Annotated in this window: 37 protein-coding genes and 1 pseudogene (1 of these 38 running past the window's edge); 32 read left to right on the top strand and 6 right to left on the bottom strand. The window is 41.1% G+C overall.

Features of this window, described 5'->3' with window-relative positions:
- Positions 1-61, top strand: partial view of a triose-phosphate isomerase gene (gene tpiA, locus BM377_RS06930; protein ID WP_092245796.1) — the 3' end only. Its footprint begins 686 nt before the window's first position; 61 of the gene's 747 nt are visible here — the last part of the coding sequence; its start codon lies off the left edge, out of view; it ends in the stop codon at positions 59-61.
- A gap of 75 nt (positions 62-136) precedes the next feature.
- Here the strand turns inward: tpiA and BM377_RS06925 are convergent, their stop codons facing one another.
- A complete protein-coding gene (locus BM377_RS06925) occupies positions 137-1,054 on the bottom strand; it encodes a hypothetical protein (protein ID WP_092245793.1) in 918 nt (305 codons plus the stop codon).
- Between the two features lie 247 nt (positions 1,055-1,301).
- Between BM377_RS06925 and BM377_RS06920 the strand changes: the two genes are divergently transcribed.
- Both BM377_RS06920 and BM377_RS06915 read left to right on the top strand, forming a co-directional pair.
- On the top strand, positions 1,302-2,855 hold the full coding sequence (locus BM377_RS06920; RefSeq protein ID WP_092245790.1) for a sodium/proline symporter: 1,554 nt from the start codon (positions 1,302-1,304) through the stop codon (positions 2,853-2,855).
- 130 nt (positions 2,856-2,985) lie between these two features.
- Positions 2,986-3,657 (top strand): hypothetical protein, encoded by a 672-nt coding sequence (locus tag BM377_RS06915; RefSeq protein WP_092245787.1) that lies wholly within the window; start codon positions 2,986-2,988, stop codon positions 3,655-3,657.
- 53 nt (positions 3,658-3,710) lie between these two features.
- Here BM377_RS06915 and BM377_RS06910 read toward each other — a convergent pair whose 3' ends face one another.
- Both BM377_RS06910 and BM377_RS06905 read right to left on the bottom strand, forming a co-directional pair.
- Positions 3,711-4,208 carry a shikimate kinase gene (locus tag BM377_RS06910; RefSeq protein WP_092245784.1) on the bottom strand — a complete coding sequence of 166 codons (498 nt, stop codon included), beginning with the start codon at positions 4,206-4,208 and terminating at the stop codon, positions 3,711-3,713.
- A 9-nt stretch (positions 4,209-4,217) separates the two neighbouring features.
- Positions 4,218-4,601 (bottom strand): C-GCAxxG-C-C family protein, encoded by a 384-nt coding sequence (locus BM377_RS06905; RefSeq protein ID WP_242948113.1) that lies wholly within the window; start codon positions 4,599-4,601, stop codon positions 4,218-4,220.
- A gap of 164 nt (positions 4,602-4,765) precedes the next feature.
- Here BM377_RS06905 and BM377_RS06900 point away from each other — a divergent pair, with 164 nt between their 5' ends.
- The 10 genes from BM377_RS06900 (at position 4,766) to BM377_RS06855 (ending at position 21,481) form a co-directional block, all read left to right on the top strand.
- Positions 4,766-5,689, top strand: a complete 924-nt coding sequence (locus BM377_RS06900) for an AAA family ATPase (protein ID WP_092245778.1) — start codon at positions 4,766-4,768, stop codon at positions 5,687-5,689.
- A complete protein-coding gene (locus BM377_RS06895) occupies positions 5,686-6,747 on the top strand; it encodes a DUF58 domain-containing protein (protein ID WP_092245775.1) in 1,062 nt (353 codons plus the stop codon). The genes BM377_RS06900 and BM377_RS06895 overlap by 4 nt, the downstream gene beginning before the upstream one ends.
- Positions 6,677-8,947 carry a transglutaminase-like domain-containing protein gene (locus BM377_RS06890; protein WP_092245772.1) on the top strand — a complete coding sequence of 757 codons (2,271 nt, stop codon included), beginning with the start codon at positions 6,677-6,679 and terminating at the stop codon, positions 8,945-8,947. The genes BM377_RS06895 and BM377_RS06890 overlap by 71 nt, the downstream gene beginning before the upstream one ends.
- Positions 8,948-9,093: 146 nt before the next feature.
- Positions 9,094-9,756 carry a hypothetical protein gene (locus BM377_RS06885; protein ID WP_092245770.1) on the top strand — a complete coding sequence of 221 codons (663 nt, stop codon included), beginning with the start codon at positions 9,094-9,096 and terminating at the stop codon, positions 9,754-9,756.
- A 108-nt stretch (positions 9,757-9,864) separates the two neighbouring features.
- Positions 9,865-13,092 carry a DEAD/DEAH box helicase gene (locus BM377_RS06880; protein WP_177223823.1) on the top strand — a complete coding sequence of 1,076 codons (3,228 nt, stop codon included), beginning with the start codon at positions 9,865-9,867 and terminating at the stop codon, positions 13,090-13,092.
- A 214-nt stretch (positions 13,093-13,306) separates the two neighbouring features.
- A complete protein-coding gene (locus BM377_RS06875) occupies positions 13,307-14,014 on the top strand; it encodes a LytR/AlgR family response regulator transcription factor (RefSeq protein ID WP_092245765.1) in 708 nt (235 codons plus the stop codon).
- A gap of 32 nt (positions 14,015-14,046) precedes the next feature.
- Positions 14,047-15,345 carry a GHKL domain-containing protein gene (locus BM377_RS06870; RefSeq protein WP_092245762.1) on the top strand — a complete coding sequence of 433 codons (1,299 nt, stop codon included), beginning with the start codon at positions 14,047-14,049 and terminating at the stop codon, positions 15,343-15,345.
- Positions 15,346-15,473: 128 nt separating this feature from the next.
- Positions 15,474-18,410 carry a glycoside hydrolase family 3 N-terminal domain-containing protein gene (locus BM377_RS06865; protein ID WP_092245759.1) on the top strand — a complete coding sequence of 979 codons (2,937 nt, stop codon included), beginning with the start codon at positions 15,474-15,476 and terminating at the stop codon, positions 18,408-18,410.
- 59 nt (positions 18,411-18,469) lie between these two features.
- On the top strand, positions 18,470-20,896 hold the full coding sequence (locus BM377_RS06860; protein ID WP_092245756.1) for a glycoside hydrolase family 3 C-terminal domain-containing protein: 2,427 nt from the start codon (positions 18,470-18,472) through the stop codon (positions 20,894-20,896).
- Between the two features lie 36 nt (positions 20,897-20,932).
- Positions 20,933-21,481: a GtrA family protein gene (locus BM377_RS06855; RefSeq protein ID WP_092245753.1), complete on the top strand. Its 549-nt coding sequence runs from the start codon at positions 20,933-20,935 to the stop codon at positions 21,479-21,481.
- A 62-nt stretch (positions 21,482-21,543) separates the two neighbouring features.
- On the opposite strand, the gene BM377_RS06850 is transcribed toward BM377_RS06855, so the two are convergent.
- Positions 21,544-24,798 (bottom strand): toll/interleukin-1 receptor domain-containing protein, encoded by a 3,255-nt coding sequence (locus BM377_RS06850; RefSeq protein WP_092245750.1) that lies wholly within the window; start codon positions 24,796-24,798, stop codon positions 21,544-21,546.
- A 404-nt stretch (positions 24,799-25,202) separates the two neighbouring features.
- On the opposite strand from BM377_RS06850, the gene BM377_RS06845 reads away from it, so the two are divergent.
- The 10 genes from BM377_RS06845 (at position 25,203) to BM377_RS06800 (ending at position 43,900) form a co-directional block, all read left to right on the top strand.
- A complete protein-coding gene (locus BM377_RS06845; RefSeq protein ID WP_092245747.1) occupies positions 25,203-34,049 on the top strand; it encodes an ADP-ribosyltransferase in 8,847 nt (2,948 codons plus the stop codon).
- A 57-nt stretch (positions 34,050-34,106) separates the two neighbouring features.
- On the top strand, positions 34,107-35,801 hold the full coding sequence (locus BM377_RS06840; RefSeq protein ID WP_092245744.1) for a trypsin-like peptidase domain-containing protein: 1,695 nt from the start codon (positions 34,107-34,109) through the stop codon (positions 35,799-35,801).
- Positions 35,802-36,725 carry an FHA domain-containing protein gene (locus BM377_RS06835; protein ID WP_092245741.1) on the top strand — a complete coding sequence of 308 codons (924 nt, stop codon included), beginning with the start codon at positions 35,802-35,804 and terminating at the stop codon, positions 36,723-36,725.
- Positions 36,726-36,731: 6 nt separating this feature from the next.
- On the top strand, positions 36,732-37,751 hold the full coding sequence (locus BM377_RS06830; protein WP_092245738.1) for a P-loop NTPase family protein: 1,020 nt from the start codon (positions 36,732-36,734) through the stop codon (positions 37,749-37,751).
- Between the two features lie 9 nt (positions 37,752-37,760).
- On the top strand, positions 37,761-38,018 hold the full coding sequence (locus tag BM377_RS06825) for an EsaB/YukD family protein (protein ID WP_092245734.1): 258 nt from the start codon (positions 37,761-37,763) through the stop codon (positions 38,016-38,018).
- Between the two features lie 3 nt (positions 38,019-38,021).
- Positions 38,022-42,539, top strand: a complete 4,518-nt coding sequence (gene essC / locus BM377_RS06820) for a type VII secretion protein EssC (protein ID WP_092245731.1) — start codon at positions 38,022-38,024, stop codon at positions 42,537-42,539.
- A 21-nt stretch (positions 42,540-42,560) separates the two neighbouring features.
- Positions 42,561-42,851 (top strand): WXG100 family type VII secretion target, encoded by a 291-nt coding sequence (locus tag BM377_RS06815; protein ID WP_092245728.1) that lies wholly within the window; start codon positions 42,561-42,563, stop codon positions 42,849-42,851.
- 20 nt (positions 42,852-42,871) lie between these two features.
- Positions 42,872-43,180, top strand: a complete 309-nt coding sequence (locus tag BM377_RS06810; protein ID WP_092245724.1) for a WXG100 family type VII secretion target — start codon at positions 42,872-42,874, stop codon at positions 43,178-43,180.
- An 81-nt stretch (positions 43,181-43,261) separates the two neighbouring features.
- On the top strand, positions 43,262-43,603 hold the full coding sequence (locus BM377_RS06805; protein WP_092245721.1) for a hypothetical protein: 342 nt from the start codon (positions 43,262-43,264) through the stop codon (positions 43,601-43,603).
- A 6-nt stretch (positions 43,604-43,609) separates the two neighbouring features.
- Positions 43,610-43,900 (top strand): hypothetical protein, encoded by a 291-nt coding sequence (locus tag BM377_RS06800; protein WP_092245718.1) that lies wholly within the window; start codon positions 43,610-43,612, stop codon positions 43,898-43,900.
- Here the strand turns inward: BM377_RS06800 and BM377_RS06795 are convergent.
- Positions 43,893-44,534, bottom strand: coding sequence for an endonuclease III domain-containing protein (locus BM377_RS06795; protein WP_092245715.1), 642 nt, complete (start codon positions 44,532-44,534; stop codon positions 43,893-43,895). The genes BM377_RS06800 and BM377_RS06795 overlap by 8 nt on opposite strands.
- Before the next feature lie 71 nt (positions 44,535-44,605).
- Here BM377_RS06795 and BM377_RS06790 point away from each other — a divergent pair, with 71 nt between their 5' ends.
- The 9 genes from BM377_RS06790 to BM377_RS06750 all read left to right on the top strand — a co-directional run bounded on the left by BM377_RS06790 (position 44,606) and on the right by BM377_RS06750 (position 57,254).
- Positions 44,606-47,755 (top strand): toll/interleukin-1 receptor domain-containing protein, encoded by a 3,150-nt coding sequence (locus BM377_RS06790; protein ID WP_092245712.1) that lies wholly within the window; start codon positions 44,606-44,608, stop codon positions 47,753-47,755.
- 10 nt (positions 47,756-47,765) lie between these two features.
- On the top strand, positions 47,766-49,298 hold the full coding sequence (locus tag BM377_RS06785) for a DHH family phosphoesterase (RefSeq protein WP_092245709.1): 1,533 nt from the start codon (positions 47,766-47,768) through the stop codon (positions 49,296-49,298).
- Between the two features lie 173 nt (positions 49,299-49,471).
- Positions 49,472-49,681, top strand: a complete 210-nt coding sequence (locus BM377_RS06780) for a hypothetical protein (RefSeq protein WP_092245706.1) — start codon at positions 49,472-49,474, stop codon at positions 49,679-49,681.
- Positions 49,682-49,870: 189 nt separating this feature from the next.
- Positions 49,871-50,170, top strand: a complete 300-nt coding sequence (locus BM377_RS06775) for a hypothetical protein (protein WP_092245703.1) — start codon at positions 49,871-49,873, stop codon at positions 50,168-50,170.
- Positions 50,171-50,195: 25 nt separating this feature from the next.
- Positions 50,196-50,678, top strand: coding sequence for a flavodoxin (locus BM377_RS06770; RefSeq protein WP_092245700.1), 483 nt, complete (start codon positions 50,196-50,198; stop codon positions 50,676-50,678).
- 165 nt (positions 50,679-50,843) lie between these two features.
- A complete protein-coding gene (leuS, locus tag BM377_RS06765) occupies positions 50,844-53,273 on the top strand; it encodes a leucine--tRNA ligase (protein ID WP_092245697.1) in 2,430 nt (809 codons plus the stop codon).
- A gap of 186 nt (positions 53,274-53,459) precedes the next feature.
- The gene (locus BM377_RS06760) at positions 53,460-54,833 is read left to right on the top strand and encodes a sensor domain-containing diguanylate cyclase (RefSeq protein WP_177223822.1); all 1,374 of its coding nucleotides are present in this window, start codon (positions 53,460-53,462) and stop codon (positions 54,831-54,833) included.
- A gap of 33 nt (positions 54,834-54,866) precedes the next feature.
- The gene (locus BM377_RS06755; RefSeq protein WP_092245690.1) at positions 54,867-56,510 is read left to right on the top strand and encodes a sensor domain-containing phosphodiesterase; all 1,644 of its coding nucleotides are present in this window, start codon (positions 54,867-54,869) and stop codon (positions 56,508-56,510) included.
- Positions 56,511-56,519: 9 nt separating this feature from the next.
- Complete coding sequence (locus tag BM377_RS06750; RefSeq protein WP_092245687.1) at positions 56,520-57,254, top strand: hypothetical protein; 735 nt, start codon at positions 56,520-56,522, stop codon at positions 57,252-57,254.
- Positions 57,255-57,460: 206 nt separating this feature from the next.
- Here the strand turns inward: BM377_RS06750 and BM377_RS16405 are convergent.
- Positions 57,461-57,671, bottom strand: a pseudogene (locus BM377_RS16405) (IS4 family transposase); the annotation flags it as partial.

Below are 57,671 nucleotides of genomic sequence, written 5' to 3'. Positions count from 1 at the left end.
TGGTGGACTTATCGGCGGAGCAAGCCTTAAGCCCGACTTCGGAAAGATCGTAAATGCGTAAGTAATCACCTAGCGAGGTTTTTCGAACTTCCTTAAAAAAATTCCCATGTGGTATTTGCCACATGGGTTTTTTTCTTTACACCTTTGTAAGTGTATCATCTGCTTGATTTAATTTGGCGAATAGTTCATCGATTTTATCATTTGATAATTCCAGATCATTTTTTAGCATATCTCGTATCATGTCATCGCTTATGCCCATTTTTTGACTGAAGCGAATCGTTGCGATGGCTGCTTCCATCTTACCTTCAGCCTTAGCTTCGCGTTTCATTGCTATTTCTATTTCCCACTGTCTCATATATGTCTTTGTTACCTCCGTCTTGGATTTAACACTTGTAACCAGTTTATCGATATTACTGATATCGTTGTCAGGAGTGGATGGCCTCTTTCCTGATACCATATATTCTAGCATTTCGTGGAGTTTTTTGCCATATTGCTTGTTTGGCGTATTGACCTTTCCACCGGCATATAAGAATAAATGTGTTATTCCATCATCATAATCGTATTCAGGGTGGTTTACGATGCACGTTTTAACTTCATAGTACATCTCTCCCAAAAGAAACGGATCATAAGATGAGATTGTAACTGAAATATATTTAGGAAGATCAAAATAATCCTCGCTTGTCGGAAGTAATTTAGAGTCAGTTAGAGCAGTGTAGTAGCGATGCCTCTTAGGTAATGACAATCTATCGGCTTCACGATTTTCAATCTCAAGATCATAAACTGTGGCTGATAAATTATCAGAATCCGCATCTTTCTTAATATGAGCATCAAGCCTGATTCCATGATACTTAGTGTCGATTCCGTTAAAAACCTTCTCTGTCTCTACTATGATGTTATCTACTCTTTTTCCTAATACTCTGCTAAGTATTATTCCTATGATTAGTTTCGCATCCTCCTTATTCTCTGTGACACTGTTAAATAAGAACCCGTCAATAAGGTTCATGGATTGGACGGAGCGTCTGGCTTCGTCGAAAGAAATTCTTTTTTCTACCATAAAAAGCCTTTCTGTAATGTATTTTTTATTCCTGCGCTTTAAAAAGCAAAAAATGGAATGCTTCGGCGAACAGCCGAGAATTATTACTGATTGTTCAGAATGAACAATCGATAGAGATTATTGTAACGCGAAATTTTGAAAAATCCTTGTTCAGATTCTTAAGATTTGCGAAAGACGATTATTTACTCCCACATTTTAATTTGATAAACTAATAAAGTATTGGGTTATAGAAAGGGGTAAATAAAAAATGACACTATCACAGATCGGCATTATTATTTCCATTTTTGTCTACCTTGCCGTAATGCTTCTTGTAGGCTTTGTCAGCTCAAGAGAGACCAATGACGTCAAGGATTTCTATTTGGGGGGAAGAAAGCTCGGACCATTTGTTACCGCTATGAGCGCGGAAGCATCGGATATGAGTGCTTATCTATTGATGGGCGTACCCGGACTTGCATATCTTTCGGGAATTGCAGATGCAGGTTGGACGTGCCTCGGACTTATCGCCGGAACTTATCTTAACTGGCTTTTCACGGCAAGACGCCTTCGTAACTATACGGAGAAGCTCGATGCCATCACAATCCCTGATTATTTCAAAAAGAGATTTAAAGATAACAGCAATATCATTTTGTGCATAGGCGCATTCTTTATTCTGGTGTTCTTTGTACCGTACACGGCATCAGGATTTGCGGCTTGCGGAAAGCTCTTTTCATCATTCTTCGGAGTTAATTATCAGCTAGCCATGATGGCATCGGCTGTTATCATCGTCGGATATACAACAACAGGTGGATTCCTTGCGGCTTCCAAGACTGACTTCATTCAGTCCATTGTTATGACAGTGGCTCTTTTCTTCATTCTTGGATACGGTGTTGTGACCGCAGGAGGATTCGGAGCGGTAAAAGAAAATGCGGCTTCGCTTGCAGGTTACCTCAGCATGAATGCTACGCATGTAAATGCAGACAGTTCCGCGGCTCCTTACGGAATCTTCAACAAGATAACAATGTTCTGTTGGGGGCTTGGATATTTTGGAATGCCACATATCTTACTTAGATTTATGGCTATCAGAAAGTCCTCAGAGCTTAAGCTTTCAAGAAGAATTGCTTCTGTTTGGGTAGTGTTCTCACTTGCTATTGCCGTATTCATCGGTGTTGTTGGAAGAGCACTCACAGTCGGAGGAGAACTTTCAAGTCTCATCTTAGCTGAGGATCCCGGAAGCTCCTCGGAAGCAGAGAAGCTTATTATCGTACTTGCGCAAAAGATAAGTGAAAACGGATTTATTTTTGCTCTTCTTGCAGGTCTTGTTCTTGCAGGTATCCTTGCATCAACAATGTCTACAGCGGATTCACAGCTTATTGCTGCTTCATCTTCTGTTTCGGAAAACATCATTCAGGAGACTTTCGGAATCAATCTTTCCGAGACCGCTGCCATGATCACTGCAAGAGCAACACTTATCGCAGTTGCCGTACTTGGAGTTATCATTGCTTGGGATCCCAACAGTTCCGTATTCGGAATCGTATCTTTTGCCTGGGCAGGATTCGGTGCTGTATTCGGACCTATAATGCTTCTTTCACTGTACTGGAAGAGAACCAATCGTTACGGAGCGATTGCAGGCATGGTGGCAGGCGGACTCATGGTATTTATCTGGAAATACGTTGTAAGGCCCATGGGCGGCGTATGGGATCTGTATGAGCTTGCTCCTGCGTTCCTCGTTGCAATCATCGTTATTGTGATAGTAAGCCTCCTTACCAAAGCTCCCGAGCAGGAGATCACGGACGAATTCGATCACGTGGCCAAAATGTCATGACGATGTATTGATATTTTTCAAAAGTTACAGACTCGACAACTAAATGTGAATAATGGTATAACAAATAGCATGGGTATACAAATACCCATGCTATTATTATTAAAAATATTAAAGGAAAGAGGGAGAAACAATGAGAAGAAAAGGAATGAAGATATTTGCGGGTATCGCCGCAGCTATGCTTGCAGTGACAGGACTTGTCGGGGCGGTAACAAAGGCGCAGGTACAGGGCATCGAAACTGTAGAGACCACGGAATACAAGGTTGAGAAGAACGAATCAAGCTTGACAAAAAGTGATAATAGTCCAACTAAAGGACGTGAAGAGCTGGGTATTTCCGAAATATCGGAAATACCTAAATTGAAGGATCATGCTGATAATGTAGTGGGATTTTCACAAATATTATATTCTAAGTGCTTTGACGGAGTAGTCATTGTCTCAGAGCAGAAGAACTACATTTATCCGGAAGGAGGACAGTATTGGTTCTTTACAAGAAAGAACGGAGAGAAGAAGGTAAGATGTGCCGGATATCTTTGTACAAATCAGGATCTTAGATATAAAGACGGAGTTTTCTACGCCTGCAACATTGAGGGTCCCGATGAAGAAGAAGCTTTTGAGACATATCTGATCTCACCGGATGGAAAGAGTATCGTACATAAGGATTATGTTAATTCAGATCTTTGGGGATTTACCAACGATTCAAATATAGAAAGTAAAAGAGTTGCTTTCGAGGGTGATCTTTATGATTATTATGACCTATGGGATATTTATTACAATAAAGCAAAAGATGTCGTTTTCACAAAGTAATATATGATCGCATATAAGAAAAAGCATGGAGCGAACTGCTCCATGCTTTATTTTTAGATCTTCGCAAGTATATCTGCGATAACTTCTTCCATAGAATGATCTTTTTCATCAATGGTGATGTCGGCGTATTTTTCATACAAAGGACTTCTCTCGTTGTATAGAGAGATAAGAGACTGATCTTTTCTCATAACGACGCCGCGCTGCTTGGCGTTTCTAAGGCGTTTGGAAAGAATATCCATATCTACCTTAAGGTAGATTACCCGGCCGATGTTCTTGTAGTGTTCCATGGCCTCTTTTCCGTAGACAACGCTTCCGCCTGTTGCGATGACGGTCTTCTCTGTTTCAATCTCAGAATTTACTTTGTTTTCAATCTCAATAAATCCTTCGATTCCTTCGGCTTCAATTATCTCGGACAGCTTACGTCCGTCTTTTTTCTGGATGACAATATCCGCATCAACGAAATTATAACCCAGGATTTTGGCAAGTATGACACCGACGGTGCTTTTACCCGATGCGGGCATACCGACCAAGATTAAATTGTTCTTTTTCATTTTTACCTATTATTCTCCAATATGTTTTTCAAGTATCTCTACGGCATTACGTACGCAGTCGTCGCATTCGCACAGCACTTTGCCGGTTTCGATCCCTTTTAGGATCTTACATGTGCCTGCGCCGCATTTTGCTTCAAACTCTTTATATAATTCGCCTGCCTCACGGATAACGGGCTTTCCGTCAAATTTAATAAGTCCAAGGAGGATCTGAGCACCGATAAGTGCACCGCATGTGGCCTCCATGCAGCCCATACCTATGCCAAAGGAAGCGCCCATTTTACGAAGCTCATCCTCGGTATAATCAACCTTATCCGCAAAAGCAACAAGCACTGCCTGACAGCAGTTGTGACCGTTGTGCTTAAGTTCTACCGCAAGTTCTTTTCTATCTGCCATAATCATTTCTCCCACTCAAAATAATAATCTAATTTTGCAGCACATATCTTTATACAACTTAATTGTGATAATTGCAAGTTTGATTAGAAGATGGCTTTAAATGAGTGGTTGAGTGTACGACTGTAAGGTATAATTAATATCAATAATACGTATGGGGTGAAGGTATGAGAGAAAAAGTTTTGGGGCTTAAAAGATGCATGGAAGAGAGAATTGTGGGAAAGGGCGACGTGATCGACAAAGTCATAGCGACGCTCATCGCAGGCGGACATGTTCTGCTTGAAGATGTTCCCGGTGTAGGAAAAACGACGCTTGCCAAGGCGCTTTCCGATGCGCTCTCTATTTCTTTTGCAAGAATTCAATGTACACCGGATACGACACCGTCAGATATCACGGGATTTTCAATGTACGATTCCAACAAAAACGAATTTAAAGTCATGGAAGGACCTATAGTAAACAGCATTGTGCTTGCCGACGAGCTCAACAGGACATCGCCCAAGACACAGGCGGCTCTTTTGGAGGTTATGGAAGAGCACAAGGTTACTATAGACGGAAAAGATATTCCGGTTCCGCAGCCGTTTATGGTGATCGGAACGCAGAATCCTTCAGAGCAGGCAGGGACATATCCGCTTCCCGAGTCGCAGCTTGACAGATTTATGATCAAGATCTCCGTAGGATACCCTAAGACAAGCGCTTCCGTAAACATGGCAAAGAGCTTCCTTGAGGGAACGCTCCATGCCAAGACAGAGCCTGTTCTTTCGGGAAAAGATATTTTGGATATGCGTGCGGAGGCTGAGAAGATCGGCATTCATGACGACCTTCTGTCATATGCGGTAAAAATAGTTGAGGCTACCAGAAGCAATCCCGAAGTCGCTGTCGGAGCTTCTTCGAGAGCTCTTTTGTCCATGCTTAGATACGCGCAGGCTCTTGCCTACGTAGATGAAAGAGATTACTGCATTCCCGAAGACATTGCAAACGCCGCAGCCATGACACTTCCGCACAGGATCATCCTGATGACTCAGGCCAAGATGGGAAGAGTTGAAAAAGAGTTCCTGGTAAAACAGATCTTAGAGAAAGTAAGTGTATCATGAGGATCACTTTTCATAAAAAAGGCGTATGCCTATATCTTGTTTTTCTTATTGCGAGTCTGGTCTTTTCAAGCTTTTTCGGAGGAGCGGTCTCTTTTGTGTGGCTCTATGCCATGCTCCTTCTGATTCCCGTTTCGTTTGCATACATCTTTGTAAATTACAAGTTCCTTTCAATTTATCAGACTATGGATGTGCATAAGGTACTAAAAGGCGACGAGCATGAGTTTACGCTTGCGCTTGAAAACGACGGCGTTCTTCCTATACACAGGATGAAGCTTACAACGTACGTGGACAGGTGCGTACTCAAAGATATCGAGGACGGAACTGAGGTTAGTCTCGATTCTTTTAATAGAAAAGAACTTAAGTCGGGGCTTAGCTGCAGATACGCGGGGGCCTACGATGTCGGCGCGGGAAATGTTTCTTTTACGGATCCTTTTGGAATCTTTACGGTGAGATTTAAGGTGCCGTATAACTTCAGGGCAATAGTCAGTCCCAGGATCACGGATGTCGGCGATGGCATTGTAGATATCGAGAACATTGTTAACAGCACCGGCCTTAAGAGCACCGTTCAGAATGAGGACATCCCGGGCAGCGATATGAGAGCGTATGAAAAGGGCGATTCGATCTCATCGATCAACTGGAAGATCTCGGCAAAGCTCGGCGAACTCGTCGTCAGACTTCCGGACAAAAAAGAAAAACGAACGCTCACCATGATCCTCGAGGCGGCGGACGTTCCCGAGATCAAGTGGGATACGCAGTTTCTGAAAGACAGGGATCGTTTCCTTGAACTCATCGTATCGTGTGCATTTAACTTTGCGGGGCAGGGTGTTCCCGTTAAGCTCATCTATCCATCGGCTACGATCAGGGAAAAAACAGTTAATTCCTACGAGAGTTTTCTTGAGTTTTACAACACCGTCGCGGACGGAATTTTCTATAGTTCGGATGCGGAAGTTACCAAGCTAAAAGAGATGATTACGGACAGGAGCAGCTATGGCGATGAAACGATCATCCTCATCAGAGAAAGACCAAAGAGCGGAGAAGAATACTGCGCTGTTATCTGATGAATTTCAGATTCATATTTTTGTCTTTTCACTTCTTGTTATATGCCTTGAGAGCCTTACCTTTCTTGGCAGTTCTTTTGATGCGTACTACAGCCAAGGCTTTATATTTGCGACGATTGCCTTTTTTGCATTCTATGCATGTATAGGCCATGTTTTTGAGATGTTCGTGGGCAAAAGAGTCTCCGCGGTATTCTCGGTTCTTCCGAGTGTTCTCATATTCTTTTTATTAAATAAATCGGCATTTCAGGGTATCGCAGCCTCGGCGCTTCTTGCCGCGGTTTTAAGGATTCTCTTCGTTTTACTTCCAAAGAAAAAGACGATAATTACCGTTGGAAGCTTTTTGCTTGGCGCCTTGTCTTTATACCTTTATTTTGAAAAAGATGCCGAATTTGCGGGCAAGATCACGGCTACGATTTTATTCGTATCAATTTTGATACTGATCTTATCCTCGGTTCAAAAGATCTTTTGCGAGAAAAAACTGTTTCAGACAAGAGAAGCTTTTCCTTTTTATTTCTTCATGATCCTTGGACTTCTTGTCTTGGTTATTCCTAAGCCCGAGAAGCCCATAGACTGGACTAAAGCGCTTGAAATGGGCGACAGATTCATAAGCTCTTTTAACTACTACATGCCCGATATATTCAGCGGCGGAACGTATAAGTCGGGCTACAGTAACCTGGGCGTTACTGGCGGAAAGGTGTCGCTTTCAGATACTACGCAGCTTAAGCTTAAGACCTATGAAAGACCGTATTTTGTCTTTGAGGACAAGAGCGGAACCAAGATAAAAAGGCGTAGGACGATGTATCTTTCCGGAGGAAAGGGAAGCGATAAGACTCAGATAGTAACGTTTGTCAATTTCCTTCATAACAACAACATTGATAAAGAGACGGCGAAGCTGTTTTCCGAGATCGGCTCGATTGGGCTTGAATATGCTTATCTTAAGACTAACGATGAGATCGCGCCTCTTAATGCGCTTTATCTTGAATCCGCGGGCAAGGCGGTTGAAGGCGGAAGAGCTAGCTCCGTTCATAAAAAGGGATATGTGCTTAACGTGACATTTTTAAATATTGATTACGGAAGTCCGTACCTTTCGGAGCTTTTAAGAGAAAATGGAAGATCTATGGAGCTGATGACTTTTGACGAAGCGTGCGATTACTTCAGAAAGACGTATGGTCCAAATCTTGATAAGTATGTAAGCTACGATGAATACGACGCGGTGTGTGCAAAAGGCTTTTTGGCAAATTCCGCAAGTGAGTATCTTGATACAAACGGTGCAAGTACTGAGCTTTCCAAGCTGGCAAAAGAGCTGACGGAGGGCGTTTCTTCCGACTACGACAAGTGCCGCGCTATAGAGAAATACTTAAGACAGTACAAGTATTCAACGGATGTTGAGAGCATCGGGAATACGACTTATGATATCAATACATCAAAGGGCGCAAGTGCGCTTGCAGAGCGGTTTTTGTTTGATACAGGAGAAGGATATTGCATACACTATACTTCTTCTATGGTGATTCTTCTTAGGCTTTCCGGAATCCCGGCTAGAGCCTGCGTTGGTTTCCACTATGTTTTCCCATTTGAGAAAGCAGATTCATATGACGTGAGCGGAAGATGTGCTCACGCTTGGCCGGAAGCATATATAGAAAACGTCGGATGGGTGCCGTTTGAGCCCACAAGCGCCTACAGATCTCAGGAAGAGAATACCTGGAACAGAGTACGCGCAGAAGAAACAGGGCAGGTACAGTACGGATATGAACCAAGTCATGCGCCCGTGATCACGCCGGATAAAGCGGATGATGACGACGATAATAAAGAAAAGAGTCTTTCGTATGAGCTTATACGAGTGGTTCTGCCTGTTATCGGAAGCGTGGTAATACTTCTTCTTGTTCTGATGTTTGGTATTAAGGTGGTTCAAAGCATTAGATACAGACTGGCTTCGCTTGATAAAAAGCTTGAGATGGATATTGCGGGCATAAAGAAAGCAGTGCGTAAGAAATCCGGGGATAGCTTTACGGACAGAGGACTTCTTTTCGAATATGTTAAGAGGATTCCCTCGAAATTTCAGACGCAGGCAAAAGAAGTTTTTGGCGCATATTACAGGCTGGTATACGGCGGAGACAGCGCTTTACCGATAACTGATGAAGACGTTAAGAAAGCAAGGGAACTTTATGGGGCACTAAGCAGAAAAAACAATAGGCCAAAATGATTACATATTTGACAACAAAATATGAAATGTGGTATAACAATTGCGTGGAGTTATAGAAGACTCCGCGCATTTATTTTATTATATACCGACTTTAAAATATCAAGTATTGGTCGGGGCATTTGTCTAAAAAGGAAAGGGGACAGAAAATGAAGAAAAGAGTAGTACAGTTAATAACAGGTCTTGTGACCGCAGGAATGCTTGCGGCTACGGGATGTGTAGGGGCGCAGGCAATCAGGGGAATGATGCCTGTTGAAACCACGGAAACAGTTGAGTTTGCGATGGCGGAGAATGAGTCTGCTTTATCAGGAAGCCATAATCCCGGAACCACATCATACAATGAATTTTGGGAGATTTTTCGTGAATTTGATAATTGTAAAGATGGTAGTTTTGCATATGCTGAAGGGAAACATTCAGTAGGTTATGACGGAGAGATTTTAATAGTTACCAGTTCCGGTAATAGTAATAGCTATATATTTTATACTAAGAGAAAAAATGAACCGGTTAGATATGCAGGTACCCTTGAAACAAAAGATTCTATAAAATATAAAGATGGGGTATTCTATGTTCGTCATATCGAAGGATCTACATATTCATATGAGACGTATATAGTATCTTCTGACGGAAGGAGATTGATACACAGGGAATATGCTCAGTTAAATGGTTCATATTATGCATATTATAACTCTTCGAATAAATCGAACGATGATGCTTACAAAAAAGAGCAAAGAGATGCAAAAAGCGTGTATCAAAAGCTCGAAAAAGAATATAAGAGATTAAAAGGCATTGATTTTAAAATTTATTATCTTTGATGATCATTATCAGGTGTACAAAAAGAAACAGAATGGAAGCTCCAAGCCTCCATTCTGTTTCTCTTTTCTTATGAACAAAAATAAGCATTAATGCTATCATATAATCATATGTCAAACAATTCGCGTGACAACTTCACAAACGGCTATATTTCCGGCTCGGGGAGGCGGTTTGTTTCCGATGCTCCCGGGCAGTTTCATTATACGTCTTTTGAGACCAAGAGATTACTTCGCGAATATGAGCCAAAGAGTGACGTTCCGATGCTCTATAGGAAAGAATCTCTTGTGGAACTTGAGCCGCACGCTTCTCTAAGTAGGGACCGGCTCACTATATCTTTTAACATCCGCTCGGGCAGCACGGGGCATAGCTATGTCCTAAAGGATATCATCGAGCTTCTTCATGCGATTTCCGATAAAAGCTTTGTAAGCTATGGTAAGCATCTTCAGTTTACCCACGATATTTCTGCATTTTCGGAAGATTCCGCAAGGATCATCAGATTTCTTTATGCATATTTCAGAGAAAAACAGCTCGCCGACCCGTACACTTCATATTCGGGAAGCGGTGAGATCTCATATTCGTACGCCAAGGGGCATGCCAAGCAGATAGAACTTACGGGACATGAGATTGATGAGTTCTTCAAGGCTGCGGGAAGTGTGTACTTTATCAACACGGATTTCAGGGCGCGATATACGACAGAAAGACCGCTTGATGTCGTTAAGGTCTTTCCACCGATCGATCTTCGAATTCGTAAGACCGACACGGGAATAACCTTTGAATCAGACGCCTTCACTATGTTTGAGGGCTATTCATATATCTTTTTTGAGAGGAAAAAGATGCTTCATATGATCGAAAGAAGTGACTGCGAAGCGATCATTCCTTTCATGCGCTTTCTTCTTGCAAGAAGGACGGAGAATGAGCTTTTTATTTCAGACAAGGATCTGCCGCTGTTTTCGACAGGTCTTTTTCCCATACTCAGCGAGTATTTCAATGTCAGCTGCAGCGGCTATGAGCCTGAGAAGTATTCTCCCGATGTTCCGGAGTTTGGAATCTACATCGATATGCCGGATCCGGATAAGATAACCTGCGATGTAAAGGCGACTTACAGGACTATCACGGGAAGTGCATTGGGTACGGCGGAGAGCAAGAGAAGCGAAAGTCTGAGCGCCGGCGACATATCTTTTAGCATCTTATCAGGTAACGCGCGCCGCGACCGCGATGACGAAGACAGCGATATCAGGCGCAATTACTATATGGAAAACAACACGGCGAAGCTTATAAGTCCTTATTTTGACAAAAAAGATGAAGAGAAGGGGCTCTTCGTTCTTGAGGGCGGGCTGTACGGCGATGACAGGCTGTATCAATTCCTTTCGGAGGATGTGCCGAGGTTATGCACATTCGGGGAAGTTTATTTATCCGATAATGTGAAGAAAGTCAGGATCACGGCGGCGCCGAAGGTTAAGCTTGGCGTGTCCGTAGTATCGGACCTTCTTGAGCTTTCCATGGTATCAGATGAGATCTCAAGCGAAGAGCTTGCGCAGATACTCACCAAATATGATAGGAAAAAAAGATACTATAAGCTTAAAAGCGGCGAGATAATCGACCTTAAGAGCGGCAATTTCGATACTCTTTTTACATTAAAAGACGGACTTGGTCTTTCTGAAAAAGATATCGCGAAAGGCTACGCCAAGGTTCCTACGTACAGGGCGCTGTTCATAGATTCTCTGACAAGGATGGGCGATGGCGGAACAGGTCTTGACGGCGCAGACGGAGCCTATGATTACGACGATGCGGAAAACTACATCGGAATCGGCAAGAGCAGAGATTTCAAGAAGCTCATCGAATCTCTTTCCGGAATCGGGGAAAAGACCTATGAGGTTCCGGATAGTCTTAAGGACGTTCTAAGAGACTACCAAAAGACAGGTTATCTCTGGCTTCAGGCGCTTAAACATAACGGTTTTGGCGGAATACTTGCAGATGATATGGGACTTGGAAAGACGCTGCAGGTGTTGGCTCTTTTGCTAAGTCTTAAAGAAGAGGCGGAAGCAGAAGCCGGTACGGGTATGAACAGCAATCGTAAGGCAGGAGCCAAGCACAGGTGCTCACTCATCGTATGCCCCGCTTCTCTTGTTTATAACTGGAAGCATGAGATCGAGAGGTTTACGGGCGAGCTTAACTGCGAGCTTGCGGTCGGAATAAAGCCCGACAGAGTAAGGATCTTGGATGAGCTTGAAGAAGAGAAGACTGACGTTGTCATAACTTCCTATGATCTTCTGAGGAGAGACATTGACCTATATAGATACAAGAGTTTTGAGTGCATTATCATAGACGAGGCGCAGTTTATCAAGAACCCGGGAACGCTCGGTGCCAAGGCGGTCAAATCCATAAGTGCTTCCTTCAAGGTTGCGCTTACGGGAACACCCATTGAGAACAGGCTCAGCGAGCTTTGGAGCATCTTTGATTTTTGCATGCCGGGATATCTTTTTACTTATAAGCATTTCCATGACAATATTGAGCTTCCGCTCGTTTCGGAAAAAGACGAAGTGGCAAGAGACAGACTTAAGAAGATGATCGCGCCATTTGTGCTCAGAAGGCTTAAGAAGGATGTGTTAAAAGACCTGCCGGATAAGCTTGAGGAGAACATTTACGCGTCCATGACCGATGAGCAGGAAAAGCTCTACAAAGCACACCTGCAGCGGGTTAAGCTCATGGTTGATTCCAAGAGCGAAGAGGATATCAAGAAGGACAGGATCGTTATCTTGTCGGAGCTTACAAGGCTAAGGCAGATCTGCTGCGATCCGGGGCTTATTTATGATAATTACAAGGGCGGAAGCGCCAAAGCGGATCTCCTTATAGAGATGATAAAGAGCGCTGCCGAGGGCGGTCACAAGGTGCTTCTTTTCTCGCAGTTTACGACAATGCTTGAGCGGATCACGGAGCTTCTAAAGAAAGAGGGCATTGCGCATTATCTTTTGACGGGTGCAACCAAGAAAGAGGACAGAATAAGGCTTGTTGATGCGTTCCAGGAAGACGATACGCCGGTGTTCTGCATCTCGCTTCGTGCGGGCGGAACGGGACTTAATCTTACCGCGGCGGATATCGTCATTCATTTCGATCACTGGTGGAATATCGCGGTCGAGAACCAGGCGACCGACAGAGCGCACCGCATCGGACAGAAGAACGTTGTCACGGTTTACAGGCTCATAATGCAGGATACGATCGAGGAGAGGATCATACATCTTCAGAACAAGAAAAAAGAGCTTGCGGATGAGCTGCTTGACGAAGGAACGCTCGGAACGACGGCACTTACAAAAGAACAGCTACGCGAACTTCTTGGATAAAATATCAGGGCGAAAGTTACGGTGAATTATCAGTACTTTCGCTCTGTTTTTATGCTTTTTTAAGAAAAGAACTAACGTTATATAGGGTATAATTATACTAACAGCTGATAATTGCGGACAAAAAAAGGGAGACTTGACGACAGGGGTTATTATTATATTGCGCACAATTTTTAACACGCCATATTATTATTAACGAGAAACGGAGTACGGGTTCATGATCCAGCTTGCAATAGTTGAAGATGAAGATGCATATGCTAAGCAGCTTACCGAGTATACCGACAAGTATCAAAAAGAGAGCGGACAGTATTTTAAGATCACGAGATTCCGCGACGGAGACGAGATAACTAACGGTTACAGGGGGCAGTTTGACATAATCCTGATGGATATCGAGATGAAGCTTATGGACGGGATGACGGCGGCGGAAGAGATACGTAAGCTCGATCAGGATGTTGTTATCATGTTCATAACCAATATGACGAACTATGCGATCAGGGGCTACCAGGTCGATGCGCTCGACTATGTATTAAAGCCCGTGAGCTACTTTGCGTTTTCTCAAAAGCTCGGAAGAGCGATAGGAAGACTCAATAAAAAGAGCAATAACATTATTTCCATAGACATGCCTTCAGGCGTAAAAAAGCTTGATATAGACAATATCTTTTACATCGAGAGCGAGGGTCATAACCTTAATTTCTACACAAGCGGAGGCGAATTTACTATAAGAGCCAAGCTCAAAGACTTTGACGAGCAGCTTTCAAAGCACGGATTCTTTAGGAGCAACAAGGGCTATCTTGTTAATCTTAAATACGTTGACGGAGTTGAGAACGGCAGCTGCATAATTGCGGGAAAGCAGCTCCTTATCAGCAGGGCCAGAAAGAGTGATTTCATGAGTGCTCTTACGGATTATATGGCTTCATTATCTTGATCATAAATACCGGATTATTTGGAGGCGAATACGTGGACGCTATTTATCAGGATATTCCCAGAATATATACGGCAATAGCGGAATGGCTTGCATGCGTAAGCTATTGCTTTGTTTTGAAAAGAAAAGTTAATAACAAGAGATTTACTTTGTATTCTATATTGGCGCTGGTGATTCAGAGCGCTTTTCTTGTGCTCACCAAGAATCTTCCGGTTGTTTTCTGGCTCCCGTGCATGCTTATCGCGGTTGTTCTTATGTATGTCTACATGTACATTATCTGCGATGTCACGGTGAACGTTATCGGATATTACTGCGCGAGAGCGTTTTTGCTTGCGGAGTTTGCGGCTTCGCTCGAGTGGCAGCTTGCATGCTATTTCCTTGCAAAGACTCCTTCCAAGATAGTTCAGGTCATTATTTTTATCGCTGTATACGGGCTTGTTTTTGTCTGGGCTCATTACATGGAAGTCAGCATCACAAGAGGCGTCAACCAGCTTGAGATCAACACGCATGAGTTGTGGGCCGCGATAGTAATAGCCGCAGCGATATTCGCTTTCAGTAATCTTAGTTTCATCTTGCAGAACACACCGTTTTCGTCGGAGGTTGCCGCAGATATCTTTTACATCAGAACGCTTGTCGATATCGCGGGTATCATGATCCTATATGTATACCAGAGCAGGATCTGTGAGCTTCTTGCGGAAAAAGAGCTTAGAAATATCCATGCGATGCTTAAGGCCCAGTACGATAAGTACAGGAACTATCAGAACTCTTTTGACCTGATAAATATGAAATACCATGATCTTAAGCACCAGATAGCGGGGCTTCGAGCAGAGATGAGCGAAGAGGAGAGAAAAGAGTGGATAGATACACTTGAGCAGGAGCTTGAGGCGTACAGTCCCGAGCTGCAGACGGGTAACAGCGTGCTTGATACGCTTATTGCAGGTAAGATGCTCAACTGCCGCGCCAATAATATCAAGATAACCTGCGTTGCTGACGGAAATATCCTTGATTTTATGCATGTCGCGGATATATGTACTATATTCGGAAATGCCCTGGATAACGCAATCGAGAATGTATCCTTGATCGACGATCCGGAAAAGAGGCTGATACACATTGCAATATCGCCGAAAAAGAACTTTATCCTGATACAGATAAACAATTACTGCGAGAGCAGGCTGACGATAAAGAACGGATATCCCGTGACGACCAAGTCCGATAAAGGAAATCACGGATTCGGACTTAAGAGTATAAGATATACGGTTGAAAAATACCACGGAACACTGAATTTTGACATAAATGACAAGTGGTTTGAGCTGAAAATTTTGATACCGCAATAATCCGTTCACGACAAAAATCGTACCGTTTATGACAAAAACGGCACGATTTTTTTATTGTGTTAACCTCGAATTATAGTAAATATATCCTGCACTTTTGTAAAAGTGCGAATAAAAAGGGAGGTTATATCATGTTATCTATCAATATGGACGACGTGTTAAACGTCATTTCTTCTATCAGACCCTATTTGATAGCTATCGGAATCATAGTTGCACTTGCCGTTGCATGCATGGTTGCAGTTATGAAAATGAAAAAGCCGGTTAAGAGGCTTGTTAGAGGTACAGCGCTCGTAGCCATGATCGTTGGTATCTGCGTGAGCGTAAATATGATCTGCACAGGACCTATGCGTACAATGCTTGATCTTGTAAGCGGAAGCGGAACAATCACAAAAGAAACATCTGACGAGGCTACTGTTCTTGCTAAGCAGATCGCGGAAGAAGGAATCGTTCTTCTTGAGAACAAGGACAACACTCTTCCAGTAGCGTCAGGATCTAAGCTCAACGTATTCGGATGGGCTTCAACAGATGCGATCCTTGGTGGAGCAGGATCGGGATCACTTAATGATGCTTATGCCAAGATCTCACTTCTTGATTCTTTAAAGGATGCAGGAATTGAGACTAACACAGAACTTACAAAGTTCTACACAGATTATAAGACAGGAAGACCTGAGGTTGGAATGTGGGCACAGGATTGGACACTTCCCGAACCCAATGTTTCTCTTTACACTCAGGATCTTATAGACAATGCAAAGAATTTCTCTGATACGGCAATGATCGTTATCAGCCGTTCAGGTGGTGAGGGTGCTGACCTTCCCGCTGATATGGTTGCAGTTGTAGACGGATCATTCCAGGACGGAACAACATATACAGCCGGTGTGTATGACGATACACTCAACGAAGGAAACGACTGGGATGCAGGTGATCACTATCTTCAGCTTACAAACAGAGAGGAAGAGATGATCGACCTTGTATGCGATAACTTTGATAAGGTTATCCTTGTTTACAACGGAGCAAATTCTTTTGAACTCGGATTTATAAATGATCACCCTCAGATCAAGAGTGCTCTCTGGGCAGCAGGAATGGGCCATGTAGGAATGGCAGCTCTTGGTGAGATCGTAACGGGTGAGGTTAATCCTTCGGGAAAAACTATCGACACTTATGTTTATGACTATGAAAAGACACCTTGGTGGAATAACTTCGGTGACTTCAACTACACAAATATGGATGACTTTGCTTATACTTCCGTAGGATTTACAGGCACAGAGTCAACAGCACTTGTATCATTTATCAACTATGTGGAAGGAATCTATGTAGGTTATAAGTTCTATGAGACAGCAGCGCTTGAGGGACTTATCGATTATGATCAGACAGTTCAGTATCCTTTCGGCTACGGACTTTCATACACAAGCTTCAAGCAGGAGATGGGTGAGATCACAGAAGCTGACGGAAACATCTCTTTTGACGTAACTGTAACCAATACAGGCGACAAAGCAGGTAAGGACGTTGTAGAAGTTTATTACAATCCTCCTTACACAAACGGCGGTATCGAGAAGGCAAGCGCTAACCTTGTTCAGTTTGAAAAAACAGGAATGCTTGAGCCCGGTGCTTCCGAGACAGTTAACATCACATTCGCAGTAGAGGATATGGCTTCTTACGATTATCAGGATGCTAAGGGCTACGTTCTTGAGGCAGGCGAGTATGTGATCTCAATCAACTCAGATTCACACAATGTAATTGATTCAAAGACATACAATGTCGGAACTACTGTTACATATAACGGAGATAACAAGAGAGATAGTGATCTTGTTACAGCAACAAATACTTTTGACTATGCTAACGGCGGACTTACATATCTTTCAAGAGCTGACGGATTTGCCAACTATGAAGAAGCTACAAAGGCTCCCGCAAGCTACGAGATGAGCGCCGATGCAAAGAGCACTTTCTATAACATCAGTAACTACCTTACACCCGAAGCTACAGCACAGGATGAAGATCCCGCTGCACAGGCAATTAAGACAGGAGCATCAACAACTCTTAAGCTTGCCGACCTTCGCGGCGCAGACAGAAACGATGCTAAGTGGGATGAGCTTCTTGATTCAATGTCACTTGATGATATGAACGCACTTATTTCACTCGGCGGATATCAGACCAACTCAGTTGAGTCAATCGGCAAGGTTCGTACAAACGACTGTGACGGCCCTGCTTCAATCAACAACAACTTCACACAGGTCGGATCACTCGGATTCCCTGTAGGAGTTACAATTGCTGCTACATTTAACAAAGACCTTGCTCACAGCTTTGGTGATTACATCGGAAAGATGGCTAATGAGATGGATGTATCAGGTTGGTATGCACCTGCCATGAACATTCACAGAACAGCATTTGCCGGACGTAACTTTGAGTACTATTCAGAGGACGGAGTTCTTTCAGGATATATCGCATCTGAAGCTTGTAAGGGTTCATGGGAGAATGGTGTATATGCTTACATCAAGCACTTTGCCATGAACGATCAGGAGCAGAACAGACTTGATATGCTCTGCACATGGTCCAATGAGCAGGCTATCCGTGAGATCTACCTTAAGCCTTTCGAGAGATGCGTAAAGAACGTTGATCTCTGTGCGGTAATGTCTTCCTTCAATTACATCGGTAACCGTTGGGCAGGCGGCAGCAGCACACTTATGAAGACTGTACTCAGAGATGAGTGGGGCTTCAAGGGCTTTGCACTTACAGATTACTTCGGTGTATACGGATACATGAGCTCAGATCAGGCTATCAGAAACGGTACAGATTGTATGCTCGTTAACTATCCTACAGCAACAAACAACGTACAGTTCAGAGAAACACCCGGTGCTCAGACAGCTATGCGTGATGCTACCAAGAACATTCTCTACACTGTAGTTAACTCAAGAGCTTATGCTCCCGAGAACCTTAAGATGGGCATGGCTAAGTGGCAGGTTATCATGATCGTTGCTGATGTGATCCTTGCAGCACTTATGGCATTCCTTATGTTCAAGTTCATTAAGAGATATCTTAAGGAAAAAAATACTGAGCAGGTTACTGCTGAATAAATAATTTCACGGTGGGGGGCTTCTGCCCCCTACCCTTTAAATATAGAGAGGGGAAACCCATGAAACATCAGGATATCATTGAGAAGATGACAATAGAAGAAAAAGCAGCGTTCCTTAGCGGAAAGGGAGAATGGCAGTCAAGAGATTTTGAAAGACTCGGCATTCCTTCAATCTTTTGCTCCGACGGCCCTCACGGCGTAAGAAAGCAGGCAGGAGCAGGAGACCACCTCGGACTTAACGCTTCATTGCCCGCTACTTGTTTTCCGACTGCTGCAACTATCGCAGGAAGCTGGGACGAGGAGCTTGGTGAGGAAATAGGAAGTACGCTTGGTGAAGAGGCAATGGCTGAAGGCGTTAACGTGCTTTTGGGACCCGGTCTTAACATCAAGAGAAGTCCTCTTTGCGGAAGAAACTTTGAGTATTTTTCCGAGGATCCTTATCTTGCGGGTAAAATGGCGGCTTCATACGTTAAGGGCATTCAGTCAAAAGGCGTTTATGCATGCCCTAAGCACTTTGCGGTCAATTCTCAAGAGCTTAGACGTATGGCGATGAACTCTGTTATCGACGAGAGAACCCTCAGAGAGATTTATCTCACCGGATTTGAGATTGCGGTAAAAGAGGGTAAGGCCAAGACCATCATGTCAGCATACAATGAGATCAACGGAACTTACGCCAATGAGAATAAGCATCTTTTGAATGATATATTGAGAAAAGAATGGGGCTTTGACGGAATCGTTATCACCGACTGGGGCGCATCAAACGATCATGCTCTCGGTGTTGCCGCAGGCTCCAACCTTGAGATGCCTAATCCCGGACTTGACTCGGCCAGAGAGCTTATCGAGGCAGTTAAGTGTGGCAAGATCAAGATGAACGACATCGATGAAAGAGTTGATGAACTCCTTGATGTTGTTCTTGCTCTTAATGAAAATGCCAAGGGAAAGAGCGATGATTTTGACAAGAATGCTCATCACAACATTGCAAGAAGAGCGGCGGCAGAGAGTGCCATTCTTCTTAAGAATGAGAGCTCTATCCTTCCTCTTAAGCAAGGAACCAGTGTTGCGGTTATCGGTGATTTTGCTTTTGTTCCGAGATATCAGGGAGCAGGCTCATCACTTGTTAATCCTACAAAGATTGAGACAGTTGTCGGAATGATAGATAACTATAACCTTAAGGTTGTAGGAAAGAGCAGAGGTTATTCAAGAAACGGAGAAGAGGATGCCGCAACCAAGAAAGAAGCTCTTGATCTTGCAGCAAAGGCTGATGTGGTTCTTTTCTTCTTTGGACTTAATGAAGACAGCGAATCTGAGGGAATGGACAGAAATCACATGAGAATTCCTCAGAACCAGATCAATCTTCTTCAGGAGCTCGGTCAGGTTAATCCGAATCTTATCGGTGTGATAAGCGCAGGCTCTGCGATCGAGATGCCTTGGCACCATTATTTCAAGGCTCTTCTTCACTGCTACCTTAACGGTCAGGCCGGAGCAGGTGCGGTACTTGATATACTTAGGGGAGATGTTAATCCTTCAGGTAAGCTTTCTGAGACTATTCCCAGAAGACTTGAGGATACGGCATGCTATCGTTATTATCCGAGCCGCGAAAGAACTTCCGAGTATAAGGAAAGCCTCTATGTGGGCTACAGATATTATGACACGGCAAACATACCTGTTCTTTATCCTTTCGGTTTCGGACTTTCATACACAAGCTTTGAGTACAGCAATATGAAAGCAGATAAAGAAGGAGCTTCTTTTACCCTTAAGAATATCGGAAGCAGAGACGGAGCAGAAGTATGCCAGCTCTATGTTTCTCTTAAGGGAGCCAAGGTATTCAGACCTAAAAAAGAGCTAAAGGGCTTTACAAAAGTCTTTTTAAAGGCAGGAGAGAGTAAGGAAGTCAGGATCTCTTTTGACGATAAGACATTCCGTTACTTTAACGTTAAGACTGATAAGTGGGAAATAGAAGAAGGCAACTACACTGTAATGGTCGGCGCAAGCAGCCTAGACATCAAGCTTTCGACGGGACTTTATGTGGACGGAACGACAACGGATTATCCTTACGAGCCGCTTAGCCTTCCTTCCTACTATTCCGGAAATGTACAGCTTGTTGATAATTCCGAGTATGAAAAGCTCCTTGGGACGAAAGTTCCCGACGGAAAGTGGAGCGGACTTCTCGGTGAGAATGACGCCATTTGCCAGATGTATTATGCAAAGAGCGGACTTGCAAGATTTGCATATAGACGCCTAACGGCCATGAAGAAAAAAGCCGACGAGAGCGGAAAGCCCGATCTCAATATCATGTTTATCTATAACATGCCTTTCAGGGCAATGGCGAAGATGACTCAGGGCGCTGTCAGCATGGAGATGGTAGACGGAATAGTTAAGCTCGTAAACGGTCATTTCTTTAAGGGCCTTGGAAAGATAATCGGCGGATATTTCAGAAACAGCAGAAAGAACCGTGCTTATGAGAGCATGCTTAAAAGAGCTGAATAAACCGGTATATAAGTATAGTGATTTGGAGGAAATATTATGAACTTTTGGAATGAATATGCTACCAAGCACCCAAAAGCAGCAAAGTGGATAAGAGAGGGCGGACTGTTTGTTATTGTCTCTAACGTCATCACAGTCTTTAAGTATCTGATACTTCAGTTCCTTCCCTATGCATTCAAGGGACTCGGAGACAGAGCTTTTGGCTGGCCCGGCATTCCCGTTAATCTTTTTGGTGTTGATTTTAAGTGGAATATTATTGGATATGATACAGCGCAAGGCGGCCTTGCCTACTTCGCAGCATATATGGTTGCCATGGTGATCGGCGAGTGCGTGAACTTCCCCATACAGCGAAGCTTCGTATTTAGAAGTAAAGGCAATATCTGGTACCAGGCAATGTGGTACTTCCTGGCCTTCTGTGTAATAACCTGCATAGTTAATTCCATTAACTGCGCCTGGGTTGCTGTTGCAGGACAGTTTGTGCCTGACTTTGTCTACAACATCGGAACCACAGTCCTTAACGGCGGTGTTAGCATGGTAATATTCTTCTTTGTTAACAAGATTATCTTCCCGGAGGGAGAGGCAAAGTAATAATGATTTAGTAAAACAGGTCCCACACTGCGGTGGGACCTGTTTTTTATAATAGTATTCGATTAGTTAATACCATAAGCATCTTTTTGGTCTTGCGATAATTCATGGTCACCCAAAATATCTTTTGCTTTTCTTATTAGATCTTTAAGAGTGTAGTGATTAAAGTAGCCTAATATATATCCGTCATCTTCAGAAAGAGAAAGTGCTAAAAATGTATCTGTTGGAGCATGATATCCAAGAGACTGTTTGACGCATCCGATTTCTGTAAAGGTGTCCAGATCAAAGATATTGGTCATTTTTAAATTATGCATATACATACAAGAGTGCTCTTTATCGAAGATGAACTTAGTCTTATATAAAGGCTGGTCGTCCTCAAAAAAGTATGTATCATCTTTATCAGAATAAGAGTTCTTGTATAAAAGCTCACCTGTTTTAGCGTCATATCTATATAATTTTCCGCTTGAATATGAAACGATCAGAAGTTCTCTACCTATGTTGGGGTCGTTATAGAAAACAAAGCCCTCTATCTGTGAATTACGGTTTGAAAAAGCGGCTAGCTTTTCGCCTTTATTATTATGGATGGCAATATTATTGCCATCTGCCATTGCAAAAAGAGTTCCGGAATCATTTGTGACAACATATTCTGTTTTATTCCATGACTCATCATGTGTTACCGGAATATACTGAGGTTCATCACTGTTAATGGTAATAATATAGTCCACAGGAGTGTATTCGAATGTGTTATTTAAAATATGATCTAAATCATCCGACTCGCTATCATTAAGTCCTTTAAAGTATGAATCATAACCTGCGTAATACATATATCCCTGTTCTTCAAAGTAAAAGATCTTCTTAATAAAAAGGATTTGATCATCAGAGGGGGAATATGGCGGAATATATTTCTGCTCTGTGTCTTTTTCAATATCGTACACAACAATGTAGTTATTTAGGAAAGAATCCGTAGCTGCATATAATAATTTGCCGTTACTATAACACATTGCATTTGGAATGGATACTGTGTTTTCATCAAGCTCTTTAGAAGCTATGCTCCCTGTTTTGTAATTTACGTAGTAAAGAGTTACACCATGATAATCATAGTTTTCATCAGTTTTGTTGCACCTTACTATTAGTTCATCTTTATATTTTCCAAGAATGCTGAATGAATCAGAATTTATGTTCTTATCAACTATTTCTGAGCTTGTGATATATGATTTATCAGAAGAATTATAGAACTGTATATCTGCTCTGTTTTTCTGTATATCCAATATCACAGCAACATCATCATCAAGATATGAAGAAAATTGACTACTATCTGTGCTTTCATAGCATGGCGGAGCGTCTTTAAAGCTTTCCCATTCTTCGTCATGAACTTCGGGATAGTAAAATATTATTTTGTTACTACCATTTTTGATGGCATAAACGCCACAATTGACCATTACCTTATAAAGATCATCAGTGAAATATTTAAATAGTTTAAGTTCCTCGTCTGCATGATCCACGCTTGAAAATAATCCTGATTCTGTAATAAAACAGGGAATGTCAGCATCATGAGGTGCAAATCCATACACTATTGGGGAATTAAGATTATAATGGTGTAATACTTCTCCTGAAGAAGCATTATATACAGCTGCGGCGTTTCCTGAATAGTATGAAATTGTATTGCCGTCCTCAAGATTGACAAATTCAGAATTTGTGAGCATTTCGTTACAAACAAACTCTTTTTCCCATTTTACTGACATATCTTCGGGGGATACGCAACAGATTATCTGATGAGTATCTACTATTGTGGTCATATTCAGATAATCTTTACTAAAAGGGCTTGAGTCTTCTAAATAAGCTAAGCATAAATTTCCGTTGTTGGAAAAGGACATAGCATTTATGGAGTTATACTCAGATTCACCTATTACAACCTCGCCCGAAGGGATATCATATATACCAAAACGATGGTGGTCGTTTTTTAATGTATAACGAAAGGCAATTTTTGTTCCGCCAGGTGAAAGAACAAAGTCATCTATTGATGAGTGGTAGTACATGTCTGAAACAATATCTTTTGGAATACTGTATGTGTTAACGATAGAGCCGTCTTTTGAGGATATTTCAAGGAATTTTCCGGAATTGAGAGCAATCAAAAAGTTTTGGTTTGCTGTTATATAAATACCGGGATCGCCAACTATACTGTTTTCCAAAAGACCGGTATCCCAATTAACTTCACCGCTTCGGGGATTTGCTGATATAACGGTGCTGGTCCCGAGGATTATTATATTACCTTTATATAAACCGATATTTTCTGCCTTTTTATACCATTCATTTTCTGAATATGAATAAAGTTCTTTGTGGGTTAGCCAATCCCATACTTTGACGTTTCCGGAATCATCCATCGCGCCCAAGATCATATCACTTGGATCCATACGCATCTGAGTTACTCTGTCTGGAAGTTCATAAACCCACTCTGATGCCATGTTGCCTGAATAGATTGGAGTATAGGCCATAGTTGCCTGTGTGATTGCGCGAACAGCCTCCACTGTCACAGGCCTGTCAGGGGTCTTCTCGTTTGGAAGGGCAGCAAGAGCCAGATGAAGAGCGTCAATTCGCTGTTCATTATCAAGAAGTTTACCGGATTCGTTTGCCAGATATTTGGACTGGCTGATAAGGGCTTCACGATAGCTTTTGCTGATTTGCTGTTTACTGTTAAACATATATGCGCCAAAACTGATAGCCAAAGCAAGAATACCTACAAATATAGCTGTAAGTCTCTTCATCTTGTACTGACGTTGCCTATCCATAAGCTCGTTGTAGGCACATCCTATGAGCGCAGCGGCAAGCCTTGGAATCTCTGTGTTTTTGGCGATACGGCGGGGGAGTCTAAAGTCACATGATAAGGGCTCAACAGGCTCAGTGAAGACTTCAGTCTCACCGTTTTCGTTTACCCTTGTCACTTCTTTATTCTTGAGGATATCCGGAACTACATCAGCAGGTTCCCCTTCGGCAAGCACTGTCAGAATATTTTCTTTTGGATGAGTTTGTAAAAAGAAATTAATCTCACGCTCGACCCACATGGATTTGCTGGTGTTGTGAGAGCATATTACAATCAGGTAATCAGCGTTGTTAAGAGCTTCTTCAATGGTAGAACTCAGATCACTTGTGATCGGAAGTTCGTCAGTATCTCGGAAGATTCTTTCGATTTTATTCACTCCGGTTTTCTTCCGGATTTTTCTTGGAATATGAAAATGTTCAAGGTTTTTTTCAACATAAGCAGCGACCTTATTGTCCAGGTCGGCGTGCTTGTATGAAATAAATGCATTATAGTGTGTGCTCATTCTGTATCCCCCAACGTTTACATACTTTTATAACTGATATTAGAATAATGTATTTACACAAATAATACAATATTTAATCTGCTATGTAACATTTTTACGTAAGTATAACGTTCATTTTTTTAATAGCACATGTATTGCTTTGCTCGTGTTTGCCAAAAATATTAGAATAGTCAGATTTTGTCTGAGGATTAGAATTTGAGTGTAGGGATTTTACTTGCCTTTTTTAGTGTTTATGCTGTTAAAATAATGTGAAAAAAGAATGAATTATCAGATATGTTATTGATTCAAAACGAAAGTGTGTATATAATTCTTAACATTAGTCTATATTTCATGTTTCTGTGGCGAAACATTGATATCTTAACGCTTATAAAAATTAACTACATAAAGGAAGGAGAATACGATCGATGGGAAATATAAAGGGGAATTCCGGAGATAGTATTGAATGGCATCAGAAAAAAACAAGGGAATATTTTGCTGATTGCTTTAAGGTCTATGATCATTTTCTTAAAATGTCGGATGAACTTATTTTTGCATTGCTTAAATATGTCAACGACGGAACACATACAGGACCTGAAGCAGATGCTTCCAAGGCATTTATAAATGAAAAGCAGATTCCGCTTATAGAAAATTCTATTTACTGTATTCAAAAATTACAAAGTATGATGACGGGCAAAGGCTTTGAAAGTAATGTGCCTCTTTTAGAGGATTTCATTGCCGATATGTCAGAAAATGAAGAAGCTGTAATAAAGCTTGATCATGTAGGAAAAGTTATTACAGACTTTGCCGGATATAATACAACATTTAAAGCTGTGCATCCGAAAGTGACGGATATTCATGATGAGGTTGAAAAGCTTGTAAAAGATTGTGATGAGATTAAAAGAAAAAGCTTCACAAACCCCAATCCTGGTGCTACTAATACAGCATTAGACGCTTTTGTTAATACAGATAAGTCAGCCGGTTTCGTTCCGGGATTTAAGAATAAATTTACTAATTTCCATAATGAACATAGTAATGACATAGAAGGAAGTGCGTTCAAAGAGCTTCTTGATGTGATAGTTGCGAATATGAAGGCTATCTTGGACGGGCTTCAGAAAGGCACTTTCGATATAACAAAATATGTGGGAAGAAATGATTCACTTAAGTGGATAGATCCCACGAAACTGGATTCTGATCAGCTCGATGAGTATCTTAAGTATCTTCAAAGCTATAGATTATACCTTCAGGGATACATTGACAGATGTCAGGTTTATAAATACGATCCCGTCAACCTAAGCAGCGGAAACTATATAAATGACAGGGTTGATATAGAGATTGGAGGACTTGATTTCAGAAGATTCTATAATGCAAAAAGTGAATTCAGAGGATTCTTGGGACGCGGTTGGAGCTGTAAGGCAGATGCAAGACTTCGAGAAGAGAACGGAGATATAAAGATCACATATCCTGACGGAAAAGAAGGTCTTTATAAAAAGATTGAGCAAACTGAGAACTCCTATTATGAAATTCATGGCGAAATAGGAATCCTCAAGAAAGAAAACAGCTATTACAGAATAGAAAAGGATTATGGAGAATATGAGGAGTATGATGCTGACGGTTATCTTGTGGCAGAAGGTGACCATACCGGTGAAAAAACTCATATAACTTATGATAATTCATATCCTGTCAAAATCGAAGAAAGTAACGGATCATATCTGGCTCTTTCCTACAATGAAGACGGTATAATTGTCGGAGTGACCGACAGTGAAGGAAGGAAAGTAACCTTTGGATATGAGACAAGAGAAGGAAATGACCAGAAGGATTATTTCCTTACGAATGTAACATATCCAAACGACGGCATAAGAAAATATACCTATGATGAAGCAGGTCTTATACAGAGTGTAATAAGTCCTGACGGTATTGTTGCGCTCAAAAATGAATACGATGAAAACGGACGTGTCATCCATCAGACATTCCCTGATGGCGGTGAGATGTCTTATTCTTATGACGATGAGAAGCGCATAACTACCGCAACAGAGCAGAACGGACTAAAAGTCGAGTATCTTTCTGATGAACTCGGAAGACATATAGGTACAAGATATGCTGGCCTTAATGATAATTTCACAAAGCAGGGTGATTTCGATAAAAAAGATTTCTTCGAAGAAAGATTCACTTACAATGAGCGTGGTCAGAAGACTTCTATCACTGATAAGAACGGTCATACCACACGATATAGCTATGATAAGAAAGGTCATCTTACAAAAATAGTAGGTCCCGAGGGGCTCAATGAGAGTTATACGTATGATGCGCAGGGAAGACTTCTTTCAAAGAAGGACTCTGAAGGAAATAAATATAAATACACTTACGACTTTGACGGTAATCTTTATAGCATTACCGATCCTCTTGGTAACAGGACCAAATATAATTATGAAGACGGAAAAGTTGTAAGGATTAAAGATGCTGACGGTAATGAGATCAGCATAACTTACGATGAGAAAGGAAACATAAGCTCCTTAACAGATAAAAACGGAGTTAAAACCCTTTACCTTTGCGATAAACAGGGAAGAGTAAATAAGACTATAGATGCTGAAGGCAATGAGACCGGATATTGTTTTGATGAGAACGGAAATATCACAGAGGTTATCGATCCTATTGGTAACAGAACCTCATATAAATATACTAAATCAGATCTTCTTACTGAGGTTATAAACCCTGATGGAACATCCAAAGTGTGGGGATATAACGAAATAGGAAAAGTAGCTTTCTTTAAGGATGAAGAAGATAGGATCACAGAGTTTTCTTACAACAATATGTGGAATAAAGAGAAGATGATTCTTCCCAATGGAGGAGAGGTGCTTTATTCCTATGACCTTTTGGGGAATCTTATAAAGACAACAGATCCTGAGGGAAGAAAGACTGTATATAGCTACGATAATGAAGGCAATATCCTTAGCTTAGGAATAGAATCCGGTGAAAAAAAGATACTGACAAAGACTACATACACCTATGATAAGCGAGGCAGAGTAATATCTGAGGTTGATGCCGAAGGAAATAAAACGCTTTATTCTTATGACAAGAATGGAAACCTGATCTGTAAGACAGATGCTTTGGGTGGAAAGACTTCCTATGAGTATGACAGCCTTCAAAGAGTAGTAAAGCAGACAGATGCTATAGGGAGAAAAACTTTTTATACCTATAACAAGAGCGGAAAAGAGGATACAGTTACAGACCCTGCCGGTGTAGTAACCAAGAATTACTATAGCAAAGACAGGCTTATTAAGGTCACTCGAAAAGAAAACGAAGAACATGCAAAAGAACTCACTGTAAAAACATATGAGTATGATTCCTGCGGACGTATAAAGAAGGAAAAGTTGGCTGACGGTTTTACTGCTTCTTATGAGTACGACAAGGCCGGAAGAATAAGCGTGATAACCGGTTCTAATGGTAGAGTCATGAAGCATTACTATGACTCAAGGGGTAGGATCATAGAGCAGGATGACTGTGGAACAAAGACTTTTTATACCTATACTGGAACAGGTAAGTTAAAGAGTATAACAGACGCCCTTGGAAATGAGATCAGATATTCCTACAATGAGCTTGACCTTCTGTGTAAGATTGAGAGAACAGGTAAGGATAGTGAGTCTTTAGAGGGACGTGTGACTACATTTGAACACGATCTTGCAGGTAATCTTACAGGTGAGACAGATGCTCTTTCACAGAAAACTCTCTATAGCTATGATGACATGGGAGAACTCTGCACAAAGATAGACAGAGACGGTAATGAGACAATCTATACAAGAGATGGAAACGGAAATATAACAGGCATACGTTATATGGACGGTAGCGAGGTCATTTATAAGTACGATGCTCTCAATACACTCATGGAAGTAAAAGAAAAGATCGGACTTACAAAGATTGATAGCGATGTTCTGGGAAGAACTGTAAAAGTTACCAATCCCAGAGGTGAGGTTGTTGAATATGAGTACGGCGCAAGGGATGAAAAGACGGCAATAGTTTATCCCGACGGAAAGAGAGTGGATTATTTATACGATGCTTTTGGAAACCTTACAGAGCTTAAGGAAAAGAGCAAGGATGGAAAAGAGCAGAGCATAAAATACAAATACGATGAGATGGGAAATCTTAGACAGAAACTATTCCCTAACAACACAAGTACAGAGTATGAGTATTATCAGGGAGGCTTCATAAAGTCACTTGTAAGTAATGATAGGGATGGAGTTCTTGATAAGTACGAATATATTTACAATGAAAAGGGAAACGCTACGCAAGTGAAGAGAGACAGAAGAGGACTTGCGGGAGTCAGCGGTATCTTCTCATACAGCTATGACGAGCTTGGCAGACTTACAGAGAGTAAGAAAGATGGCGTGCTTGTAGATAGCTATTCTTATGATGCCTATGGAAATAGGGTTGAGCAAAATAGTAACGGAATAAAAACAACCTATTCTTATGACATTCTTGACCGTCTTGTGAATAAAGTTGAATACTCACGAGATGCCAAAACAAATACAACAAGATATTCATATGATAAGAGAGGTAATTTGATAGAGGAGTATGAAAACGAAATACTATCAAAAATCTACGACTTTAATATGCAGGGCTTCATTGAGCATGCTGTGATTGATCCTGAGAGTGAGCTTAGTCGAAAGATCAACTACGAGTACAATTATGCCGGTATGCGAGTTTCCAAGGAATCGGACAGAGAGAAGGTTCGCTACGTTACAGATGTCACCATGGATCACAATAATCTCATTATGGAGATTAGAGATGGCGAAGTAATAACATACACATATGATGAAGATGTAGTAAGTATTGAAAACGGAAAGAACAGAAGCTTTTATCAAACAGATGAACTTGGAAGTACCATGTATCTGACCGGTACAGACGGTGCTGCATACTGTTCTTATGCTTACGATGTTTTTGGAAACAGGCTTGATCCTCAGACGGGAAAGCGTTACAGAAATAATCCGGATGGACATAAGTACATAAAACATGGAAATATTATCCAGCCTTTTGCATTCACTGGATATAGAGAAGAGGAAGATGGAAAGTACTATGCTCAGGCGAGAGATTACGATCCGACATCCGGAAGATTTACAGGTGAGGATAGAGTGAGGGGTATCATGACAATCCCTGATTCTGTCAATCATTATCTGTATTGTATTAATGACCCCATCACGTATGTAGATAATAACGGATTACTTTTTGGTTGGTTAAAAAAAGCTGCTAAATCGGTAGTATCAGCAGTTAAAACAGCCGGTAATGCAGTTGCTAATACGGTTAAAACTGTTGGTACTGCAGTTGTTAACACGGTTAAGAAAGTAGGTAAAGCGATAGCAGAAGATCCGTGTAAGTTTTTAGCGGAAGTAGGTACTGGTATTGTGGTCGGATTAGCAACAACAGCAGCTGCTGTTGCAGTTGTTGCAACGTTACCTGTTTCAGGCCCTGCGCTGGTTGCGGCGGGTGCAGTAGCTATGGGGGCTGCAGGAGCGGCAACAGGTACTGTAGCTAATATTGCAGGACAGCTTGCAAGTAAAGAGTTTGAGAAGACCGGCAAAATTAATTGGAAAGAAGTAAAGTCGTCAGCTATAGGAGGAGCTGTAGGAGGAGCAATGTTTGGAGGCGCTGCTGGAGCAGCCGGATCTGCAATGAGCTCAAGGGCAATGCAGTTAACTGTAGCCGGTATATCAGGAGAAGCAGGAGGAATGGCTGCTGAAGGATCTCGTCAAGCAATGAATGGAGAAAAATTCAACTTTGGAAAGTTTATGGAAAGCGGACTTATGGGAGGATTAACAGGAATGGCTTGTGCAGCGGTTCCTGTTGGAGGAGGTCCCAAAAGCGCTCCGAGCAAACCAAATAGTAGCTGCACTGCAGAGAACGCTACTCTCACAAGGCCGGAGATACCTGCCAATGAATCTGTTGGAAATGCGAGACCGGAGATACCTGCCAATGAACCTGTTGGAAATGTGAGGCCGGCAAATAGCAATCGTGTGTTGTCTGATGAGATTTCTGAATCACCCAGATTATCTGAAGAAGTTACTCCAAATAAAACTACTATAGAAGAAGGAAGTGTACAAGTTGAGACACCGGAAAGCAATGTGCCTAAGTACAATGATATTCATAGTACAGAGGGCCTCCCCGTCTTAGGGGAAGAGAATGATGTTGTAATACCACAAAGCAGACCGGAAGTGCAAAGTGAAGCCTCTAGTGGAGATACCTCAGATTATATATCTGATTTTGAATTGCCAGGCGCGCAAGAAGTAGAACCTGTTGCATATTATAAAGGTAGGGTGGCAACTCCAAAGCAGATTGCTGACAACGTAGAACTAATTAATAATTTATGGGAACAAGGTTATAACGCGGAACCTAATAAAACTCAGAGCGATATATCAATGAATGATGGGCTTGGAGAAGGACCCGATCCTAATACTTATCATGAAATTATTCGTGAAGCAAATAGGCAACCTGCATTCGGAGACAATAGATATCGATTTATTGATACGGAATCAAAAGTTGGAGAGAACGTACCGGTAAATACAGAGTTCTGGGATGAAGGTTATAATGCAAAACCAAATTCAACCCCGAGCGATATATCAAATGATTTAATAGATGAAAACATACATGGGTTAGGAGTAGAGGGGGATAATGGGAATAATGCGATTCCCAGATTTGAAGATTACAATCCTCCAAGGGAATATGATGATATTCATGGTATGCAAAATCTTCCGGCATACGGCGAAGGCAATAATGATTTAATACCACAAAACAGACCGCAGGTAGTTTCTCAACAGGAAGTAAACGGATCGATACATGAAAACGCTACTAGCAATCAAGAACCTTTCAATAATACTAAGCTTAGTAACAATGATCCGATACGTGAAGGTGGCATAGACGTTTACGATAATCAGGGATCGGACAAATATTTTGATGAGAATAATTATGATATTCAGAGCGAGGCAAGTACTAGCAATTATTCCGATATTACCTATGATAATTCTCAAAGTGTTTCAAGTAATAATGCGAAATTTGTAGAGGATGAAGCACAAAATCTTTCTGATTCGTGGGTCGTAGATGATGATCAACAAGTTATAAATCTTGATTCCGACGAAATGTGGCAGGACCACAATTTAGGACAAAAAAGTCAGGATGCTATAAATGTTATATCGGAAGAGTCAAGCTATGAATTCCCTGAAGGTGATATTAGTAAAGTTAATGAGCCTGTTACTTCACTTGATAATGTATCAGAGAACCATCAAGCAGCAGTAAGATCTTATACAGGAGGTAGAGATCAAAAATATAATGGTTATAAAAGAGGAAAAGTAAAGGAAAGCGATTTGTCTGATTATGAAAAGAAGGTCATAAAATATTTGGATGATACGTTAGATAATGCTTATCTTAAGATAAATGATCCTCAAAAAAACAGTATGGAGTTATATAGAGGTTCTCATCTTGATGAATTGGGTGAGCTTATTCCTTATGATCCATTGAAAAAGCAATACACTCTTGAAAATTTTGATGTTCAGCAATTGGTTGGTAAAACATATAAGCAAGAAGGTTATACGAGTACTTCAACATCCAAAGAGGGAGCTCTTGATGGAGATTTGTTTATTACAATTGAAGCCCCAGAGGGTAGTAAGGCGTTGAATATTTCATCAAAAAGCAAACTGGGAGGTGAAAGCGAGGTATTATTTCATGCCGGACAAGACTATGAAATAATAAGCGCTAATGTCGAGAATGGTATTTTGCATATAAAAGTAAAACCTGTGGAATCTCCGGGGGCACAAAGTGGGCCGCAAGTAGTTTCACAACAGGAAGTAAACGGATCAATACATGAAAATGCTTCTGTAAATCACGAATCTTCCAATAATGGTGCACCTAGTAACAGAGAGGTGATAAGAGATGAAGTTATACAAGTAAACTATTTTAAAACGCGTTTTATTTTCAATCCATTTAAGAGTCGTCCGGCAGCTGAGATTGGAAGGAGTAATGCAGTAAGAGTAGCATCAACAGGACAAGAACAAGCATCGACATCATCTTTCCCTACTAGAAGGGGGGCAATAACAAGTCATCCAAATAATAATGGTGGTGTACCAGCTTCAGCACCCGCGTCAGAACTAGCACATGAACCAGTACATAACAATGCGCCTGAAAATGCAAATATTAATGGAACAAACGTAGAACAAGGAGAGTACTCTGGAGGCGGTCATTCTGAAACTAACAATGGGATGAGAGTGCAGGAATCGGTAGATGATACACCAGTATATAACAATGTTCCTGAAGATATAAATAATGTTTCAAAAGGTAATGCTGCTGAAGATTCCCTTGATTTTTCAGATGATGAAAGCATCTATTCAGAGTCAGGAGACAAAGAAATATTGGCTAGAATAGAAAAAGAAATTGAAGGAATATCGATAGATGATTTATTAAATCAACCTAATCGTCCCGGGGAAATAAGGCATGAGCCAATATTTACTGATAACACACCGGATGATTTTGAACTATCATTTACTGAATATCCGGATGAGGCTCCTGTTGTGGTAGACCATAATGTAGAAGTGGGGGTACCACATAATCAATCTGGACCGAGTACAGATGTTAATATACCTGAGCAACAGTATATTAATAACGGTGTTGGAATTAATGGTGATCAGTTAGTAAATGTAAATATTGCAAGAAATAATAATGTTATACGAAGTTGGAATGAAGCAAAGACCGATTTGGAACTAGTTGATGCAGTATGCGCTTATAAAGGAGATTTAAACGGCAATTATAAAGGAACAAATTTGGGTGCAGAGATGAATAAGTATTTATCAGGGAAAAGCACTGCACAAGAGGTTGGTCCTAAAGTAGTTAAATTTGCTGAGAAATTGTCCGGAAAACTCAACGAGTGTGAATATCCTGGTAATGAAACACTCTATAGAGGAGGAAGGGTACAAACTGAGTTAGTTGGAATAAATCCAGACATACCTATTGTTGGTCAAAGATTTACTCCGCCCAAATTATTTAGTACTACACCAAATAGTAATTTGGCAGCGATTAATGTTAGAAATGTTTTCTATAAAATTGTGAATCCTCAAGGCTCTAAAGCTTTAGATATATATGGGGGTATGGAAAGGCTAAGAAATTCAAATGCAAATAATAATATATCATCAAATCCGGGTGATGAATTGGAAGTATTGTTTGCCAACACGCAAGAATTCGAAGTTATTGATGCAAGTGTGTCGGATTCTCATGTGCTTATTCTAACAATTAAACCTGTATAAGATTTTTGGAAAGTACTATAAAGAACACATAATCACATCGAGAGGCGATAGTGGAAAATGAAGAGAATATTTAATTTATTTTTGGCGATACTTATCATATCGGGATTATGCATACCGATGAATGTATACGCCAAAGAGGATATTGCTGCAATTGAAGCTTCCACAGATAAAGCATCATTGGAAGCATCAAAAGACGCGCCGAAAGAAAAAAAGAATGAAGCGCTAAATGAAGCTTCGAGCGAGGCAGCAACGGAGGCTTCAACTAATGAGGAAGAAGCAGGAGAAAACTCCGACTTAAATCCGAAAGACGAAAAGAAAGATGCGGAAATCCCAAAACTTTCTTCTATTGAAGATGCCAGAAAAGGTGTTGTGCAGGTTAATTGTGTTTATAAAGACGATTTTGGAAAATCACATATCGTACAGGGTGGAACAGGCTTTCTTATAGGCTCATCCGAGGATACGGAATATGTGATAACTAATAATCACATTATCAATCCTGAGAAAAAGGTAAGAACCGCTGCATTCAAAGAGATTGGAGTAGATTATAACAAAGAATGGGATAAGATAAGCCTTGCAGCGCAGGTGGTTGTAGAGGGTGACGTTGCTCTGGATGCAACAGTAGTAAAGGCAAGCGTATCAAAAGATTTTGTTGTATTAAAGCTTGAACAGCCTATGTACACAAGAACTCCTCTTACAATATTGGTGGCGGATTCACTAACAGGTGAAAGACCATATGCAGTTGCGGATAAAGTATTTACCCTTGGATATCCGACGGGAATTACTTATGAAGATCCTATATATTACTCAAATGATAAGGTATCAATGATATCCGGAACAATAGCCAATATAACTTCATTCAATGACATCAGAGCAATCCAACATGATGCCAAGATTGATGAGAGTAACTGTGGTGGACCTCTTATAAATGAGGATGGCCTGGTGATTGGCTTAAATGTATTAGGTGAAGATGGTAGCGCTAATCATTCGATTGAGTCTGTAGATATTACGGCTATATTGGATGGATTGGGAATCAAATATACCAGGATGACAAATGAAGAGTATGTCGATCTCAAAACGCCTAAGGAACCGGAGGGTAAGCAGGACACTGATGACTCCGATACCGAAGCTACTGAGGGAAAAAAGGGAGTGGACGTAAAGAGGGTAATCCTTATAGTTGTTATTTGTTTGGCAGTTGCTTTGCTTATAGCAGCCTTAGTGCTGGTTGCTATTCGTGTTGTTAAGAAGATAAAAGAGAATAAGCTGAAAAATCAGAAAATTGAGGAAGAAAATAATAGAAACAGATTTGAAGGTGCAGATATAAAACGCTCTTCTAAATCCAATACAGCAGTTCTGAAAAAAACAGAAGATGACAATCCGGAAAAAGGTTCAGAAACCACTGTTTCTGACTCATCGTCCGGTAAAGAAGGAATATCATTACCTGCGGATTCTTACAACACATACCTGGGCACATTAATAAGAAAGAAGAATGGTGAAAACATAATAATCAACAAGGATTGTTTCTCTATAGGAAAAGACAGCCTAAATATTGATTTAAGAATTGCTGACAACAGCGCCGTCAGTGGACGACATGCAACAATTAGGAAATCGGGCGATCAGGTTGTTATAGAGGATGATCATTCAACTAACGGAACTTTTGTTAATGGAGAAAAACTATCAGATGATCAGACAAGGATAATAAACAACGGTGATGTTATTAAACTTGCCGACGAGGAGTTTGATTACAGAAATTAAATGAAAACACTTAATTCTCAAACGCATATATCATTCAAACTTGATTCAGGCGAGAGCGTATCAAGCTTTGGAATGAATATGATTAGGCAAATGAATAATGAAAACATTCTTGATACTGCGCAGGTTGAAATTGATGGGAGCGAAACAATCGTTTGCAGGACAGAAGGACTTGATAGCATTGAGAGCATAAAAGAGCGCTTGACTCTTGGCGAGAGGCGTAATCTTGTAATCGGACTTTCAAATCTCATAAACTCTTTTGCTGAGAATTCTTTTTTAAATAAGGAATTTATTGTATTGGATGCAGATAAGATTTTTCTGAGCCCGGAAGACGGACATGCCAAGTTCGCAGTTCTTCCTCTGGTTGCTAATAACGCGGGTTCCTTTGGAAGAGAATGGCTCGAAAGGCTTTATAAATATTTGAAAGAAATAGTGCTGATAGGTGATATTGATGCAGATGCAGATTTGAGGGACCTCAAGGAAAAAGTAGAGTCAATTGCTGGAAATCATGATTATTTAACTAACGAGTTATTTGATCTGTGCCGCTTTATTTCTACAAGATTTAATAATTTCCAATATAGTAAACCTGAAAACGCAAGTAAAAAAAGCAAAAATATAGAGGTAAAACTCGCATATGACGGACAATACGGCAGATTTGCTTTATTTATTGTTAAGAATGGATTCGTTATAGGAAACGATGATTCCTGTGATGGAAAGATATTATTTAATGGCGCCATAAGCAGGAAGCATGGAGAGGTATATATCGAAGACGGCGAGTGCTTTTATGAAGATCTGGGAAGTGCTAATCACTCCGGATTAAATGGGCAGGTATTGAATGCGGGAGAAAAGGTTAGAATCCAAAACGGAGATGTCTTAAGACTAGCTGATATGGATTTAAGGGTAGAAATAGTAGAAAGTGCTGGTTAAAAACTAATGAAAGAAAAAAGGATTCTTTTAATAAGTTTTGACAAAGAATATATAGATAAGATCGTTTCAAAACTGCCATTCATGCTAAATGATAATTCCAAGTTGAGCATAATTTCTACATTGGATTCATTTACGGAATTTATGAAGAATGACCATCTCGAAATAGAAGTTCTTATTAAAGATGAAGCTATTAATGACAATATCCTGACGGTTCAGCCGGCAGAAAAGGTCTATTCTCTTGTGGAAAGCAGTGATAGCAAGAATTCTATCAGTAAGTATGATGCGGTGGATGGAATTGCTAACAAGCTGGGAAAAGCATATATCAAAGATTCAGAAAAGCCAATTGGGAAAACCAAGGTTATAGATGTATGTTCTGTAAGCGGAGGATGCGCCAAAACAAGGGCTGCAATAGGAATCTCCGCAAAGCTTTCAAAGATGGGATACTCGGTCTTATATGTAGATGCAGAAGAAATGCAAAATTTCTATGAATACCTTCCGGTTAAATGGAAGGCGGAATGGGCTGATCGTTCTCTGGCCATTGCTTTTATGAATGGATTGGAAAGCGGAACAGTAGAAACAATAATTCAAAAAAACAGATTTGATTATGTACCTGCTTTTAGAGATCCAATATACGCATACAATATCTTTTTAAAGTCATATTACGATATGGTGCGAATGGTCGCAGATAAAGAAATCTACGATTATATAGTTGTTGAGCATGAAAACGGTATAACCAAAGACCTTGCTCAATATCTTTCAAACAGTGAGGTAGTAGCTATATGTGTAAGAGATGGAAGAGGAGAGGCGGACAGGCTTGAAAGATACACAAATAATCTTGTTGATTACAACGGACGATTTGTTGTGATCTGTAATTCTTCCAAAGAAGCTGATACAGATATTAACAAAAAGATGGATGAATACAAGCTTCCTGTATGTGAGATCATTGATAGCGGCAGCGGTAACACAGATGCAGAGAAACTATTGGAAGGAAGCGAGTATATTGCAACCGTAACGGCTGTGAAGTAGCAGGTGAAAATGATGAACGATAACATAATCGTACTTTTTAAAAACTGCAGATCAGATAAGGAAATAGATCTGGAGATTCCGGTTGACCTTACTGCCAATGAACTTATCTACGGATTAAATGACAGTTTTGGACTTGGAATAAACATGGATAAACCGCTTCAGTGTTATCTTAGGGCTGATTATCCCAAGGCACTGATACGTGGCGAAAAGACACTTGAAGAACTTGGGATCAGAGACGGAACAATAATTTTTTTTGATGAGCGATAGGACATGAATTATAAGCTGACTATATACAACAACAAAGTTTATAAAGAGCTAATCCTTACGGAAGATACCAAGAATGTTACTGTTGGAACCGGTAAGAGCAACGGTGTTTGTTTCTTTGGTGATAATTTCGAAAATAACTTCGCTATTGAGATCATCAGACAGCAACAGGATTACATTGTTTCTTCTTCTCAAGATATCTTTTTTAACACGGATTCTGTAAAAGAGAAGGTGCATGTTTTCAAAAACGGAGAAAGTGTAGAGGTATGTGACGGAAAAACTGAGAAAGTATTCTTATATCTGGACTTTAGCGAGGATTTTGGAGATAAGCAGGATAATTACAATCTACAAATTGATATTGGAGATAAAAATGAAATATCAATCGGTGGAATTGCAGATAGTGACATTGAGATAGTAAGTGATTCTCTTGCGGGAGATGTGATCGTTCTTAAGAGAAACGAAAACGAATTTGACATAGATATTTCCCGTAGCCGCTATGGAGTAAAAGTTAACGGTGTTAATGTAAAAAACAAAAAGAGGATTATTCTCAAGGATAAGCAATTTTTGGAATATTGCGGAAATTTCTTTTATTTGGAAGATAATCATATTTATACATCGGATGAGGGAAATATTAAAACCACACTTAGCAAAGTGGACAACGTTCCCCAGACCAATCACTTCAAATATCCGCAGTTTTTACGTAGTGCAAGGCAGCAGTACGCTCTGCTTGATGATAAACCGGAGATACTTTCTCCAAAGGCAGCTCCCACGCAGCCCAGAAGAAATCTTATAAGAATATTACTTCCGGTAATCCTTATGCTTTTTCTCATGGTTTTTGTAAGAGGGATGCTCATGCCGGGAAGCAATTATTTTGTCATTTATTTTGCAGCATCAATGATGATAAGCGGAAGTATGTCTGTATGGAATTATTTTGATTCCGGAAAAGATTATCGAGAAAAAAGAACAAACAGAATAAAAGTTTATAATGAGTATCTTGATAAAAAAGAAAATGAACTTGTTGAGCTTAGACATGATGAAATAACGATCGTTTCAGAGAGAAACAGATCTGTTGAGGAGACAGTTAGAAATATAAATGACTTTAGCGCCAGATTGTTTGAAAAAGAAAAAGATCATGAGGACTTCCTTGATATAAGGATTGGAACAGGTAGGGTAAGGTCCGGTTGCCAGGTTAATTTCAGAAAGCAGGAATATCTTGAGACAGAAGATATGCTCATGGATTATCCGGAAAAAATACATGATAAATACGAATATATAGATAATATGCCGGTAGTTCTTGAACTTGCCAAGGTTAATGCGGTAGGTGTTATCGGTGTCAGAGATAAGCTTTATCAGATGCTTAAAAACATGATTCTGACTGTTTCAGGGCAGCACTTTTATGAAGAATTAAAAGAGTTTCTTATATTGGGAAGCGAAGATGTTCCTTATTTTGAGTGGACAAGGTGGATAAAGAATTTCAGTGATGAATCTTCAGGCAGACGCTTTATGATTCATGACGATGATAGTTGCAAATCAGGACTTGAATTCTTATATGGAGAGCTCTCTTTAAGAGAAGGCATGAAGGAACATGAAATAAAGCAATCTGCACACTTCATTGTTTATGTATATCGTTCTGAGAAATTTATGGAGCATCCGGTAAAAGAGTTTGTGAAGTATGCTAAGAGATTAGGGTTTACTTTTGTTTTCTTTGAAGGGTACGAAGAAATGCTTCATAAGGCCTGTGATAAGAGAATATTCCTTGAACCAAGCAAGAATCACGGCTTTATTCAAGATACCTTAGATGGAAATGAAATTCAGTATTTTGATTATGACCATATTCCTTTGGACATGGCGAAGAAATGCGCGATCAAACTTGCTCCGATCTATATAAAGGAACTGAGCCTTGAAAGTGCACTTACCAAGAATATTTCTTTTTATAAGCTCCTTGGAATAATGAATGCTCACGATCTTAATCTTGAGGAGAGATGGGGAAGATCAAAGGTATATGAGTCTATGGCCGCTCCGCTTGGAGTTAGGAGTGGAGACGAAATAGTGAAGCTCGACATTCATGAAAAGTATCATGGACCTCACGGACTTGTTGCCGGTACAACCGGTTCCGGTAAATCGGAGATAATGCAATCATATATTTTGTCGATTGCGACATTGTTCCATCCATACGATGTAAGCTTTATTATTATCGACTTTAAGGGTGGTGGTATGGCTAATCAGTTTAAGAACCTGCCGCACCTTAATGGGGCGATAACCAATATAGACGGTAAGCAGATCAACAGGTCGCTTAAATCAATTAAGGCAGAGCTTATAAAGAGGCAGGAACTGTTTGCCAAATATGAAGTAAACCAGATAGACAATTACATTAGATTATACAAAGAGGGAAAAGCGGATACTCCGCTGCCGCACCTTATCCTTTTGGTAGATGAGTTTGCAGAGCTTAAGGCAGAACAGCCTGACTTTATGAAAGAGCTCATAAGTACGGCCAGAATTGGACGAAGCCTTGGAGTACATTTAATTCTTGCAACCCAGAAACCGTCAGGTGTTGTCAATGATCAGATATGGAGTAATTCCAAGTTCAAGCTTTGTCTTAAGGTTCAGGAAAAGAGCGACAGTAATGATGTACTTCATTCGCCTCTTGCTGCTGAGATAAGAGAGCCCGGACGAGCTTATCTCCAAGTCGGAAACAATGAGATATTTGAACTTTTCCAGTCTGCATACAGTGGAGCTCCTGCGTTTGTACAAAGTACAAATGCAAAGAGAGAGTTTCAAATTAAAAGCGTAAGTCTTTCAGGAAAAAGACAGGTTGTATATGAACAGAAACCTGAGAAGAAAGAAGCTTCAATGACGCAGCTTGAGGCAGTAGTTGAATATGTCAATGAATACTGTAAGGAAGCGGATATAGCTAAGTTACCGGATATTTGTCTTCCTCCGCTTGAGGAGGTCATACCTTATCCTAACAACCTTGAAAGCATCTCCACGGACATAACTGTTCCTATTGGAATATATGATGATCCCGACAGACAGGCGCAGGATGAATTTGAGATAAATCTTACCAAGAATCATACATACATACTCGGATCGTCATTAAGCGGAAAGACGACCTTGCTTCAGGGCATGGTAATGGGAATAACGCAGAAGTATTCTCCAAAGGATGTAAACATATACATCATTGATTTTGCTTCTATGATGATGAGGATATTCGAAGGACTTAATCATGTCGGAAGCGTAGTAACTATCACGGATGAAGATAAGCTCAAAAATCTCATCATGATGCTGATCAAGAAGATTGAATCCAGGAGACGACTTCTTGCAAACAAGGGACTTAGTTCTTTTAGCTCGTATCGAGAGGCGGGATATAAGGATGAGCCGCAGATAGTATTGTTTATAGAAAACTATACGGTATTTAAAGCTACTTTTCCGGATTACGAAGAAGATATTCTGGCTATATGCAGGGACGGCGTCGCAAATGGAATATCCGTAGTCTTTACCAACCAGCAGATGTCAGGAATCGGCTACAAACTTATGTCTAATATCTCACTTAAGATTGCTCTTAATTGTAATGATAAAGGACAATTTGTTGCATTGTTTGACAGATGTAAGCTGTTTCCCGATGAAGTGCCCGGAAGAGGAATCACGCTCTTTGGAACAGAACTTCGTGAATTTCAAGCTTATATGGCATTCTCTTCGGATAAAGAGATCGAGCGTATAGAGAAGATAAAAGAATACATTACAAAATGTAATGAAAAGTATGGAGAGGATCGAGCTGAAAAGATCAAGTTTGTTCCTGCAGAGCTTACGGAGAAGTATCTTTCTGATCTGTACGGCAATACAGATATATATGACAGCAAGCTGATGATCGGTCTTAATTATGCAAAGATCACTCCTGAATATTTGGAAATGGCATCAGGTAAGATGATAGCTTTTTCCGGAAGAGAAGACTTGGGAAGAAGAAAGTTTACTGAGTATGTACTTAGAAAGCTTATAAACAGTGACGCTGTTAAGCTTTGGCTTATAGACTCGGAAAACGGTGAATTTGCCGGTATCGCTAAAGAAAAAGCAATCACCTACTATTCTGATAACGCTATGGATTCCATAGAGATTATAGAAAAAATTCATGATGAGATCAGCAAAGAACAAGCAAAAGGCAAGGGTACTGATGCTGACAGCAATAAACTTACTGTTTTGTGCTTTGCAAACAGAAAGGTAATTGAAGTAATGCAAAAGGAGGAAAGTATCTATGAAAAGTACTTAGAGATTTTTGAAAAAGCAAAGGAAAATAAAGTATGCATTATGCACACCGATGTGGAAAATGCTGCGGTTACTTCATTAAGTAATCCTATGCTAAAGCATGTAAGGGACAATGGGGATATGGTATTTTTTGAAAATATCAAAGATATCTTGTTGGTAAGAGTTCCACAACAGGTATTAAGTTCCGTGAAGGTTCTGCCAAATGTCGGTGATGCATTTTACATAAATAACGCAAAGCTCAAACGTATAAAAGTTGCGTTTGAGTAAAAAAGAAAAGGAGAAAAAGATATGGTACAAAAAGGAGTAAACGTAGAATTTTTGGCTACAAAGAGCCAACTGATCGAGACATCGGCAGGTGAGATCGATACACTTACAACAAGTGTACAAGGATTGCAGGGACCTCTATCGGAATGTTGGTTTGGTGCCGACGGAGAGGCATGTGTTAATTTCATCAATCAGCTTTCAAGTAAGATGAGTCAGATGTCTGCTCAGGTTCGTACTATTAACAACTGGATCAACAACGTGTCACAGAACTATCAGAATGAAGCTGCCAATGGAAGCAGAGCGTACCAGTTCTAAAGAAAGGAAGGAGAAAAAATATGGGAGCAAATGGATTTATTGGAGCAAATACCGAGGAGCTTAATGCAAATGCGGATAAGCTTACAAGTTTTGCAGAAAATCTTAGGACAAATTTAGATTCACTTAAAAGCAATATAGATGAGGTTGGAGCTGAGGGAATTTTTGGTGATTCCGCACAGAAGCTTCTGGAGGTTTATTTGGAACTTAATAAGGACCTTCACACATATGCTGACACACTTGATCAGCTTGCCAGCAATGTAAAACAGTCATCAAACAATAAGGTAGAAATCGATACATCATCGGCTTCACATCTTGTATACGAAGGATAAGATGATTAAGGCATGTGGCGGTGTCAAAGCTGCCACATGTATTTGGGGAATTATAAATATATAATATATGGAGGAAAGAGAATGGGTAATAAACAAGATATTGAGGAAGAAAAGTCTTCCGAAGACAAAAAGCAAGCGCTGGAGGCACTTTCGCGTGACCTTCAGGAATTACTTCAGGATTTGGAGTCCGAAGATGGGAAAATGAGAGAAGGTGCACTTGATCCGATTTCAAAATATAAGCTTGGAGGAGAATCAGGTGCAGACTGGCTTGGAGCTAACTTTACCAAAGCTGGAGAAAATAAACAGACCATAGCTACTAATATGTCTAACTATGCCGGAGAAATAGCCGCTCTTGAAAGCGAAATTCAGGGGGCGATCCAAGAGCTTGAGGAAGCAATAGCTTCTTGTGACGAAGAGGAGTGATAATTTATGATAAAGATAGATACTGAAGTGTTTACCGCGATAGTAAGCGGAATAAAAAATCAGACTAACAATATCATTGAGACAGAAGGAGGCTATGCTAAACCTGATCCCGAATGCCTTCGAAATTCTGTTGTTCCTGATTACCAGCAAGCTGATCATGAAGTTGTAGATATGCTTAGGCTCATGAAAACAGAACTTACTCACGTTACAGGCGTAATGGATGCGATTAAGGCAGACTATGAAACAATAGATAAAGAAAAAACCGCAGAATGCGAACAGCTATACAAGTCTAATTAAGGTCTTTTTTTCCTGTTTTACAGATGTCTTTAAGGCAGCATATTTCGCAGTTTGGTCTTCTTGCTATGCAGACCTCTCTTCCGTGAGTGACAAATCTGTGGCAGAGTGCGTTTCCTTCTTCGGGAGGAATGATCTTCCAGAGTTCTTTTTCCACTTTGGCAGGATCTTTTACATTATCTACAAGTCCGATAAGGTTACATAGTCTAATACAATGAGTGTCCGTAACAATTGCGGGCTTTCCGAATACGTCTCCGAGGACAAGATTGGCACTCTTTCTCCCTACACCGGGGAGAGAGAGCAGCTCTTTCATGTTATCGGGGACGTTGTCATTATATTTTTCGTGAATAACTTTCATACAGGCAGAGATATCCCTTGCCTTGGAGTTTCCAAGACCGCAGGGACGAACTATTTTTTCTATCTCCTCGACGGGAGCGTTTGCAAGAGCCTCCACTGTCGGGAACTTTTCATATAATAAAGGCGTTATCATGTCGACTCTTTTGTCTGTACATTGCGCTGCGAGGCGCACGCTTACAAGCAGTTGCCAGGCTTTATCGTAAGCAAGAGTGCATACGGCGTCGGGATATTCGTTTTTTAATCGGTTAATTACTTCAAGTGCAAGTTTTTTCTTGGTCATATCGAACCTTTCTTGTATAATAATCATTGAAAAATATTATAAACATTGTAACAAAAAGGGATTTTGAAAAAATGGGACTTCATTACAACGCATTTATTTCATACAAGCACGCAGAGCTTGATAACAAGATTGCGGCTATGGTTGAGCGCGGCCTTGAGCACTATCATATTCCGCACAAAATAAGAAAAAAGACCGGCATGAAAAAGATTGAGAGGATATTCAGGGATACCGATGAACTCCCAATCACCAGCGACCTTAGCGGAACCATCGCCGAAGCTTTGGAAAATGCTGACTATCTTATAGTAATATGCTCTACCAATACTTGCAAATCCATGTGGGTTGAAAGAGAGATAAAGCTCTTTTTAAAGAATCATACGCAGGATCAGATTCTCACAGTACTGGCTGACGGTGAGCCGGTTGATGTGGTGCCTGAAATACTCAAAAATAAAGAGATTACCAGAGTTAATGAACATGGAATAGAAGAAACGGTAACAATACCTGTTGAGCCGCTTTCATGTGACTTCAGACTCCCTGTAAGAGAAGCCAAGAACGTAGAACTTCCTCGTCTTGCCGCAACTCTTATTGGCTGTTCCTACAACGAACTTATGGACAGACAGCGTCAGTATAAAATGAAAAGGCTGACCGCTATTTTTGCTGCCGTACTGGCTGTCACACTAACCTTTGCCGGATATATGATCTACAGTAACAAGAAGGTCAACGACAGTTACCGCGCTTCACTTATAAGTCAGTCCAAGTATCTGGCTAATGAGTCAGAGAAGTTGCTTGAAAACGGAGACAGGATTAATGCGCTTCACCTGGCTCTTAGTGCTGTTCCAAGCGATGAGATTCCGAACAGACCGGTGGTACCTGAGGCTGTTAAGGCGATAACACAGGCTTCAATGGCATATTTACCTAATAATGATGGTGGCATTACATCAACGTGGAATTATGAGATGTCGGGAAGTATTGAGGGAATTTATTCATCTCCCGAAGATAGCATGATGTGTGCAATAGACAGATTCGGCAATATAAAAATATGGGATTCTACTGAACATAAAGAGCTCTATAATTACAGCCCCAAGAATAATAGAGATGTTGCTTCTTGCTTTACTTTCATTTCCGAAGAAAAAGCGATATTGGCCGGAAGTCATTTTATAGTATGCATCAATCCAATAACAGGTGAACAGTTATGGGAAAAGGAACTAAAAGATGAGTATATAATTGATGATGTAATAAATATCACTAAAGACGGGAATATAATGTTTACGTTAAATAGTGGGATTTTTTGCTTCTGTTCAAAGGAGGACGGGGAGATTTATGACAAATATGAGCTCCCCAAAGAGCTGATTGACTCTTTTTACATGTCAGAGGATATAAATAATGTTGTTTTGTCACAGGACAATACAAGGATTGCATTTACTTTCCATGATGAAAATAAAAAAGTAGGAATAGGAATATATGATATAACATCGGGAAAAACAATATGCAAAAACACAGACGGTGATTATGTACCGGCAGTCCTTTTTCCTACAGATAATGAGCTTTTTATGGCATATATTGAAGATACCGCGAATACAAATACCAAGTATTATTCATCTTTTTTTTGTAAAACAGACAGAGAAAAGATTATTTGCTTGAACCCTGAAGATCTTTCCGTGAAATGGGAAAAAAATTTTGTGACCAATGATGTTGCGTATGCTTCTGATTTTCTATATATAAAGAAGAATAACTCCATAGCTTATTATTCAGGAGATGCTTCTGATATTTGGAATGTAGATTCCGGAGAAGAACTTCATCATTTCACTTTAAATTCAGGAATAGTATATGCATATGCAAACGAAGATATGACTACTCCGAATTATATAACACGTGACGGTCATATGGCAGGGTACGTAGAATCTGAAAAGAGAGATCATAATACTCTTGTTTCCAGATTACGGTTTACGGATGAACTTGATAAGGCAACGGTAGGAAAAGGGTTATTTTTGTCGCGCGATAACGGAAAGCGGATAATACAATATAATTCCGGTGTTTATGATAATGAATGGGAAGTTTATGAAACCGCACCTAAGACGGACAGTATTTACAATTCATATATGGATGATAATGTCGTAGCGGTACTTTCGGATGTAGATGAAAGCGTAGTGCTTGATCTTTTTGATCCCAATGATAAGAAGTATATTAAAAGCATTGTTTTGTCTAAGCCTGAAAGTGGAGCAAAAGCATACCAATTTATTTTCCTCGGAACATGTAACGGAAAACTTTTGATGTCTTATGCCAAAATGGGAGACGGTGAGCTTGGACTGGTCTCAGTGGATTATAAAACAGGAGAATTCACCAGAGAAAAGATAAATAATTACAATTATGATACAAATGATATTCCGGAGTATGAAAATGGCAAGATCGTTTTCGCGGAAAATGAGACTTTGGATACATACATAATGGTATATGATGTTTCCTCTAAAAAGACAGACAAATACCGTATTCCCACGGATAAATATTATAATGTCAAGGGACTTTATTATTTTGAAAAGCAAGGCTTCATTTATATTGCGGCAACGCACAGTACATTTAGCTCTGATGAGCATAGGGATGATTATATCATTGATATAAATGAAAATGAAATATATCCCGTTTCATATGATGATAGTTGGAATGGTACATTGTGTGTATCTATGAATGATGATGGAAAACTTATCGCATTAACTGATGAAAAGAATATAGTTATAAAAGATATAAAGGGAAATAATATTGCTGTTATTCCTACCCTTGATGTAAAAATGCGAAGACCTGTTTTTGTAAAAGAGAATGGAAGCGAAAGAAATTTGCTGGTTGTACCGTTTACTGACGGCAATCTATGTAGATATGATGCGATGACGGGAAAACTTGTCGGAATGACAGAATATACGACAAATTCTACTGCAGACTATGAAAGCACATTTACAGTTGATACTGAGCATTCATGCATATACTTCCACTATTCATCAATAACCAATATTTTTGATCTGGACAGTTTCATTGAACTTGGCTATCTTACAAGCTCTATGGGATACCATGCACCGACAGATACCTTCCCGTGTTTATCTAAGGATAAAAACTTTGATAATCACCTTGGTTATTTCCGCCGATATAACTTAGACGACCTGATAAAAAAGGCCAAAGACATTTTGCAGGACCACGAGATGCCACAGGAGCAGAAGGACGCTTACGGAATAGGATAAAATAAGTATTATGAGATTAAATGAGCTGCTGAAATTTAATAACATAACCATTCAGTGTCACGACAATCCGGATGCCGATGCGCTTGCGTCGGGATACGCTCTTTTGTGGTACTTTGAAAAGATGGGCAAGAAGGCGAAGCTCATCTACAAAGGCAAGAACAAGATTCAAAAGAGTAATCTCAAGATCATGCTCGAGAAGCTTGAAATTCCGGTTTCGTACGAGCCGGAGCTCGATAAAGTGAAAGGGCTTCTTGTCACCGTTGACTGTCAGTATGGGCAAAAGAATGTATCCAAGCTAAAGGCTGATCACATTGCGGTCATCGATCATCACCAGAAATCAGCCGATCTTCCGAAGCTTTCCGATGTAAGGAATAACCTTGGAAGTGCATCAACGCTTGTCTGGGATCTTATCAAGAAAGAAGGTCTTGATGTCAACGACAATCCGCTTCTTGCAACGGCTCTATACTATGGACTATACACAGACACCAACAAGTTTTCCGAGGTTTCGCACCCCCTCGACCGCGATATGCAGGACGAGCTTATCGTAAACAAGAGCATTATCGTGGAGATGAGTAATTCCAACATTTCGCTGAACGAGCTCAAGATCACGGGCAACGCGATCCTTAACTATAAGTACTTCAAAAAAGAAAAGTATCTCATCATACATGCGGAAGCATGCGATCCCAACATCCTCGGCGTTATGAGTGACTTTTCGCTTGAGACGGCGGGCGTTAACGTTTGCCTTGCCTATTTTGTAAGTCCTATTGAAGTGAAATTTTCCGTTCGCAGCTGCGTTAAAGAGGTCCACGCCAACGAACTTGCGGCATTTCTTGCAGGCGACCTCGGCGGCGGAGGAGGCCATATATTCAAGGCCGGAGGCGCTCTTAGGCCTGAGAAGCTTAAACAAAAATATAAAGAGAGCAAGGATAAAAAAGATAAAGGCTCGGGAAAACTCGAAGCGCTTGCCACAAATTACCTGCATAAGCGCATGAAAGAGTACTTTGACATGTACGAAGTCATCTATGCAAAAGAAACTACGCTTGGCATGGACGGCATGAAGAAATACGTGAAGATCCCACAGGAATTCGGATATGTGAAGCTTACCGACGTATTCCCGAAAGGAACTTTGATCACGGTCAGAACCTTGGAGGGCGATATCGACATAACCATAGATAAATCGCATTACCTCATGGTCGGAATTACAGGCGAGATCTATCCTATAGCAAAAGAAAAATTCAAAAAGAGCTACAAGACCCTTGATGACAGCTTTGATAAAAAATTTGAGTACGATCCCAGCATAAAAAACAGCGTCACAGGCGAAAAGAAATCTGTAATGGCCTATGTCAAACATGCTGTGAGTAAGGGAAATGTCAGCATCTACGCCCGCCCCCTTGATAAGTGCGTCAAGCTCTTTACCGCTTGGGATGACGAAAAATATTATTCGGGCGAGATCGGAGACTACATCGCTTTCAGAGAAGACGATCCGCACGATATCTACATCATAAAGAAAGATCTTTTTGATCAGTTGTATAAAGAGGTATAAGCAGATACAGCTGTTTAACGGGTACCTACGAGTGTTATAGTTTCTTTAGAATAGTTTATAAACTATTTATTTGACGTATTTTTTTTACTAAAATACAATATACATATATTCAGAACTATGTGCGTAAGTATGATAGTCAAAAAAGTAACAATCTATGAATGAGGGGTATCCGTATGGATTCTAACGGACTTAGTGCAGAACAGCAGGCATTGCTTGCAAGTATAATGGGTAAATCACCTCAGCAAGGCGGCGGGGGAATGGCCGCAAATCCTGCAGCAGCTGCTTCAGCAGCACCGGCAGCAGGGGCACCTTCGGGAGGAGATCCCGGAAAGATGCTTTCTCAGGCTGAGATTGACGCGCTCATCGCATCAATGGGCAAGTGATGATGCAATAGTTTAATAAAGTGAATCGGTAAATTAACCCGGCAGGAGTACTGCCGGGATTTTTTTGCCTGAAAATAGCATCAAAAAGCTCGTTTTGTGTGAAAAAGTAGCATATTTTATTAAAATGTATTATCATTAAATTGTACAAATGTTTATTGTTTTTCAGTTGTATAGTTGGAGGGTGACATCATGTATATAGCGATGCAATGTAGTGACAGTAACGGAACTCTCAACACGGAAGTGTGTACATTCTACGGAATAAGATATGATACCAGATACAGATCGGCGGTAATATCCACGGAACACCTCAATCACGACTATGTGGTTCCCATGGATCCGAAGGATTATGAGAACGCCGTAAAACAGATAATGGCAGCGATGAAGGAGCGCGTCGAGCTCATTAATATCGAGGAGGGAATTGTCTGCCGCGGAAGGAAGGGCGAGTCAAGGCATGTAGAACCGCAGAGACTTGTTATCAAACCTGTTTAACCAATAAAAACACGAGGGGGTTCAGATGAGCAAAAAAATATTGGTTGCGTACTTTTCAGCAAGCGGAGTAACTGCCAGCATCGCCAATCAGTTGGCGGCGGAGATTGGTGCGGATATCTATGAGATAGCGCCCAAGAACAGATATACTTCTGAGGATCTTAACTGGCAGAATGAGTTTTCAAGAAGCAGCATTGAGATGAAAGATATAACATCGCGCCCGGAACTTGCGGACGGCAATGCCGGTGTTGAAGGCGCGGATGTCGTTTTTATCGGCTTTCCGATCTGGTGGTACACAGCACCTCATATCATCAACTCATTCCTTGAGGAATACGAGTTTTCCGGTAAGCATGTAGTTCTTTTTGCTACTTCCGGAGGAACCGATATCGATAAGAGCGTAAAAGACCTCCAGAATACCTACACACGTATCCATTTTGACGGAGGAAAGAAGTTCAATGTGGGAATTTCCCGCGATGAGCTTAAAAACTGGGCTAATAAATATATACAATAAGCCTCGGTTTTCTCAACGCGTAAAAGCAAATAATCGATCATGTTAAAAAGCTGTCGGCCGGGTCGACAGTTTTTTTATACCTATTAAATGTATTTCATGTTTGACAAGAATCCCGCGTGTGGTAAAATTTTGAGGTAATAATAATTGGAGGAGAAAAAGTATCTCATGTCAGAAGTATACAATCATCACGCAATAGAAAGTAAATGGCAGAAATATTGGGAAGAGAACCAGACATTCAAGACAGACGTTTGGGATTTTTCCAAGCCCAAATATTATGCCCTTGATATGTTCCCTTATCCGTCAGGTGTAGGTCTTCACGCAGGACATCCCGAAGGATATACGGCTACAGATATCATGTCACGTATGAAGAGAATGCAGGGATATAACGTATTGCATCCCATGGGATACGATTCATTCGGTCTTCCTGCTGAGCAGTATGCGGTTACAACAGGTAACCATCCTGCCGGATTCACAGAGAAGAATATAGAGACTTTTTCCAAGCAGCTCAAGGAGCTTGGATTTGACTATGACTGGTCCAAGATGGTAGCAACAAGTGATCCCAAGTTTTACAAGTGGACACAGTGGATCTTTAAGAAATTGTATGAAGACGGTTATGCTAAGCATATTGATATGCCCGTTAACTGGTGCGAGGAGCTTGGAACGGTTCTTTCCAACGATGAGGTAATCGACGGTAAATCAGAGCGTGGCGGATATCCCGTTGTTAAAAAGATGATGAAGCAGTGGGTTATCGATCAGCAGGCGTTCGCTGAGGAGCTTCTTGACGGACTTAATGAGATTGACTGGCCCGAGTCAACCAAGGAGATCCAGCGTAACTGGATCGGTAAGTCAACGGGTGTAGAGGTTGATTTCAAGATCGTAGGCGGCGGAGAGTTCTCAATCTTCACAACATGTATCGAGACCATCTACGGTATCACCTTTATGGTACTTGCTCCCGACGGAGAGATCGTTAAAGGACTTTTGGACCGCGTTGAGAATCTCGACGAGGTTCAGGCATATATAAATGAGACACTTAAAAAGAACGATCTTGATCGTACAGATCTTAATAAGACCAAGTCAGGATGCCCTCTTAAGGGAATCTATGCGATCAACCCCGTAAACGGCAAGGAAGTGCCTTTGTTTATCGGTGACTTCGTTCTTGCAAGCTATGGTACAGGTGCCGTTATGGCCGTACCCACTCATGATCAGAGAGACTTTGAGTATGCTGAGGTTCATGGACTTCCGCTTATCCAGGTTATCAACAATGCAGAAGGAACAGTTGATGTTTCCGGACACGCATTTGAGAAGCAGGACTATCTCGGCAAGGGCTGCATCCTTATGAATTCCGAAGAGTTTGACGGAATGACTGTAGAAGATGCCAAGAAAGCCATCACCAAGAAGCTTGTAGATATGGGCGTTGCAAGAGAGAAGGTCAACTATCACTTCCGTGAGTGGATCTTCGCAAGACAGCGTTACTGGGGCGAGCCCGTTCCCTGCGTATACAAAGAAGACGGAAGCATTGTTTTCCTTGATGACAGCGAGCTTCCGGTTGTTCTTCCCGAGCTTGAGGATTACAAGGGACGCGGAGGCAAGGCACCTCTTGAGAACGCTACAGAGTGGAAAGCGTATGACAAGAACGGACTTAAGGGAACAAGAGAGACATCAACCATGCCCGGTTCCGCAGGTTCTTCTTGGTACTATTTCAGATATATCGATCCCGATAACGATAAAGAGTTCGCCAATCAGGAACTCCTTAAGCACTGGATGCCGGTCGATCTTTACATCGGTGGTCCCGAGCACGCTGTAGGACATCTGATGTACTCACGTATCTGGAACCGATTCCTTTATAACAAAGGTCTTTCACCTGTAAAAGAGCCTTTCAAGAAGCTCGTACATCAGGGAATGATCCTTGGTGAGAACGGTATCAAGATGGGTAAGAGATTCCCTGAGTTCGTTGTTAACCCCAGCGATATTGTTAGTGAGTACGGCGCAGATACACTTCGTCTCTATGAGATGTTCATGGGACCTTTGGAAGTATCCAAGCCTTGGAACTCCGCAGCCGTTACAGGCGCAAGAAAGTTCATCAACCGCGTATTTACTTTCTTTACAGAGCCTGCAAACATCACTGATGACAACAACGGCAATCTTGAGAAAGTTTATCATCAGACGGTTAAGAAGGTCACAGGTGATTTCGAAGCACTCGGCTTTAACACAGCCATCGCTCAGATGATGATCTTTGTTAATGCGGTATACAAGGAAGGCAAATGCCCCAGAGAATACGCCGAGAACTTCATTAAGATGTTCTCTTGCATCTGCCCTCACGTTGGTGAAGAGATCTGGCAGAGCCTTGGACACGATAACACTATCGCCTTTGAGCCTTGGCCCACATTTGATGAGTCTAAGTGCGTAGAAGATACAGTAGAGATCGCTGTTCAGATCAACGGTAAGGTTAAGGCCACACTTGAGATCGGCAAGGAAGATCCCAAGGATGAAGTAATCGCCAAGGGTAAAGAGCTCATCGCAGATAAGCTTGATGGTAAGACTATCGTAAAAGAGATCTATGTTCCCGGCAGGATCGTAAATATAGTAATTAAGTAGCTGAGAGAACCTGATGAGGTATTGTCGAATCTGGTTCGAACGTGTTCGATCGAGCGCAGCGAGAGTCGAACTTCCTTAATGAAAAACAGAAGGATATTACGAGGTAATCACACCCCGTAATATCCTTTTTCATATTATGATATAATTAATCTAAGTATTGCCAATTTTAAATACCAGAGGATGAATATGGGAAAAAGAAAGATTAAAACGGTAGGCACGATCATCTTTATTGTGACGCTTATCATTACAACCTTCATATCATTCTTTTATCTGACAAGAGTAGCCGCGAATAGAAAAGAAAAGGCTCAGTTCCTTGCTGATTCTATCAGTGAGAGGATAGAAGCCGAAATAGAATCAAGAGATTATATAACCAGGATATTGGAGATCGAGATAGCCAATGAGGATGGGGACCTCAAGCAGCAAGAGTTTCAGACGATGGGAGAAGCTCTTTTTAACGATTATCTCGATGTAATAAGCGTTTCGCTTGCTCCGAACGGAGTGGTTAGTTACATATATCCCTTGGATAACGGTATCGCCGAGAGGAAAAATCTTTTTGAGGATTCAGTTGAAAGCGTTTATGCTGAAAACAGCATGAATACAGGCCTTTCAGTGATACTTGCGCCCGTAACGCTACCGGATGGAAGCTACGGCGTGATAATAAGGCGCCCTGTGTATATCGGAGAGAAGAATGCAAACAATTTCTGGGGATTTGCTTCGATAACATTGGGATTGTCCGACTTTTTATCAGAAGTTAATATCAAGGCGCTCGCGGATGAAGGCTATGAATATAAGCTTATCGGCAACAATATTCTTACCGGCGATGAGCGCATTATCATGGAATATTCGGAAAAAGAGCTTGCGGCTCCGATCTCGTCAATGATCAGTACCGTTGGCGGCGGTTTCTGGACACTTATGATAGCACCAATCGGAAACTGGATGGATCTTAAGGAGATAGTTACTGCATTTCTGATCGGAATTATCTTTAGTATCCTTATGTCGATCGCGGTTTCATCATATATGTCCGTAAAGGAAAATGCGGGAGAACTCGCGGTGTTGTCGTATACAGACGCGCTTACCAACCTGCACAATCCAAGAAGCTACAAGGAACATACCGATGATCTCATAAAGAAAAAGAGCCCGTTCGGAATCATATATATTGATCTCAATGATTTTAAAATGGTCAACGACACATACGGTCATGAGGTTGGAGATGAGCTCCTCAACGTTGTGGCCAAGAGACTTCTTAACAGCATCAGGGAAAAAGATATTGCTTTCAGAATAGGCGGAGATGAATTTGTCGTAGTAATTCACGGCAAGCACGACAGATTTTTCTATGAAGATGTCATAGCAAGAATAAGGACCAACGTCGCACGAGACGTAACAGTCGGGGATATAACGCTTAAAGTTATGATAAGTGCGGGATTTGCAAGGTTCCCGGATGATGGTGTCAATTTAGAAGACGTTGTTAAAAAAGCCGACGATGCAATGTATTCAAACAAGAGACTAATAAAGGCAAGGCGTTTTGTAAGGGGCGATAAGTCGGTTAAATTCGACAGATAATAAAAACACGCAGAATAAGAGGAATTATAAAAGATGGCGGGAGGAACTTACGATTTAATCAATAGGATTTTCGATACCTTTGCGGTAACATCGAGAAGCCGTTATGTCTATGTACACGACATGGAAAAAAATATTTCGAGATGGTCGCTCAATGCAGTGGACTATTTCGGACTATCCGGGGAATATATTTTTAACGCGGCATCGGTCTGGGAGATGAGGATTCATCCCGATGACAGGGATAAGTACGCCGAATACATTCAGCGCGTATATGCAGGAGATAAGCTGGATCCCAATTTCGAATACAGAGCAAGGAATAAGAACGGGGAATTTGTCGTTTGCTCATGTAGGGGAGTCGTGATAAAAGACTATTCGGACAAGCCGGTTTTTTACGCATGTTCAATTATCAATAAAGGTATTGTGGACAACAATGATCCGATAACTCTTTTGCCCAATCAGTTTGAAATGCTCAACTATATGAGAAGTCTTAAGACCGAGGGAAAAGAGTATTCGATACTCATGGTCAACGTCATAGATTTCGGTGAGATCAACAGACGCTACGGATATATGACCGGAAACAGCTTACTTAAGGCTGTCGCCGAGAAACTGCAAAGCGAGGGCGGACCCGACGGAAAGGCCTACAGAGGCGAGGGTACCATAATCGCTCTTATAACTCCGAGCATGAAGCTCGATGATATCAAAAAGCTCTACGGGCGCATGAGGGCGTTTACCAGAGAAGGGCTTAAGATCGACGGTAAGACTGTTAAAGCCGAAGTGGGTGGCGGACTTGTCGTTGCGACCGATCTTGATGTCGATGAACATTCGATATACACAAGCGCCAAGTACGCGCTTGATTACTCTAAGACTCAGAAACACGGCAACCTTATTATCTTTCATAACGATCATACAGAGGGCAATAGCAGTAGCATAGAGCTTGTTAATGAAGTCAGAAACTGCGTTCTTAACGGATTTGAAGGTTTTCATCTGGAGTATCAGCCTATTTTTTCAGCGGCAAACGGTAATCTTGTCGGAATGGAAGTTTTTGTAAGATGGCAAAAAGAACCGTACGGAGATGTTTCTCCTTCCGAGTTTGTTCCATGGCTTGAGCAAGATCCGGTATTTTACTCGCTCGGAAACTGGATCCTTGAGACAGCGCTTATTGATGCGATGCCGATAAGGCAGGACCGCAGAGATTTTTATCTGAGCGTAAACCTTGCTTTCATGCAGCTTGAAAAATCCGAGTTTAGAACGACTCTATTGGAGATAATGAGAAAGACGGGATATCCCGCAACGGCGCTTTGCTTACAGCTTACGCAGAGCTGCAGGCAGCTTTCTATCGAGCATTTAAAGAGCCAGGTTGAGTTCCTTAAATCATGCGGACTTAAGATAGGACTAGATGTTTCGGACTTTGCGTCACTTGATCTTGTAAGCCATATGCCGATCGATTTTATAAGCCTTGTGCCTTCGCTTACGGGCGGAATGGAAGATAATCTTACGAACAAGTACATGGTGGAAGCCGTTACTTCTTTTGCGCACAGGCTCGGTATAAGGACATGCTTTACAGGTGTTGAGGATGCGGGAACAGCGGAGCTTGCAAGGCAATATCCCATTTCCGATCTTATGGGATTCTTTTACGGACATCCCTGCAGGATTGAGGACTTTAAGAAAAAATACCTCTAAGGGGGCAATATGAGCAGAACCTTTCGTTACATTCAAAATGACGATGTTCTGAGGTCTTTTAAGGAGTTTAGTGATGTTATCCGCAAAAGACCTGTTGTTATTGCGCGCCACGGAGACTATGTTTTGTATCTAAGCTGCCTTTCGGGAGATATGCTGGGACTTTCAATTGAGAATCTTGAAAAGAGAAAGGTCGTTTTCAGCAGGACTTATGATATAAACAAAACTACGGATGCACTTGTTGCCCGCGGTACAAGGCATGCGGTTCAGAAAATGTCTGAGTTAAGCGATGAGGATGTCAACAGAAAGCGTCTACAGATCTGGAAGTGGTACATCATGGAGTGGCAAAAGAACAATGCCGAGAATGAAGAGGAACTTATGAGTCGTGAGCTTGACTGGGATGACAGCAAAGAGCAGGATAAGGATGATATCCTTGATATGGAATCTTTCCTTCACGGCGCGTATCTAAATCTTGGTGACACGATCCATCTGATAAACACATATCTTAAGAACGAAAAGCATAAGGACATGTTCCGCCGTTTTGCCATAAACGATATCATGGAACTTACCGGTGAAGACACCAAAGACAAATCCATCACCGAAGCGGAGAAGAATCGCAAATCCGAAGATGAAGAAAATCACACCTATCGCTTTACCGTCAGCGTCGAAGCTACCGACAAAGAACACGCCCGCCAGGCGCTTTTAAACTATCTTGCCGGCGATGAGCGCATCAAAGTGCAGAAGTAAATAAAACGTATGCCAAAAGGGCAGCGTTTAGCGACAAAAAATCCCCGGAGGTTTACTCCAATGTCATTAAGTTAACATTGGACTCGGGGACAAAAAGAATCAAAGAGGATGTTGGAATAGTTCCTTCATCCTCTTTTTCTATGTCATTTCCACGTCAAAAAGACGGATTAAAATCCGCCTGAGCTTAACGTGTAAAATTCAAAGCTTTATGCTACCCTATAGAGGAAACCTCTGAAGATTCTTGCAGACTGGTATCTTACCCGGTGCCTGTCTGGTCTAATAGGTACAAGATTTCTTGAAATGATGGTTTCCAGATCTGGTGGAGATGTCGTACCGCGGTAATACTTTCTGCACATGTGAGCTGCGACCGAAAAATTGGCTTTATATGTATATTTTCTTTGCTTTTTCTTAATGACT

The organism is Butyrivibrio sp. INlla21 (assembly GCF_900116875.1).
Classification (GTDB): Bacteria; Bacillota; Clostridia; order Lachnospirales; family Lachnospiraceae; genus Butyrivibrio.
Note: the sequence above shows the minus strand (reverse complement) of the source record. Positions and strands in the feature narration are given on the sequence as shown.

Excerpts from the sequence above, each read along its gene's own strand:
- BM377_RS06920 (WP_092245790.1), top strand. The coding sequence starts at position 1,302 with ATGACACTATCACAGATCGGCATTATTATTTCCATTTTTGTCTACCTT.
- BM377_RS06795 (WP_092245715.1), bottom strand. The coding sequence starts at position 44,534 with ATGACCAAGAAAAAACTTGCACTTGAAGTAATTAACCGATTAAAAAAC.
- BM377_RS06895 (WP_092245775.1), top strand. The coding sequence starts at position 5,686 with ATGAGGATCACTTTTCATAAAAAAGGCGTATGCCTATATCTTGTTTTT.
- BM377_RS06805 (WP_092245721.1), top strand. The coding sequence starts at position 43,262 with ATGGGTAATAAACAAGATATTGAGGAAGAAAAGTCTTCCGAAGACAAA.
- BM377_RS06750 (WP_092245687.1), top strand. The coding sequence starts at position 56,520 with ATGAGCAGAACCTTTCGTTACATTCAAAATGACGATGTTCTGAGGTCT.
- BM377_RS06910 (WP_092245784.1), bottom strand. The coding sequence starts at position 4,208 with ATGAAAAAGAACAATTTAATCTTGGTCGGTATGCCCGCATCGGGTAAA.
- BM377_RS06825 (WP_092245734.1), top strand. The coding sequence starts at position 37,761 with ATGATGAACGATAACATAATCGTACTTTTTAAAAACTGCAGATCAGAT.
- BM377_RS06855 (WP_092245753.1), top strand. The coding sequence starts at position 20,933 with ATGAACTTTTGGAATGAATATGCTACCAAGCACCCAAAAGCAGCAAAG.
- BM377_RS06810 (WP_092245724.1), top strand. The coding sequence starts at position 42,872 with ATGGGAGCAAATGGATTTATTGGAGCAAATACCGAGGAGCTTAATGCA.
- BM377_RS06780 (WP_092245706.1), top strand. The coding sequence starts at position 49,472 with ATGGATTCTAACGGACTTAGTGCAGAACAGCAGGCATTGCTTGCAAGT.
- BM377_RS06760 (WP_177223822.1), top strand. The coding sequence starts at position 53,460 with ATGGGAAAAAGAAAGATTAAAACGGTAGGCACGATCATCTTTATTGTG.
- BM377_RS06785 (WP_092245709.1), top strand. The coding sequence starts at position 47,766 with ATGAGATTAAATGAGCTGCTGAAATTTAATAACATAACCATTCAGTGT.
- BM377_RS06840 (WP_092245744.1), top strand. The coding sequence starts at position 34,107 with ATGAAGAGAATATTTAATTTATTTTTGGCGATACTTATCATATCGGGA.
- BM377_RS06925 (WP_092245793.1), bottom strand. The coding sequence starts at position 1,054 with ATGGTAGAAAAAAGAATTTCTTTCGACGAAGCCAGACGCTCCGTCCAA.
- BM377_RS06850 (WP_092245750.1), bottom strand. The coding sequence starts at position 24,798 with ATGAGCACACACTATAATGCATTTATTTCATACAAGCACGCCGACCTG.
- BM377_RS06770 (WP_092245700.1), top strand. The coding sequence starts at position 50,196 with ATGAGCAAAAAAATATTGGTTGCGTACTTTTCAGCAAGCGGAGTAACT.
- BM377_RS06845 (WP_092245747.1), top strand. The coding sequence starts at position 25,203 with ATGGGAAATATAAAGGGGAATTCCGGAGATAGTATTGAATGGCATCAG.
- BM377_RS06880 (WP_177223823.1), top strand. The coding sequence starts at position 9,865 with ATGTCAAACAATTCGCGTGACAACTTCACAAACGGCTATATTTCCGGC.
- BM377_RS06830 (WP_092245738.1), top strand. The coding sequence starts at position 36,732 with ATGAAAGAAAAAAGGATTCTTTTAATAAGTTTTGACAAAGAATATATA.
- BM377_RS06885 (WP_092245770.1), top strand. The coding sequence starts at position 9,094 with ATGAAGAAAAGAGTAGTACAGTTAATAACAGGTCTTGTGACCGCAGGA.
- BM377_RS06875 (WP_092245765.1), top strand. The coding sequence starts at position 13,307 with ATGATCCAGCTTGCAATAGTTGAAGATGAAGATGCATATGCTAAGCAG.
- BM377_RS06790 (WP_092245712.1), top strand. The coding sequence starts at position 44,606 with ATGGGACTTCATTACAACGCATTTATTTCATACAAGCACGCAGAGCTT.
- BM377_RS06815 (WP_092245728.1), top strand. The coding sequence starts at position 42,561 with ATGGTACAAAAAGGAGTAAACGTAGAATTTTTGGCTACAAAGAGCCAA.
- essC (WP_092245731.1), top strand. The coding sequence starts at position 38,022 with ATGAATTATAAGCTGACTATATACAACAACAAAGTTTATAAAGAGCTA.
- BM377_RS06835 (WP_092245741.1), top strand. The coding sequence starts at position 35,802 with ATGAAAACACTTAATTCTCAAACGCATATATCATTCAAACTTGATTCA.
- BM377_RS06755 (WP_092245690.1), top strand. The coding sequence starts at position 54,867 with ATGGCGGGAGGAACTTACGATTTAATCAATAGGATTTTCGATACCTTT.
- BM377_RS06900 (WP_092245778.1), top strand. The coding sequence starts at position 4,766 with ATGAGAGAAAAAGTTTTGGGGCTTAAAAGATGCATGGAAGAGAGAATT.
- BM377_RS06890 (WP_092245772.1), top strand. The coding sequence starts at position 6,677 with ATGGCGATGAAACGATCATCCTCATCAGAGAAAGACCAAAGAGCGGAG.
- BM377_RS06905 (WP_242948113.1), bottom strand. The coding sequence starts at position 4,601 with ATGGCAGATAGAAAAGAACTTGCGGTAGAACTTAAGCACAACGGTCAC.
- BM377_RS06860 (WP_092245756.1), top strand. The coding sequence starts at position 18,470 with ATGAAACATCAGGATATCATTGAGAAGATGACAATAGAAGAAAAAGCA.
- BM377_RS06800 (WP_092245718.1), top strand. The coding sequence starts at position 43,610 with ATGATAAAGATAGATACTGAAGTGTTTACCGCGATAGTAAGCGGAATA.
- BM377_RS06865 (WP_092245759.1), top strand. The coding sequence starts at position 15,474 with ATGTTATCTATCAATATGGACGACGTGTTAAACGTCATTTCTTCTATC.
- BM377_RS06915 (WP_092245787.1), top strand. The coding sequence starts at position 2,986 with ATGAGAAGAAAAGGAATGAAGATATTTGCGGGTATCGCCGCAGCTATG.
- BM377_RS06775 (WP_092245703.1), top strand. The coding sequence starts at position 49,871 with ATGTATATAGCGATGCAATGTAGTGACAGTAACGGAACTCTCAACACG.
- leuS (WP_092245697.1), top strand. The coding sequence starts at position 50,844 with ATGTCAGAAGTATACAATCATCACGCAATAGAAAGTAAATGGCAGAAA.